A 56,135-nucleotide genomic window follows, 5' to 3' on the forward strand; every position below is an offset into this window, starting at 1 on the left:
CGGCGTGCTACCGCGCTCACTGACCATTGCCGTCGACGCTCTCGGCCACGATCGCCGCCTTTTGCACGGCGCTCCACGTCCGCCGCCGACCAGCACCAGTGAAGATCTCCAGCCGCCGAGCCGGCTCCGATATGGGCTTAATCACTGTGTCCGACATAGGTCCAGCTCCCTTGACCTCGCTGTCGGAAACTCGCCTCAGCGCCTCACCTCAGAGCAATGTGGCCTGAAAACACCGCTTACCTTCTTTCCATCCTGCTGACCGGAGGTGAGGCGCACGATTGTCCGCCCGCCCCGCGCTTGATCCGCCGCACCAAGGCGGCCCGCAAGCTCCTCGGCGACAAGGCCTACGACAGTGCAGAGTTGCGCCAATGGCTCAAAGACCGCGGCACCAAGGCCGTCGTTCCCAACAGGTCCAATCGAAAGCAGCCCTTCCGCTTCGAAAAGAAAGCCTACAAGCACCGGCACCGCATCGAGAATGCGTTCTGCCGGCTCAAGGACTTCCGCCGCATCGCCACTCGCTACGAAAGGCTGGCGAGAAACGTCCTCGCTTCGGTCTGTCTCGTCGCTGCTATCGTATGGTGGATTCTATAAGTCTGGACCCTAGAGACTAGACTCGGGTTTCGCCCTTTGTACGGCGACCAATGGCGGGGTTGGCTGACGAAGGACGAGGCGCGATGGCTTCAGCTCCGCCCCGCCATCATGCGGGTCACATTGTAGGTTATCACTATCTCGTTGCGCTGATTGACGATGCTATTGGTCGTCGCGACGATTCCCCGATTCCCCTTGCTGGTTGGCCGGATCGCCGTCACTTCCACTTCGCCGTGAATAGTATCGCCGACATTGGTCGGAGCGTGGACCTTGATGGTCGATTCCAGCATGGCGAGCCCGGTATGCTGCATCGTGGCCTGAACCAAGAGGCCTTCGACGAAGCAGTAGCAAAGAGCACCCGGCACCGGACGGCCTCGCATGGCACCGTGTTGCTCGCTGAACGTCGCGTCGGTGAAGATCATCTCGACCATGCCTGTGGCATTGATGAAATTCACCAGATCAGCTTCGGTGATGGTGCGATTGATGGTGCGAAATTTCTGGCCGACCTTGAGGTCAGTCCAGAACAGCCCGAGGCCGACATACTCCATGCGCTCTCCACATGCCGCAGCAAGGGTGTGGCGACGGCTGCCTTCACCCCTACGTGAGGTGAGCATGCCACAAGAATGTTCTAATGTTAATTCGAATATGCCTGCAATACTTGCTATAGATTGGGGCCTCTTGAAAGGCCGCATATTGAGATTCTAATGAATGTTCGGTACTAATGGAACGGATAACCAAAAGACTGGGGTGCAAGGAGTGACCGCAAAGTGGGCGAGAATTCCGGCCTGGCGGAGGTCCAGCTTCGATTGAACACGGCCAGTTTATGCATGCCTCGGACTCTGTGAAGTAATGCCGGCATCGCAGATCTTCGCGGTCTTAGCGGATGTTCAGAGACGCTCAGAAAGGCGGCATTAGATATGGAACGCACCGAATATTTTGACACTCTTGAAACACGTTCGTCCGAAGAACGAGAGATTGCATTGGCCGCCGCCCTAAAGGCGCAAGTCGCGCATGCTAAGGTCAATGCGCCGTTCTTCGTCGAATGGCTGAAGGACGTCGATCCGGCCACGGTAACGAGCCGCGCCGCGCTCGCACGCCTTCCAATTCTGCGCAAAGAGGACCTAAGTGCCGTGCAGAAGAGGAATCCGCCGATGGGAGGGCTGCTCAGCGTGCCGCTCGCGCAAGTCCAGCACATCTTCATGTCGCCGGGGCCCATTTTCGAGATCGATACCGCTGAAAAGGACTATTTGCGCGGCGCACGGGCCATGTATGCGGCAGGGTTTCGTGCCGGCGATATCGTTCACAATACCTTTTCTTACCACCTCACGCCGGCCGGCCTCATGATGGAGGCCGCAGCGCGGTCATTGGGCTGCGCGGTCGTGCCGGGAGGTGTCGGCCAGACCGAGTTGCAGCTCGACGCCATAGAAGCCATCCGACCGGGCAGCTATGTTGGAACACCCTCGTTTCTAAAGATTCTCCTCGAGAAAGCTGATGACCTTGGCAAGGACATTTCGTCGATTCGAAGGGCCTTTGTCAGCGCCGAGGCGCTGCCACCTTCGCTTCGCCAAATGTTTCGCGACCGTTGCATAGCGGCCTTTCAGAGCTATGGCACGGCAGACGTGGGCATCATCGCCTACGAATCCCAAGCCCTGGAGGGCATGATCGTCGACGAAGGCGTTCTGGTCGAGATCGTGCGGCCGGGCACCGGCGATCCCGTTGCCGACGGCGAGGTAGGCGAAGTGGTTGTTACGACCTTCAGCAAGGCCTATCCTCTGGTGCGCTTCGGAACCGGTGATCTATCCGCCGTGCTGCCCGGCATCAGCCCTTGTGGCCGGACAAACATGCGCATCAAGGGTTGGATGGGGCGTGCCGACCAGCGCACCAAGGTCAAGGGTATGTTTGTTGACCCAGCGCAGATTGCGCTGGTCGCCCGGCGTCATCCGGAGTTCGGCCGCGTGCGGCTCGTCGTCGACTGGGTCGATCAGCAAGACGTCATGATCTTGAAAGCCGAGTTCATAGGGGGCTCCGCCGACCTGGCTAAGGCGGTGGAAGGCAACATCCAGAATATCTGCAAGGTCCGAGGACGCGTGGAGTTCGTGGCGCCGGGCAGCCTGCCTAACGACGGCAAGGTGATCGACGATGTGCGCAAATACACCTGACCACTCGACATCCTGGCGGACGAGTCGGTGTTCCGTCGCGACGCCCTTGCATGAACGAGGCGGGCGACAGGTCTGGCCACTGCTCAGTCGATGACCTAGAGGGGAACGGAGCCGAGCGCCAGTGTGAAGGAGAATGACAATGGCCCAGACTGATCTGACCGGCAGGATAGCAGTTGTGACGGGCGCGGCGAGAGGCCTCGGCCGTGCCTATGCGCAGGGGCTTGCCAAGGCTGGGGCTACGGTCGTTGCGCTCGATCTCTCGGATTGCAGCGATACGCTTCGCGATATTGAGACTAACGGCGGTCGGGCATTCAGCCGGCGATGCGATGTTGGAGACATGACCAGTTGCCGCGCCGCGGCGGACGACGCCCTCACCCGGCTTGGCCGGGTGGACGTGCTGGTCAACAACGCTGCACTGTTTGCGACGCTCAAGTCGGGTCGCTTTGATACTATCGCCGAGGATGACTGGGCGTCATGCATGCGTGTCAATGTCACCGGCGTGTGGAATTGCTGCCGTGCCTTCGTGCCGCCCATGCGCGAACGGGGTGGCTCCGTGGTCAATATCTCCTCGTTGGCTGCGACATACGGTTTGCCCAACGCCCTGCATTACACGACGTCTAAGGCGGCCGTGATTGGATTGACGCGAGGTCTCGCGCGCGAACTGGGCCGCTTCAACATACGTGTCAACGCAGTGGCCCCTGCGGTCGTTGAGACAGACGGCATGAGCCAGTTCTTCGGCGAGAAGAAGGAAGACGCCGTGAAGGCTATTGTCTCTGGCCAGTCCATTCGCCGTGTCCTCACAACCGACGACCTGGTTGGCACAATCCTCTATCTTGCTTCCGATGCCAGCTCGATGGTGACAGGCCAAACGATTGCCGTCGATGGCGGGACGGTCTCCCTCTAATCCCGCATCACGTCAGGCTCTGTCGCGTTTGGGAATGCGCGCGTGTGCTCCGAAGCTGCACCAGGCAACCGACAACCATTTCAAGGATCACATTGACCGCCATTGCCTTTCCGATTCCTGACGGCGCCATCGCAATAGCGGATGGCATCGAAGGTTTCCTTCGCAAAGAGGTGCTTCCGCGCGCCAGAGCGATCATGCGCTGCTGTCCGATCCGCGTCGCATGTACAGCGAGGATGGCCGCTATGTCCCTGCTGTGGTCGACCATATTCGAGGCGTGCGCATTGCGGCCGCAAAGGCTGGTTACTATTCGATGTCGATGCCTGTGGAGCTGGGTGGGGCAGGCATGGGCATGCTTGCCTACTTCGTTGTGTGGGAGCGCATCTATCGTATGTGTGGCAGCCACAATTGGCTGGGTGCTTATGCGGTCAGCCACTGGGCCTTCGGTCCAAGCCCGGTCCTATTGAAAGTCACAGATCGCGCACGCTCCGAGATTCTAGCGGGTATGATGGAGGGCCGGACATCGATGTGTTTCGGCATGTCTGAGCCTGGCGCCGGCTCGGATGCGACCATGACCCGCACGAAGGCGAGACAAACCGACTCTGGCTGGCGACTCAACGGCCGCAAGATCTGGACGACGAACGCACCGCAGGCGGACTATTGCATCGTCTTTGCCGTGACCGATCCGGACCGTGCGTCACGCCGGGCTGGCGGTATCAGCGCCGTTCTCGTGCCGACCGCATCACCAGGCTTCAGGCTGGAGAGTGTCATCCGCATGCATGGGGCGGTGGGCGGCAACGAGGGTTCCATCGTGCTGGAGGACGTGCAGGTCGAGCCTTGGCAGCTGGTCGGTGAACTGCATGAGGGCTTCCGCATCGGACTGTTGGGTGTTTCTATTGGCCGCATTTACAATTCAGCTCGTGCTGTGGGACTTGGCCGTTGGGCGATTGAGGCAGCACTGCGTACACACAACGGCGTGAGGCTTTCGGCAAGCCGATCGCGGAATACCAGGGCGTGACGTTTCCATTGGCCGAAGCGGCGATAGAGCTGCATGCGGCGCATCTTTTCGCGTTGAATGCGGCGGCCTTGATCGACCGCGGCGAGCGGGCGGTGAAGGAGCTATCGATGGCCAAGGCCTATGCGGTGGAGATCGGTGCCCGGGCGCTGGATCGCGCTATCCAAACTCATGGCGCCATGGGTTTCACCAACGAGCTTGAGCTTGTTCATGCGTGGCAAGACGTTCGCTCGGTCAACGTGGCGGACGGCACAAATGAAGTTTTGCGTCGCATGATCGTGCAACGCCTCCTTGCGGGAGACACGGAATTGTAGGCGTCTGGCGCTGCCAGACGCCTTTGTGGCTCCACCGGCTGAAGCGCCGGAACACAGTGTTCCAACTGCCGAACACCTCCGGAAGGTCGCGCCACGGCGAACCTGTTCGTACGATCTGTACTGAGACAGTAATCGGCTGACAGTTGCCGCGCCGGAACCGGTGGTCAGGCGGCTTCAGTCTGGTCGATGTTCTGTTCGTTGTCCTCCTGTGGGTTGTCGTTTGCGGGGATGCGATCGAGGAAGGCACGGCCGGGCGTGCGGCCATTCATGCCGCGACCCTGGTGGGGCCGCGCGGTGTTGTAGGTGACGAGGTAGGCGTCGAGCGCCTCCTGCATCTGCTCGACGGTCTCGAACCAGGTCCTGCGACCCTCGACGCGGAAGTGCTCGTCGAGCAGCGTGCGATGGAAGCGCTCGACGATGCCGTTCGATTGCGGCCGGCGCACCTTGGTCTTGCGATGCTCGATGCCTTCGAGCTGGAGGAACAGCTCGTAGGGATGGCGGTCGGGCCGGCCGCAGAACTCGCGGCCATTGTCCGACAGCACGGTCTTGATCGGCACGCCGTGTTCCTCGAAGTGGGGCACGACATCGGTGTTGAGCAGATGCACGGCGGTCAGCGGCATCTTGTTGGTGTAGAGGCGGCCCCAGGCGAAGCGCGAGCAGCAGTCGATGGCGGTCTGCAGGTAGACCTTGCCGATCGCCTTGAGGTGGCCGACGAAGAAGGTGTCGACGGCCACCAGATCGCCGCTGTAGTGGGCCTCGATGTGGCGTTCGCGGAACTCCGGGCTGAAGCGTTCGAGGGCCGCCACCTGTTCTTCGTTGAGCTGCACGACCCGGTCGGCCGAGGCCTTCTCCAGTCGCATCAGCCGGTCATGCTTGCCGAGCAGGCCGTGGCGGCTCCACACGCCACGCACCCCGCTCGACGAGACCGGGATGCCGGCCAGCGCCAGCTCGCCGGCGACCCGCAGGGCGCCGTGGCAGGGGTGGGCCAGGCAATGGTCGAGGATGGCCTTCTCGACGTCCTCGCCGACCCGGTTGGGGTGCGGATTGCGCGGGCCGGCGATCCTGTCGAGCAGGCCGTCGGCACCGTAGGTCTGGAAGTTGCGCCGGATCTCGTAGAACTGCTGGCGGCTGTAGCCGACGATGCGGCAGGCCTTGCTGACATTGCCGAGTTGGCCGGCAAGCTCGAGCAAAGTCAGCTTGCGCCGTGCTACCTTCTTCTCCGTGGTCATGTCGTTCTCCGTTCGAGGTTGGATGTGCTTCACAACACCATCCTAACCCCGGCCGGGAGCGGCGTGGCCACACCGGGCATCGCTGCGCTCGGGGCCTGCGGCCCCTCCCTTCGCGACACCCGGTGTGGCGCAAACTGTCAGGTCAATATCGTCTCAGTTCATACGATCCAAAGCACCGCCTCCACGAACAGGCGATTGTCCCGGCCAGACGTGCCGCGCGTGCGCTCATCGCCGATGATATGCCGCGACATCCGTTTCCACTGGTCATCCCGCAGGATCAGACGGTCCAGAACTCCCAAGGCTGCCCTCCAAAAGACCGCCTTGAATCATGTCTCGAACCCGCACGGAATCCCTAGAGTCCACACGACCTAGCGTTCGCACGACATGGTGCAGGACAGCGCTCGAGGCAGGAGAAGCGCTGATGGATCTCGAGTATTCGGATCGCATAAGGCGTTATAATAAAGGGTTCGCGCTTTCACTGCCAAGGAAGGACAACGCTCGCCGAGGGTCGGCGGCGGTCGCAAGCTCCCCGATCAGAAAACACTGGACTGGCAGGCGATACTGTTGGAGCGTGGCTACTTCGGCCGCAGCATTCCGAAGAAGTATCGCAGCTTCGCAGCGTCAGCGGACGTGCTGCAAGCGGCGATCATCGCGGACGAAGTCGGCAAAGCCGGACTCTAAGCTTGGCGTCCGGCTTCGGCTTGCGCAAGGCGCGCAGGCTGCGGATGAAAGCATCGACCGCCGGCGGCAGGGCGCGGCCGCGCAGGGTGACGATGCCGATATGCCGGCGCATGGCGCCGTCGCTAATGCGCACCGTCGTAACGGCATTCAAGTTGAGCCGGGAGACGATGATCTGCGGTAGAAGCGACAGTCCAAGCCCCGCCTCGACAAGCCCGACCAGAGTGAACAGATTGTACGCTTGGAAGGTGGGCTCGAATTTCAGGCCGCGGCTTTCGAATTCATCTCGCAGCGTGAACCAGACTGCCGATTCCCGCGGCAGGGTCAGCAGAGGGTACTTGCTGATCTGCTCGATGTCTGCGACCTCGCGACGCGCGATAGGATGGTTGCGCGGCGCGACGACGAAGAATTCGTCGTAGAACAGCGGCTCAAAATCGTACTCCGTGCCAGTGCCGGCGAAGGGAATGATGGCTAGATCGACGGCGGCGCTGCTGATCTTCTGAAGCACGGTGCCGACGAATTCGTCGGTCAGTGTCAGCGTTATGCCGGGATTGACCCGGGTAAACTGCCGGATGATCGGTGGCAGGACCGATGCAGCAACGGTGGGCGAGGCGGCAATCGCCACCCTGCCGCGCCGCAACGTCGCCTCGTCCCGGAACTCCTGCATGAGCGAGCGCAATTCCATGACCGTGTGCTCGGCGCGCAGGCGTAGCCGCTCGCCGGCTTCGGTCATGGTGACACACCGCGTTGTGCGGTTGAGCAGCTTGACGCCGAGCACCGTTTCAAGCCGCTGCACGCGGCCGGTCACGGAAGGCTGCGAAATGCCGAGCTTCTCGCTGGCGCGCCGGAAGCTTCCGAGTTCGGAGACGGCGATGAATGTCTCCAACTCGTCCGGTCCGATATTGATCCGATTCATCAATTAATAGATAGCATATTTTCGATTGAACGATCAAACGACAGGCGGTCTAATTTCGTCAAGGGCGCGATTAAACCAACGCCCTGCGGAGGATTGAAGTAACCGGCGCCGCCGCATCGCATAAGCAAGCGACGGCGTTCGCTTACCGACTTCTTTTCCGCCACACAATCGCGAGTTCACGAGGCGATCAGCGTGTTTCCCCGTTCCAGAGAGCTGCGCAAGGTCCGGCTGCAACGTTCCGAACTCGCCGTTCCGGCGAGTTCCGAGAAGTTCTTCGAAAAGGCGGCCAAGGGGCCGGCCGACGGCATTTTCCTCGATCTCGAAGACGCCGTCGTTCCCGAACTCAAGGACAAGGCCCGCGACCTTGCAGTGGCAGCGCTCAATGAGATCGACTGGGGCGACAAGGTAATGGCGGTGAGGGTCAACAGCCTCGATACGCCATGGGCTTATCGGGACATCATCGCCGTTGCCGAGCGCTGTCCTCGCTTGGATCTCGTTCTACTGCCGAAGACCAATATGGCCGCCGACGTCTACGTGGTCGAGCAGCTATTGAACGGCATTGAGGCCACGATCGGCCGCCGGAATCCGATTGGCATAGAAGTGCTGATCGAAACTGCGGCAGGGCTGGCGAATGTCGAAGAAATCGCCCGCGCCAGCGATCGTCTGGAGGCAATGATCTTCGGCGTTGGCGATTTTACAATCAGTATGCGGGCGCGTGATCCGTTCACCGGTCAGGCGAACCCGCGCTATCGAATGTTCGCTCGAAACGAAAAGGGCGAAACCGAGAAACATTGGAACGACCCTTGGCACTTCGCGCTGGCGCGGATCGCCACGACTTGTCGTGCCTTCGGATTGCGGCCACTCGATGGACCTTATGCGAATTTCAAGGATCCGGAGGGATTCAGGTCGTCGGCTGAACGAGCCGCCGCACTGGGCTTCGAAGGCAAATGGGCGATCCACCCGTCCCAAGTGGAGATCGCCAATGAAGTCTATGCGCCGGATGCCAAGGAGCTTGCCTGGGCTAAGGCGGTTAAGGAGGCGATGGCGGCGTCCGGGAGGAACGGCGCCATCCAGATGGATGGCAAGCTGGTCGATTTGGCGCACATCAAACTAGCGGACGCGCTGCTCGAACGGCACGCGCTGGTCAAGGAGCGCGGGAAGTGAGCGGAGCGGAAACAATGTCGGAAGGCACGAAATCTAGACTGCCGCTCGATGGGATTCGCGTCCTCGACGTGGCGACGTTCCTCGCGGGACCGTTTTGCGCCACCATCTTTTCGGAGTTCGGCGCGGACGTGATCAAGATCGAACATCCGGAGTTCGCTGACCCAATGCGCAACATCGGTATGAAGGCAGAATCCGGCGACTCGCTTACCTGGCTCAGCGAAGCGCGCAACAAGCGCACCGCGACGTTGAATCTTGGCAAACCGGAAGGAGCCGAGCTGTTCAGGCAGCTTGTCCGACAGGCCGACGTCGTGGTCGAAAATTTTCGGCCCGGAACCATGGAGCGCTGGGGGCTCGGCTACAAGGACCTGGCGTCGGTCAAGTCCGACATCGTTATGATCCGGATTACAGCCTATGGTCAGGAAGGCCCGTACAAGGACCGCCCGGGGTTCGCGCGCATAGGCCATGCTTTCAGCGGACTGACCTATCTTGCTGGCGAGGCCGGCCGACCGCCTGTGATCCCCGGTTCGACCTCGCTGGGCGACTATATCACCGGGCTGTACGGCGCGATCGGTGCGCTTATGGCTCTACGCCACCGCGATCGCACCGGCGAGGGGCAGTTCGTCGACGCCGCCCTCTATGAATCGACTTTCCGCCTGCTCGACGAGCTGGCGCCCGCCTATGCCAAATTCGGCGTCGTGCGCAAGCGTATGGGCGCCGACACGGCGACGATCGTGCCGCACAGCCACTACCAGTGTGGCGATGATGAATGGGTAGCGCTCGCCTGCTCGAGCGATAAGATATTCGAGAAGCTCGCGCACACGATGGGGCGGCCTGATCTCGTCGCGCCAGGCACCTACGAGACCATGCGGGCGCGCCTCGACAATCGCGAATTCATCAATGGCGTCGTCGGCGAATGGATCGGGCGGCAGACGCGCGACGAACTCATGGCGACGTGTTTGAGGGACGAGATTCCCTGCGGACCGGTCAACAGCATTGCCGATATCTTCGCCGATCCGCATTTCGCGGCGCGCGGCAGCTTGCTGACGATCCAGGATCCCGACGCCGGCGAGATCGTCGTTCCAGCGGTGCTGCCCCGCCTGTCGAAGACGCCGGGCCGGGTCTCCCATCTGGGCCGCCGACATGGCGCCAATACCGCCGACGTGTATGGCGAACTGCTGGGATTGACGGCCGAAAAGCTTGCCAAGCTGAAATCCCGAGGAGTTATCTGACATGGCATTGCCCGGCGACCGCGGAGCCGGAACGGGTTCGCAGCCTTTCACGCCGCGATGGCTGGGGGCGCTCGACACGTTCGAGCGCCGCGGGCTGTGGAGTATCAGCACCGGGCTGATGCTGGTGGCCGCCAGCGTCATGCTGCTGGAGGCGACGGCGCGGACGCTGTTCAGCACGAGCTACCCATGGGCGGAAGAGGTGGTGCGCTATTTCGTGCTGTGGTCGATCTTCCTGGTGTTCGGGCTGGCCCCGCGCCGCGGCCATTTCATTCGCACCGAACTTGTCTTCGATCGCTGCCCGCTCTGGCTCAAGCGGGTGTTGAATGTCGCCAGCTGCTTGGGCGGCCTGCTGTTCTCGGCAATGCTGGTTTGGGCGGGATGGGTGCAAACGCTGCATCTGCGGCGCCTGGCCATGGTGAGCGAGACGATGGACCTGCCGCTGTGGATCGTGAAGATCGGGCTGTTGGTCGGCGCCCTTCTGCTGTTCTTCTATTTCGTCTACTGCACCGTTCTGGTGTTCAAGGGCAGGGATCCCTTCCAGTCGGCCCGCCCGGAAAACGCCTGATGCTTACCGGTATCGCAATCGTCCTGCTGTTCATGCTTATCGCGTCAGGCCAGCAGATAGCCGTCGCTCTGGGGCTTATCGCCACCATCCTGCTACTGTTCTCGCTGGATGTGCCGTCGGTGACGCTGGCTCATGTCGCCTTTAGCTCGCTCGACAGCTATGCGCTGGTGGCCATCCCGTTTTTTATTTTGGCCGGCAATCTTGCGACAAGAGGGAGCATCGCGGAGATGATCTTCTCCACGTTGGGCTCGGTGCTGCGCTGCGTCCGCGGCGGCGTGGCCATCAGCCTGCTCGTTGCGTCGGTGTTCTTCGCCGCGATCAATGGCTCCAGCGTCGCCTGCGCGGCGGCGCTGGGTCCGGTTGCCACGCGGGTGCTGCCGCAGGAGGGTTATCCAAAGGGATTCGCTGCCGCGCTGGTGGCGGTAGGCGGTACGCTGGGCATCATGATCCCGCCATCGCTGTCCTTCATTCTGATCGGCGCGATGATGCAGCTGCCGATCACCGACCTGTTTATCGCCGGCATCATCCCCGGGCTTCTCGAAGCCTCTTTGCTGGCCGTGGCCACCGCCTGGATGTCCTGGCGGAACAAATACGGGATCAAGACCGGCCGGCCAGACTGGCGCGAATTCGGCAAGCAGTCGCGCAAGTCCGGTCCGGCGCTGCTGCTGCCTGTCTTGATCATCGGCGGCATCTATTTCGGCGTAATGACACCTACCGAGGTCTCGGGCTTCGCGGTGGTCTATGCCGCCATACTTGCGCTGATCGTCTATCGCACGATCAACCTGCGGGAGTTCTGGGCTACTTCGAGCGAGGCCGTGCTGCAATCGGTGATGATCTTCATGGTCGTGATGGCGGGCAGCCTACTGTCGTTCCTTCTGACACGGCTGGGACTGACGACGGAGCTGGTTACTCTCGTCCGGTCTCTGGGCATAGATGCCTTCACTTTTCTGATTGTGGCTAACGTCATGCTGCTGATCCTTGGCTGCGTGTTCGACGGTGTGTCGCTGATTATCCTTACCGCTCCGGTTCTGTTTCCCATCGCCACCGTTCTCGGCATCAATCCGATCCATTTCGCGGTCATCATGACGGCGCTGGTCGAGATCGCCACCATCACGCCGCCGGTCGGACTGAACCTGTTCGTCATAAGCCAGATAACCGGCATCAGGCTTGAGGGCATCGTAAAGGCGGTGATCCGATTCTACGGCATGCGTCTGTTCGCGCTGGTACTGATCAACGCCTTTCCCTGGCTCGCGCTGGCTCTGCTTTGAGGGGGACGCACAGGATTTTTAAGGAGGAGGGACGCAATGAAGTTCGCAGGAATAGTTGCCACAGCCGCAATCGGGGTCGCCGCCATTTTGACGCCGGTACTGGCGATGGGGGCCGACATGGTGATCACCTCGGAGATCGCCGCCACGCACTGGAAGGCCAGGCAGATGGATGAGCTGGCAGCTGACATCACCAAGCGCACCAATGGGCGCATCAACGCCAAAGTGTTCCACGCCAGCACGCTTTACAAGGATAAGGATGCGCTTGCGGCGCTCAGCACTGGCGCCGTGCACATGGTCTGGCCGGCCAGCAACTGGCTGGAGAACGTCAATCAGGCCTGCGGCATCATCGGCCTGCCGTTCGGCGTCAAGGACTCAATGATGCAGCATGATGAATTTCGTGCCGGGCTCACGACGATGATGTCCTCGCTGGTCGAGGATAAGGGGCTGAAGGTCCTGGGCATCGCGCGCACTTCAGAGGGGATCTTCCTCTCCAAGTCGCCCATCGCCGCGGTTACGGACATGAAAGGCAAGAAGGTGCGGGTGCCCAGCGGTCGTGTGCTGCAGAATCTGATGACCCGCTACGGCGCCAGTCCAGTGACATTGGCCACGACGGAGATCGCGACCGCCTTTGTCCAGGGCGCGATTGACATGGTCTATACTTCGCCGGGCGGCTGGGAAATGGTCGGTACCACGGCGAAGTATGCGACCATCGTGCCGGGCATGAACATCATCACCTATGCGATCGTGGTCGACAAGAACTGGCTCGCCAGCCTGCCGCAGGCCGATCGCGAGGCGGTGCTGGCCGCGACTGCCGATGCCATGAAGAAGCAATGGCCGGAGGCGATGGCCGAAGACATCAGCGCGCTGGAAAACATGGTGGGCAAGGGTGGCATTTCCACTCGGCTGAGCGGCAAGCCGGTGGAAGAGTTCGAGAAGCTGGCGGAAGAAGTTAGCGCCGAATTCCGCAAGCAGCACCAGGACGTCGCCGCCAAATACGATGCGCTTAAGGCCAAACTGGCCAGTCGATAAACCTGATCGTTAGATGATCAAGTATTTGAAGGCTCGGGAATGCGACGGCAGCGGCCGACTTGGCATGCCATTCCCTCTTGTTCCTTATGTCACGGGTATTGATTAGGCCTGCGAGATGCGGCCGGATCGCTGGTCACACCGCGCCAGGAGAAAAAGGAGGTCAGGTCATGAGTGATCAGAAGAATCGGCAAATGACGCTGGTGGCGTTCATGCAGGCGCAGAACTGCTCAAACTACCCCGCGTCATGGCGCCATCCGCAAACCATGCCCGATTTCATGAGCGCCCAGTACTACCAGCGCATTGCTCGCACGCTGGAAGAGGGCAGGTTCGATCTCGCTTTCTTCGACGACCGACTGGCTATGCCGGACCGGTATGGTGACGACTATCAGGTTTCGGTCAAGCATGGCGTTCGCGTCGTGAAGATGGATCTGATCTCGATCATGACTGCGATGGGGCTGGCGACGCAGCATCTGGGCATCGGCGGGACCTACTCGACGACCTACTACGAGCCGTTCCACGTCGCCCGCGTCTTCGCCACGCTCGACCTCATGATCGGCGGTCGCGCCGCTTGGAATGTTGTGACGTCGCTGAACGACTCGGAGGCGATGAACTTCAGCCAGACCGAGCATTTGGAGCACGACCTGCGCTACGACCGCGCCGATGAGTTCATGGAAGTGGTGCTCGGCCACTGGAACACTTGGGAGAATGATGCGATCGTGATGGATCGCGATAAGAGCATTTTCGCAGATCCCTCGAAGGTCCATCGGCTTGACCACAAAGGGAAGTTCTTCCGCTCCCGCGGGCCATTCACTGTGCCCCGCTCGCCGCAGGGCCATCCGGTGATCATCCAGGCGGGGCAGAGCGGCCGCGGCAAGACGTTCGCTTCCCGATGGGGTGAGTTGATTTTCGTGATCTTTGCCAATCTGGCGCTCGGCAAGAAGGCCTACGCCGATTTCAAGCAGCAAGTCTCGGCCTCCGGCCGCGATCCCGACAAGGTCAAAGTGGCCCCTGCTGTATACGTCGTGCCGGGCGAGACCCAGTCGATGGCGGAAGACAAAGCAGCGCTGATCGACAAGCTGGCCCACCCGATGGATTCACTGGCGTTGCTGTCGGAGGTGCTGAATTTCGATTTCGCCAGCAAGCCGATCGACGAGCCATTTACCGATGCCGAGCTCAAGTCAATCAACGGGTTGCAGGCGATGCGCGACCGGGTGATCTTGACCAGCGGCAAGGCCAACCCGACGACGCGCGACTTCGTGCAATTCAGTGGCCGCGGCACGATTCGCGAAGTGCCGACACTCATTGGCACGCCGAAGACGATCGTCGACCAGATGGAGGAGTGGTTCAACGGCGGTGCCTGCGACGGCTTCGTCATCGCCGCGACCCATATGCCGGGCGCCTACGAGGATTTCGTTCGCCTGGTGGTGCCGGAACTGCAGCGGCGCGGGCTATTCCGCAAGGAATATCCCGGCAAGACGTTGCGTGACACGTTGGGGCTGGAAATTCCCGAGAAATCGGCCGTCGGCTGAGGCCGGCTATACGCTGGCTAGAATGCGATCGCGGACCATCGGGTAGATTACAGCGCGCCAGCGCTTACCGTTGAACACGCCATATTGGCCGACGCTGGCCTGCAGTTGGTGGCACTCCATGTAGGGCGCAGGCTGGCGCAGGCGTCACAAGCCGGCGCGTCCTACTTGGCTCGGTTCGATGGTCCTCGGAACCCGACGGCCCCATCACACGACAGCCGAGCGTCGCATGACGCATCGACATCCTCGTCTCGCATCGAGCCTGCCAATCCTCGAGTGGCGCCGCAACTCGTCAAGTTCTCTTTGACGAGCTGTTCGCAGCGCTCTGTTTCTCTGCGCTCACTGTACGCGGCGTAGTTGGTCCATGTTCCGTGGCGTCCAGGCGATTGAGCTTGTTGCAGGCTCCATCAATCGCACCCTGATCGGGCCCAACATTTGCGACGGATTGCGACCGATATTGTTTCGTCGGGCGCGCTGCATGGGTTTATTGGGATTACATCCCGCGTTTGTCCGCACGGAGTCTCCTCAGTTCCTGAGACGTCAAGGTCGCGTAGCGCAGCACCGCAACGATACCCGCCACTACGCCGTACGGACCGGGCAGAGGCCCAACCGTGAACTGTATGGAGATCGTCTGTCCGGATTTGGTCTGGGCGGGCACCGAGAGGGGTTCGTTCGATAGATGCCGGGATTGCCCGGTCTCCGTCATGCGGCGGTAGGCGTCCCAGTGGCGCTGCCGGAGGCGTTCGGGAACGATGATCTCGAGAGACTGACCAACCGCCTCATCGCGCGAGAAGCCGAAGATGCGCTCCGCGCCGGCATTCCAGAACCGAATAAGCCCCTCACAGTCGGCACAAATCACACCATCCGAGATATCGTGAAACACAGCGTCGGCGAGACCCGTGAGATCGCCCTCAGCGATGCCAGCGGACTTATCGGCCTCCCTAAGTGTCATGACACGGCTCCCTCTGGCGTTTCTAGCAGGCAAGAGCAGTTCGCGACGGGGCGGGTCTCGAGCCATCGGCGGGCCAAGCCGCGCCAGGACCCGGCGACCTGCGGGAACTCCGCCAGTTCGGCAGGTCACCCGGCGCGGTCAGCGGGCGACATGCCGACATCGCGATAGGATGGGGTAAGGCTGCACGGCAGCTCCGTTGGCTCAGGCGAGGACGTTGGCGGCGCGCAGGCGGCCGATCGTGTCGGCATCGACGCCCCAGCGCGGCAGTACGTCGTCGGTGTCGGTGCCGGAACGGCGCGGCGGTCGCGGCACGGGCGAGGGCGTGCCCTGGAAGCGCGGCGCCGGGGCCGGCTGGGTGATGCCATCGATCACCTGCAGCGCGCCGCGCGCGACATTGTGCGGATGCGCCGCCGTCTCGGCGATCGACAGCACCGGGGCGAAACAGGCGTCGCTACCCTCGAAGACCTTGCACCATTCGGCGCGCGTGCGTTGCTTGAAGATCGCGGCGAGTTTCGGCTTCAGCGCGTGGCGCTGCGCTGCGCCATCCTGACCGATCAGGCTGTCGGGATCGAGGCCGAGCCTCTTGTAGAGGTCACGGCGGAAGCGCGTCTCGATCGAGGCCACCGACACGTACTCGCCATCGGCGCACTGGTAGACGTCGTAGTAGGGCGCGCCGCCGTCGACGACGTTGGTGCCGCGCGCGAGCGACATCCGGCCGGAGGAGTAGCTGCCGTAGAAGGCCGTCATCAGCGATAGCGCGCCATCGACCATGGCGACGTCGATGACCTGACCCTTGCCGGTCGTGTGGCGCGACTGCAGAGCGGCGAGCACGCCGACCACGAGATAGAGGGCGCCGCCGCCGAAGTCGCCGACCAGGTTGAGCGGCGGCGTCGGCGGCCCGCCGTCGCGGCCGATGGCGGGCAGCGCGCCCGAAAGCGCGATGTAGTTGAGGTCGTGCCCCGCTCGATTGGCAAGCGGGCCAACCTGGCCCCAGCCCGTCATGCGCGCATAGATCAGCCGCGGGTTGCGCGCGTGGCAGAGCTCGGGCCCGACGCCGAGGCGCTCCATGACGCCCGGCCTGAAGCCCTCGATCAGCACGTCGGCACGCGCCGCGAGGTCGAGCGCACAGGCCTGAGCGTCCTTGCTCTTGAGGTCGAGCTTGGCGACCAGCCGGTTGCGGCGCAGCAGGTCGAAGCCCGGTGTCCGTGGGCTGCCGAGCTCGACCGCCTCGACGCGATCGATCGTCAGAACGTCGGCGCCCATGTCGGCCAGCATCATGGCGCCCATCGGCGCCGGCCCGATGCCGGCAAACTCCAGCACTTTCACGCTGGCGAGGGGACCGCCACGGCCGGGTTGCTCTGCAGACGTCATGTGATCTCCTTCGCCCTTGCGGTCAGCGCAGGCCGAGCCCGCGGGCGATGATGCCGCGCAGCACCTGGAGGGTGCCACCCTGAATGGTGAAGGTGAGGTCGTAGTTGAGGCTTGGAGGCGGTAGAGCACGAAGAACCCTGTCAAGATTCTCGAAATTGCAGCGCGCGCATAGGTAGCGGTTCCAGTACCAGGTGGCCTCGAGCACCAGCGCCGAGGCGCCGAGCCGGTTCGCGCAGGCAGAGCAGCCGGTACAGGCCGGAGAACCCGGCGCCGACGATCAGCGCGTCGATGCCATCGGTCTGATCGAATTGTGCGGGCTTGGAGGTGCGCGTCGCCGCGACGCATATGGCGCTCCGGATGGCAGGGTCAGTCAGGAATGGTGCGGAGCGGCAAAGGCGCCGCGCAGCCATTCGCAGGCTTCGTTCATCGCCGCGCCGGCCTTGTCCGCGACGCCGACCCAGAACATGAAGCCGTGGTTGACACCGTCATAGCGCGTCTTGGTCGTCGGCACGTCGGCTGCGCGCAGCTTGTCGGCGTACAATTCGCCTTCGTCGCGCAGGGGATCGTATTCGGCGGTGATGACGAGCGCCGGCGGCAAGCCGGACAGATCACGGGCGCGGAGCGGCGAGGCATGTGGGTGCGCTCCCTGGGCAGGATCGCTCAGGTAGTGCTTCCAGAACCACTTCATCGTGTCGCGGGTGAGCCCGTAGCCCTCGGCGTTCTCCTCATATGAAGGCGTGCCGGGCGTGTGGTAGTCCGTCACGGGGTAGAGCAGCAGCTGCGCGCACAGGGCCGGGCCGCCTTCGTCGCGCAGCCTGAGCGCGGCAACCGCGGCCATGTTGCCGCCGGCGCTGTCGCCCGCGACGGCGACGCGCGTTGGATCGGCGCCGAGTTCGGAGGCGTGGGCAGTCGCCCAGCGGACAGCGTGCAGGCAATCCTCAATTCCGGCGGGAAATTTGTGCTCGGGGGCCAACCGGTAATCGACCGACACGACGACACACGCCGCCCCGGCGCACAGATTGCGACACACGCCGTCATGCGTGTCGAGGCTGCACAGCACGAAGCCGCTGCCGTGAAAAAACACGAGCAGCGGAAAGGGGCCGGACCCGAGTGGCGTATAGATGCGCAGTCGCAACGGCCCGCCCGGTCCGTCGATCGTCCGCTCGCACACGTCGGCGACCGCAGCCGGCGGCGCCATCGAAGCGATCCGGGCCTCGTACTGTGCGCGCGCCACGTCGACCGGCAGGGTGTGCGTGGCGGGCACACCCGTTCCTTTGTCGAGCAATGCCTGGATCTGCGGATCTAAGGGCATATCGTTCCTGGATGTCTTCAATATAAGACATGCGATTTCTATTGCGCCGACAAGGCGCGTGCGTATCATGCCCATCAGCATGCGTCAACGCGCTTGGTAGGTTAGAGGAATGGACCGGGAGCCGGCGAGCTCAACGAGAACGCTTCAAGCGAAAGACCTCGAAGGCGAGCCGACCGGTGCAAGCCATCGGGGATCGGCGGCGGCCGGCAGCACTACGGCAACGCCCGGGAAGCCGGTGGGCGCGATCGTCGCGGCCGCAAATGTTCTCCGCGTGCTGCATGCATCCGAGCGGCCCTTGAACGCGAGCGAGGTCGCCCGCGCCGCAGGCCTGCATCGCGGCACCGCCTACAACATCCTGCGCACGCTGCAAGCTGAGGGCTTTGTCGGCTATGACGAGCCGACGCGCAGCTACTCGATAAGCCTGCACATTCTCGAATTCGCGTACGGAGTGTTGCACCGCAGCGGGCTGATGGACTTGGCGCGCCCGCTAATGGATACGCTTTCTGACGCGCATGGTGTCTCGGTGTACCTGTCCAAGGTGCTGGGCCGCTCCTCGCTGCTCTTGCTGGATTGGGTCGGTACCGCGTTTCGCACCGATTTATACGTGATGGTTGGGCGCCAATATCCCGGCCCGGCTGGCGCATCGGGGGTGATCATGGCCGCATTCGGCAACAGCACCGAGTCGGAGCTCGAGGCGCTCCTGGCGCAGGTCAGGTGGTACAGCAAGCCTTCCTTTCCCGAGTTCGTCGCGCGGGTGACGGACGCGAAGCAATCGGGTTTCGCGATCGACCGCGGGACCATGTTCCAAGGTGTCACGCAGGTCTCAGTGCCTGTTCTGTCCTCCTCATGGGAGCTGCTGCTGATCCTGACGGCAGCGGGGCATTCCCACGACCTCGGCGACGATGCGCTCGGGTCGCTCACCCGCGCGATGCAATCTGCGGCGGGACGGCTTTCCGAAAGCGTCAGATTGTTGCGGCTAGGATAGAAACTAATGCCATGGATGAACGAGAAATCTGTCGTACCAGAATCTCGACGAGAGACGAGCGGTAGGCGAGATCACGATATGGGTCTGATACCGGCCAAGGCACGGGCTATGATCGGAGCGTCTGATCCGCCGATGCGGGTCGAGGTAAGTCGCCGCGAGATCATCAAGTATTCGATCGCTACGGAGCAGCGGCTGAAGAAATTCCTCGACGGGGATGAGGCTCCGCCGATGTTTCTGTTCGGCGCGCTTCGTCCGCTCGTGCCCATGAACGAACTGGGGCCGGACGGCATCGCCACGACCTCGCTCTTGCCTGACCTGCCGCTGAAGCGCGTCATGGCCGGTGGTACGAAGACGCGCTATTTCCACCGGATAAAGCCCGGCGACGTACTTCTGGCCGTTTGCACCCTTTCGGATATGTATGAAAAGCGCGGCTCGAAAGGCGACCTGATTTTCCTTGTCTACAGGATTGACGTGCGAACCGAGACCGGAGAGCGGGTGGCCGAGGAAGTACAAACGCGCATTGTTCGCTAAGGAACCTTGTGATGCCAGATATCAAGAATATCCAGGTCGGCGATTGTCTGCCCGAGCGTCGTCATGCACCGACCAACGTATCCCTGTTTCTCTATAATGCTGCGATCTGGAACGCGCATCGCATCCACTATGATGCCGGCTATACCACCGAGGTGGAGAAGCACCCCGCGATCGTGGTCGACGGTCCGCTGCAAGGCGACTGGCTCACGCAAGCCGTTGTCAACTGGCTGGGCGATGACGGCGACCTCATCGAGTTCGAGTATTCGAACCGACGGGCAAGCTACCTCGGCGAAACGCTGATCTCCGGAGGAAGGATAGAGGCAGTCAGACCTGCCGACCTCGAAGCGGAGATCTCGGTGTTCGTCAAGTCGGAGGCCGGCGAGATCATGACGCCTGGGCGGGCCACGGTCAGGTTCCGCCGCTAGGTCATTCGCACGTCAAGCGCAACCTTGTGGACCCGGAGCGGCATCAATGCAAATCCAGACATCTGAAACGTTGCGTCGCGCAGATCCGGCGCCCGTACCGGAATGGGACGCAATCATCATCGGCGCCGGCTTATCCGGCCTTTTTCAGCTGCATTGCCTGCGCGACCGCCTCGGCATGAATGTCCGGCTGTTCGAGATGGGCACCGGCGTCGGCGGGACATGGTACTGGAACCGCTATCCGGGGGCGCGTTTCGACAGCGAAAGCTACTCGTACGCATATTCCTTCAGCCAGGAACTGCTGGACGAATGGGATTGGAGCGAGCACTTCGCGGGACAGCCGGAGACCGAGCGATATCTGAACCACGTCGCCGATAAGTTCGACCTCCGCCGCAGTATCAGCTTCGCGAGCAAAGTGACCGCGTGCCATTACCACGATGACTCCCGCTCCTGGGCTGTCCGGTTGGAGGACGGTTCGTGGCACACATGCCGCTTCCTCGTAACGGCGGTCGGCCCGCTCTCCGCGCCGACCTTTCCGAAAGTCCCTGGACGGGAAAGCTTCGCGGGCGAGGCCTATCATACCGGTTTGTGGCCCAAACATCCGGTGACTTTCGAGGGCAAGCGGGTCGCCGTGATCGGCACGGGAGCGAGTGGCGTCCAGGTCATAACGGAAATCGCCAAGACGGCGAAATCCCTCACGGTGTTCCAGCGCCGCCCGAACTGGTGTAAGCCGTTGCACAACCGGCCAATTTCCAAGAACGAAATGAAGCAGCTGCGCGCATGGTACCCTGAGATGTTCCAGCTCTGCGAACAGACCTCGGCTGGATTCCTGCACACCCCCGATGGTCGCCGGACCTTCGATCTACCGCTCGAAGAACGAGAGGCGTTCTGGGAAAAACAATACCGGACTCCCGGCTTCTCCATGTGGGTCGGTGGCTTCAAGGACATGATGACGGATCGTGCCGCCAACGACGAGGTTTCGAAATTCGTCGCCCGCAAGATTGGCGAACGGGTGCATGATCCGAAGGTCGCCGATCTGCTGATCCCGAAAGATCACGGGTTCGGAACACGGCGGGTTCCCCAGGAATCCGGCTACTACGAGGTGTTCAACCAGCCGAATGTCGAACTGGTCAGCGTTCTCGAGAATCCGATCCGGCGTATCACGCCGACCGGCGTGGAGTTCGCGGACCGCGACTTCGCCTTCGACATGATCGTTTACGCCACCGGCTTCGACGCCATTACCGGAAGCTTCGATCGCATCGACATCCGCGGCGCCAGCGGAGCAAAGCTCAAGGAGAAATGGCGGGCCGCGCTCGAAACATTCCTGGGAGTCCAGATCGCGGACTTCCCGAACATGTTCATGTGCATCGGTCCGCACACGGCTCTCGGCAACATACCGCGATCGGCCGAGTACAACGTCCTCTGGATCACCAACCTGATCGAGTACATGCGCCAGCATGGCTACACGTATGTCGTACCAAAGTCCGAGGCGGTCGAGGACTGGACCAGCTTCGTGCTCAAGGCGGGTGAAGGCCTGCTTTCGAACGACGTCGATAGTTGGATGACCGGGATCAACCAGAACGTCGAAGGCAAGCAGACGCGGATCATTGCACGCTACAGCGGAAGCGCGCCCGCGTTTCGCGCGAGGGCCAACGCCGTGGCAACGGAAGGATACCGGCAACTGGAGATGTGCTGAGACGGACGCCGGCCAATTTCATGGAATAGACGGGGGTGAGGAAATGATGAACTCGAGGCTCTGCAGAAAACTCGGAATCGAGTTTCCCCTTTTCGCCTTTTCGCATTGCCGGGATGTCGTCGCCGAGGTGACGAATGCTGGGGGATTCGGCGTCCTCGGCGCGGTCGGCCTGAATCCGGAGAAGCTGGCTGTCGAGCTGAACTGGATCAACGAGCGTGTCAACGGAAAGCCGTTCGGTATCGACCTGCTGATTCCCCAGAACATGGTAGGCAAGGACTCCGACTCGGACAACGCGGAGCTTCAGGGGAGTGTCCCAGAGGAGCATCGCAAATTCGTTGCGAACCTGCTTGAACGGCACGGCATCGATAGTTCCGACGTCTGGACAGGCAAATACGACGATCGTGACTCGTCCTTCATGCGCGAGAGCGGCGCCGCCAAGATGCTGGAAATCGCGTTCAGGTATCCGATCAAGATGTTCGTCAATGCGCTCGGCGTGCCTCCCGCGTCCATCATTTCGGAGGCGCATTCGCGGGGCATCCTCGTCGGCGCCTTGACAGGATCCAGGCGCCACGCCGTCAAGCATGCACAGGCGGGCGTCGATGTCCTGGTCGCCGCGGGCGGTGAAGCCGGCGGCCATTGCGGCGAGATCTCGACGATGGTGCTGGTCCCCGAAGTGATCCAGGCGGTGCAGGACTACGACAACATCGACGTGCTGGCAGCGGGCGGGATCGCCACGGGCCGCCAGATGGCCGCATGCATGGCGATGGGTGCAGCCGGCGTTTGGTGCGGGTCGGTCTGGCTCACGACGACGGAGGCAGAAACGACGCCCACCGTCAAAGAGAAGATGCTGAATGCGTCTTCCGCCAACACGGTGCGTTCCCGCAGCAGGACCGGCAAGCCGACGCGGCAGTTGCAGTCCGCCTGGTCGGACGCATGGGGCGTCAAGGGCGCGCCTGATCCCCTGCCGATGCCTTTGCAAGGCATTCTTGCACGCCCGGCGATGGCCAAGGTGGACAAACTCGCGGAGGCGGGTCACGAAGGTGCCAAGGAGATCGCTGCCTACTTTGTCGGGCAGTGCGTGGGCCTGATGAACACGGAACAGTCCGTCAGGTCGGTCGTGTATGACTTCATGAAGGACTACGCCGAGGCGGTTGAAAGACTATCCGCCACCCTTGCCGATCAGGCCCCGACCGTGGCTCGCCATGGCTGACCTGATCAGATCCAATCCTTCCGACGCCGAGGTGTGCTCGTGACCGAACCTGTGACGCCGCGCAGCGCCGCGACGCTGATGCTTGCGCGTGACGGCGCGGATGGGCTGGAAGTTTTCATGGTACTTCGCCATCACGAGATTGAGTTCGCGTCAGGAGCCTTGGTGTTTCCCGGCGGCTCCGCGAGCGCCGGAGATGCCGATCCCCGATGGCGCCGCTTGGCCGACGGTGCTGACCAAATCAGCGACGAAATGCTGACCGTGATGGCGGCCGCGGCGCGGGAAGCCTTCGAGGAATGCGGCGTGCTGTTCGCCCGAACGGCCACTCGTGGGCCGCTGCTGGACGGCGCCCGGGCGGAGGCGTTGGGTGCAACTTACCGGCAGGCAATCGAGGCGGGCAGTCTCAGCTTCGCCGATATGGTCGAGCAGGAAAGTTTGGTTGCGGCCTTCGACCGGCTCGTGCATTTCGCCCACTGGATAACGCCGCCGCACATGCCCAAGCGGTTTGATACCCATTTTTTCCTCGCCGAGGCACCGCTCGATCACCTACTGCGTCACGATGGTAGGGAATCGGTCGACTCCGTCTGGGTGACACCACGTCAGGCGTGCGAGGACGCCGATACGGGCCGCCGCACGGTCCTGTTTCCAACGCGGTTGAACCTGGAGAAGGTCGGACAACACCGAACCGTGGCCGAAGCACTCGGCGCCGCTTGGGCATCCCGGGTTGTCACCGTCCGGCCGGAAGCCAGTACGGCGGAGGGTGGGCGGCTCCTCCGTATTCCCATCGAAGCGGGGTATGGTGCCGGAGAGTTTCTCGTGTCGACCGGCTCCGGCAAGAATGCGCGGATACACAAGCTCGATGCTGGCACGCGAAGCTCGTAGTAACCGAAAACGTCTTGGTGGGCCTGCGCGTGCTCCGGGCTCAGGTCCGGGCAGGGTGGGGTTCTGGAACCAGAGCCCTCGCGACAGAGCGCGGAAGAGTATTCGTTCACGGCGGGCCGCCGAGAGGATCGCACAGCGAGGACGTCCATGGATCTGACACTGACTGAGAAGCATCGGGCACTACGCGATGAAGCGAATGCCTTCATCGCCCGGCACCGCGACCGTGCGCCCCAGCTTGGCGGCGGGCGCAAGCGGCCCGACAGGAAGGTTCTGGAGTGGCAGGCGCTGCTGCTCGAGTCCGGCTACTTCGCCCGAAACATACCACGTGACTATGGCGGCTTCGGCGCCCCTCATGATGTCATCGAGATGGCGATCATCGCCGACGCGTTTAGCCGGAGCGGCGTTTCGCCGGGCATCCACAACCAGGGTATCAGCATGCTGGTGCCGACACTGCTGGAGGTCGGCACGGAAGAGCAAAAGCGGCGTTGGGTCGGTCCTACCATTCGGGGCGAGGTGATCTGGTGCCAGGGCTACTCGGAGCCCGGATCCGGTTCGGATCTCGCCGCCGCGCACACGCGCGCGACGGTGCAGGACGGATTGTTCGTCATCAACGGTCAGAAAATCTGGACGAGCTCGGCCCACTACGCCGACATGATGTTCCTGCTCTGCCGGACAGAGCCTGACAAGCCGAAGCACGCCGGTCTGTCCTACCTTCTGGTTCCGATGAACACGCCGGGGATCGAGGTTCGACCGCTGCGCACCATGACAGGACGGGCGGAGTTCAACGAGACCTTCTTCACCGACGTTCGCGTGCCCGTGGACCAGATCGTGATGGGGCGCGGCGACGGTTGGCAGGTTGCCAACATCACCTTGAAATTCGAACGGCTGCTTCTCGGTGATGCCAACAAGCTGCAACACCGTCTCGAAGCCATTCGCCGGATGATGCAGGAGCGGCGGCCGGACGGCTCCCGCCTTCTGGATTACGCGGAATGGCGCGACAGGTTGCTGCGGCTGCAAGGCGAGGTGATGGCGGCCCGCTACCACAATCTGCGTCTGTTGACCGATCAGGCGGAGGGAGTCGATTCAGGCCTCGGACGCCTGATCGTGAAGTATCACGGCACGATGCTCGCGCACCGCCTGGCCTCCCTGGCGGTCGACGTGCTGGGTTCCGCCGGGCTCGCCTACGAGCCTCAGGGCGAGGCGGCGGAGGACGATCCGTCCACCACTTGGCACATCGACTACATGTACGACATCGGACTGATCATCGGTGGCGGTTCCTCGAACATCCAGAAGAACATCATCGGAGAGCGTGGGCTTGGCTTGCCGCGCGAGCCGAAAACGGGAGGAGCCTGAGCATGCGTTTCGGACTGACCGAGGATCAGAAGCTCTTCGACCATTCTCTCAGGAGCTTCCTGTCAGCACGGCTGCCCTTCGACATCCTGCGCCGGCTGGCCGAACCTGGCGACGGGTTCGATGCGGATCTGTGGAAAGGGCTCGGCGAGCTCGGCCTGCATGCGATGCTGGTGCCAGAGGAATATGGCGGTGCCGGGCTCGGCCTTCTCGACGCGGCGCTAGTTGCCGAGGCGTTGGGTTTCCACGCCGCTCCGACGCCCTTCGCGGCCTCCCAGGTGATGGCAGTCCGGGCGTTCCAGGCCGCCGCTGATGATGTGCAGCGACAGATCTGGGTTCCCCGCATCGCCGCGGGCGAGATACGGATTGGCGTTGGCCTTGGCGGGATATCGGGGCAAACCGGTCGAGCTGCGCTCAGGCTTCAGAGCGGACGGCTTTCCGGTGCGGTCGATGGGCTGTTGGATGGGGGCGCCGCCACACACTTCCTCGTTTACCTGGCGGATGGCCGCGCCGCGCTGCTCGAAGCTGACGCAACGGGCATCACTGCCACCCTGCGTCGCAGCGTCGATCGCACACGGCCGCTTGTGGACCTCGACCTTGCGGAGACGCCGGCCGTCGAGGTGCTGGAGGCGTCCAATGCTCCGCTCCAGGTGGCGGCGCGCGTCCGCGACGCGGGCCGGGTGATCCTGGCGGCCGACATGTTGGGGGCGGCGCAGGCCATGCTCGACCGCGCCGTGGCCTATGCCAAGGAGCGCGTGCAGTTCGGCCGGGTCATTGGCAGCTTTCAGGGCGTGAAATACATGTGTGCGGACATGGCGACCATGCTCGAACCGTGCCGCGCCATGGTCTGGTATGCGGCCTATGCGCAGGATGCGATCCCGGAGGAAGCCGCGATTGCGGCGAACCATGCCAAGGCGCACCTGGCCGAGGTCACGCGCGAGGTGGCCCGGCTGGCCACCGAGGTTCATGGCGGCATGGGCTTCACCGACCTGCTCGGTCTGCATTTCCAGTTCAAGCGCATCACCTTCGACCGGCAGGTGCTGGGTACTCCGGAGCGGTGCCGGCACGACGCGGCGGTAGCGCAGGGCTGGATCGGAGCCTGAACGCGACAGATCAACCGGAGGGGAAGATCACATGTCAATGCGGGAGAAAGCAGCGATCACCGGGGTGGGCGAGACCGTCTATTCCCGCGAGTCGGGCCGCAGCGTCGTATCGTTGCAGCTCGAAGCGTCGCTCCGGGCGATCGAGGACGCGGGGCTCCGTCCCTCCGACATCGACGGAGTGATCCCTTACGGGAGTGCTGTCGTTGCCGAGGAGTTCGCCACCAATTTCGGCATCGGCGATCTCCGCTTCTCCGCTACCACGCCGCTCGGCGGCGCAAGCTGTGTCGCCGCGGTCCAGTGCGCCACTGCCGCCATTGCAGCCGGGATCTGCAATCATGTGCTGATCCCGGTGGGTCGGAATGGCGCTTCCCAGGGTCGCATCGGTGCCCGGGTGCAGCAGATGCCGCAGTTCCGGTTGGTCGGGGAGTTCGAGATGCCGCTCGGCGCCATCGCGCCGGCGCAGCTCTATGGGCCGATGGCGCGACGGCACATGGAACTCTACGGCACGACCAGCCGCCAGTTGGGCGAGATCGCCGTGTCGACGCGCGCCAATGCGATCCTCAATGGCAACGCGATCATGACGAAGCCGATCTCCATCGAGGACCACCAGGCTTCGCGCATGATCTCCGATCCGCTTCGGCTGCTGGATTGCAGTCTGGAGAGCGACGGCGCCTGCGCCATCGTCGTCAGTGGCATTGAACGCGCCCGCGGTCTGCGCAGGACCCCGGTCGTGGTGATGGGCGTCGCCGAAGGGCATCCCGACTCACCGAGCGTGATCACTCAGCGTCCGGATATAACGCGCCTCGGCCTCGCCAAGGCGGCGCCGCGTGCTTTCGATATGGCTGGAGTGACCCGCGACGACATCGACGTCGCGGAGATCTACGATTGCTTCACCTACATTGTGCTCTGCCAATTGGAGGATCTCGGGTTCTGCAAGAAGGGGGAAGGCGGTCCGTTCGTCGAAAGCGGCGCCATACGACTTGGCGGAAAGCTTCCGGTGAACACGCATGGTGGTCTGCTCTCACAGGCGCACATGGTCGGGATGAACCACATTACGGAGCTGGTGCGCCAGCTTCGCGGGGAGGCGGGGAAGGCACAGGTTGCCGGAGCCGAGGTTGGTCTCGTCACCGGCTATGGAGATATGGGCGATGGTTCAGTCGCCATCATGCGGAGGGGATGATGAGTGCGACCCAGACATACAACAAGCTTGTACCCGAGCCCACGCCGCACAGCGCCCCGTACTGGGAAGGGCTGAACGAGCGCAAGCTGCTGCTGCAGAAGTGCCGCAGCTGCGGCAGGATCCGGCACTACCCGCAGCCGATGTGTCCTGTCTGCCATTCCATGGAGGTGGAGTGGATCGAAGCGTCCGGTCGCGGCGCGGTGCATAGCTGGACGGTCACACACCACCCTTTCCATCCCGGCTTCCGCGATGATCTGCCCTACACCCTCGCCACCGTCGATCTGGCGGAAGGCGTGCGCATGAACGCGCAGCTGCGTCTGGCTCGGCAGGAAAATCTGCGCATCGGCCTGCCTGTACGCGTCGCGTTCGACACGGTGAAGGACGGCTTGACCGTGCCCTACCTGGTCCCGGATAAGGCCGTCTGACACCCGTTGCCACGCCGTGCGACCGGTGGATGGTGTGTCCTACGCCGCCGGAATGGGGCATGAAGACCTGTGGGCTTTCTCGATCGCCCCAGTCACGGCCGTGCTCAGCCGCGGTCTGGAGGTGTGGGCGCGCACCAGCCGATCATCCTGGGCAAGGTACGCAGGAATGACGGGTGCGCTGCGAAGACCACCGACGCAATGGCGACGAAGCCGATGGTGCTGAACTCCTTCAACGGATCGTAGCCGCGCAGCGATCTGCGGAAAGATTGCATGGGCCCGAGGTGTGGTGAGCGGCAGGCGAGAGTCCCACGCCCATCAGGCCGCGTTGATACATGTGACTCCCTCCTCGTTGCGTACTCGGCCTGCTGGCGGCGGCCGCGTGTTATTGGTCGCCGGTGGTTTCCCGTCCGATGAGATCGCTGATCTCTGCCTCCGACATCCCCGCCTCGCGCAGCACCTCCTCCGTGTGCTCGCCGAGGCGCGGCGGCAGCAGGCGCACCGCGCCCGGCGACTCGGAGAAATCCACGGGCACTGCCGTCACCAGCATCCGCCCTTCTGAAGGGTGCTCGACGCGCCGGAAAAAGCCGGTCTCTGCGAGGTAGTCGTCCTCCAGCAGGTCGGCGAGGCCGTGAACCGGCCCGTTCGGCACGTCGGCGGCATCGAGGCGCGCCTGCCACTCGGCAGTACTGCGGGTGCGCATCACCTCCTCGACGATGGCGTAGAGGACGCCGATGTTGACCGCGCGCTGCGCGAGGCGGGCGAAACGCGGATCCTCTGCGAGGTCCGGCCGCCCGAGCGCGGCCAGTAGCCGTTGCCACTGGTCGTCGGAATTGGCCATCATGCACAAATACCCGTCGTTGGTCCGAAAGGGCCGCCGATAGGGTGTGAACATTCGCCCGTAGCCGAGGCCGAGGGAGGGGTCGTCCAGCACCCCGCCCCAAAGATGCTCGGCGAGGTTGAAGGAGACCATGGTCTCGAGCATCGGCACATGCACCTCCTGGCCGAGGCCGGTGCGCTCGCGCCGGTAGAGCGCCATAGCGACGGCGGAGGCGAGGACATGGCCGCAGAACTTGTCGGCGACGGCGCTCGGCACGTAGCGAGGCTCGCCACCGTCGCGCATGGCGTTCAGTGCGGCGAGGCCGCTCATACCCTGGATCACGTCGTCGAAGGCCGGGCGGTCTCGATGCCGCCCATCCTTACGGAAGCCGGTGGCGCTGGCATGGATGAGCCGCGGGTTGCGCGACGCCAGCGCGGCATAGGAGAGGCCGAGCCGCTCGGCGGCGCCGACCCGCATATTGTGCACGAGCACGTCGGCGCCGTTGATAAGTCGTAGCAGCGCGCGACGCGCCTGCGCCCGCTTCAGATCGAGCACGACGCTACGCTTGTTGCGGTTGATGTTGAGGAACATCACCGCCATGTCGCTCCCGCGCGTAGGTCCGATCTGGCGCATGGTGTCGCCCTGCGGCGGCTCTACCTTCACCACCTCAGCGCCCATGTCGCCGAGGATTTGCGTCGCCACCGGGCCGAGCACGGCGCTCGTCAGGTCGATCACCCTGACGCCGGCCAGCGGCCCGCCGCCCGCCTCGCTCACGCCTCAGGCCCCGCCGGCGCTACGACACTCGACCATGCGCAACGGCGTGTAGGTGAGAACCACGGTGCCGTCCTGTTTGACGACGCGGTTGCGCGTGCGTACGAGGCCGCGCCGAGGCGACTCTGCGACAGCCGCGCCTCAATCGCCTCGACCTCGACATGGGTGGTGTCGCTGGCGAAGAGCGGGTGCTCGATCTTCAGGTCCGTGTCGAGGAAGGCGAAGCTAGTGTGCGGCATGGTGGCCTGCATCGCCGGTCCCTCGGCGAAGCTGTAACCGGCAACCCGGCCCTTGATTCGCTTTCGCGGCCAGGAAGTCGAGGCTCATGAACAGTACCTCGGCCGTGCCGGTGCAGTTGATGAAGTTCACGATGTCGGCTTCGGTCACCGTACGACCGATGGTACGAAAGCGTTGCCCAATCGTCAGATCCTCGCAGCAAAGGCGCATATAGGGCGGCCCGACCGCGTCCTTGACCATGCTCGTCACTCCGCCTTGCCGATGAGGTTGCGCGCCACGATATTGCGCTGAATCTGGTTGGTTCCCTCGATAATCTGCACCACCTTCGCATCTCGAAAATAGCGGTTGATCGGGAACTCGTTCGAGATGCCGGAGGCACCGAATATCTGCACCGCGTCGGTCGCTACCTTCATCGCTACGTCGCTGGCGAAGCACTTGGCCGAGGCGGCGAGGCTCGCCATCTCAGGACCCGTCTTGCCGGCATCCACCGCCGCCGCAGCGGCGTAGGTGAGCTGCCGCGCCGCCTCGATCTGGATCGCCATGTCGGCGATCATCCAGCGGATACCCTGGTAGTTGGAGACGGTCTCGCCGAAAGCGCGGCGGCCGCGGGCGAACTCGATCGCGTGGTCCATCGCGCCCTGCGCCAGCCCGACCGCGCGGGCGGCGACGATGGGGCGGGACTTGTTCAGCGCCTCCATCACCGAGCGGAAGCCGCCCGCGCCGCCGCCGAGCAGGTTCTCCTTCGGCAGCCGCATGTCGTCGAAGAACAGCGCCGAGGAAGGGACGCCGCGGGCCCCCATCTTCTCCTCCTTGCGGCCGATGCGGAAGCCCGGGCGGTCACGCTCAACGATGAAGAAATTGACCTCACCCGGTCCATCGGCGCGCTCGAACCGCGCGCCGACCAGAACGAAGTCCGACACCGCAGCATTGGTGCACCAGATCTTGCCACCGTTCAGCACGAAGCCGTCGCCGTCGGGTCGCGCACGGGTGCGGATGCCGGCAACGTCGGAGCCGGATTGCGGCTCGGTCAGCGAGAAGGCGGCGCGCAGCGCACCAGAGGCGAGGCCGGGAAGCAGCCGCGCCTTCTGCTCCGGCGTCCCGCCCGCGAGGATGGTGCCGAGCGGCACCCACTGCACAACCAGCAGATAACCGGTATTGTAGCAGACCCGGCCCAGCTCTTCGACCGCGAGGCAGCCCGCGAGCGTGCTGCCCAAACCACCATATTCGGGCGGGAAGGGCAGGGTGAACAAGCCGAGCTCGCGCAGCAGATCGAACATGTCCTGCGGGTATTCGCCGCTGGCGTCGATGGCGGCGGCGCGCCGCGCCACGCGTTCGCGCGCGACGCGACGCACCAAGTCTCGGACCTGGAGTTGCTCCTCAGTCAGGGTAAAGGACACGCCCGTTTCCTCCCCGTTGTGACTGGCCGCTGTGCCGTATCTCGCAACATCGCGCTGTGCTGCCATGCGTCAGTCGAATAGCGCCAACTCGCTGCGGACGCTACTATAGATTCTAATGAATGATAGATTTTATATACAACGTCCCGCGGAAGCAATGATGCGTGGGCTGTAACCCTGGGAGGATCCGGTATGCCCGACGCGTCGCCCCTTCCTGATACGCGTATCTTGACCCCGCTCGACGTTGCCATCGTCGGGGGCGGGCTGGCCGGGTTGTACGCCATCTATCGCCTGCGCGGCATGGGCCTGCGCGTGCGCGCTTTCGAGGCTGGCTCCGACATTGGCGGCACCTGGTTCTGGAACCGCTATCCCGGCGCGCGCTGCGACGTCGAAAGCCTTGAGTACTCCTATTCCTTCTCTGACGACCTGCAGCAGGCGTGGAAATGGCCGGAACGCTACGGCACCCAGCCAGAAATCCTGCGCTACATCAACCACGTCGCCGATCGCTTCGATCTGCGCCGTGATGTGCAGCTGAATACCCGCGTGACGTCGGCGCTGTTCGACAGAGAAGTCAACGAGTGGACATTGACGACGGACAGGGGCGACGTCGTGCGGGCGCATTTCTGCATCATGGCCGCCGGCAACCTCTCGACGCCGCGCGTACCCGAATTCAGGGGCCTGCGCGACTTCCGGGGCAAGTGGTACCACTCCGGGCTCTGGCCGCATGAGAGCGTCGATTTCAGCGGCCAGCGAGTCGGCGTCATCGGCACCGGCTCGTCGGGCGTCCAGATGATCCCGATCATCGCCCGGCAGGCGAGTCATCTGCATGTCTTCCAGCGCACGGCGAACTTCAGCCTGCCGGCGCGCAACGCGCCAATGGATCCGGAGCGCGAGCGTCGCCACAAGGCCGAGTATCCGGCCCGCCGCCGCGCCGCCTACGACACACCGTTCGCTATCGCCGGTTATCCGAAACCGACCAAGTCGGCCCTGCAAGCAACATCCGAGGAGCGACGCGCCGCCTACGAAGCGAAGTGGCGGGAAGGCGGCAGCATCAGCTTCCTCTACACCTACGCCGACCTGCTGGTGAACAAGGAGGCCAACGACACCGCGTCGGAGTTCGTGCGCGAGAAGATCCGCAGCATCGTCAAGGACCCCAGGACGGCTGAACTGCTGGCGCCGAACGATCACCCGATCGGCACCAAACGGCTGTGCCTCGATACCGGTTACTACGAAACCTACAATCGCGACAACGTTACGCTCGTTGACGTGCGTAGCGATCCGATCCTGGAGATCACACCGAACGGCCTGCGTACCGCCGGCGGTGTGGCGTACGAACTGGACGCTATCGTCTTCGCCACCGGCTTCGATGCCATGACGGGCGCGTTGCGCGAGATCGACATCCGCACCGCCGACGGCGCCACGCTGGCGGACAGATGGGCCGGTGGCCCGCTGACTTATCTCGGGCTGATGGTTGCCGGTTTCCCCAACATGTTCATCATCACCGGCCCCGGCAGCCCTGGCGTAAAGACGCAGATGATCGCCTCGATCGAGCAGCACACCGACTGGGTCACCGGCTGCCTCGATCACATGCGCCGATATGACCTCGATCGCATCGAACCGACGGTCGAAGCCGAAGCCACCTGGGTGCAGCACGTCAATGCCGTGGCCGACAGTACGCTCTATCCGCTCGCCGACTCCTGGTATCTCGGGGCCAACATCCCGGGCAAACCGCGGGTGTTCATGCCCTATGTCGGCGGCTTCGACGCCTACAAGCGGCGCTGCGACGCCGTCGCCGCGAGCGGGTACGAAGGGTTCAGGCTGACCCGGCAAAGGGTGCCGGTGCGTGAAGCCGAAGCAGCGGCGCCGACTTTGTCAACGCGGCGGAACGGGAGCGGGGCATGAGGAACAGGAACGAACCGGGATATGAGGTCATCGTCATCGGTGGCGGCGTGGCCGGGATCTATCAGATCAAGCGGTTGGCCGACCTTGGGGTACGCGCCATGCTGCTCGAGGCCGCGCCAGATCTCGGCGGGACGTGGTACTGGAACCGGTATCCCGGTGCCCGCTTCGACTCGGAGAGCTACACCTATGGCTACTCGTTCTCGAAGGAGTTGCTGAACGAGTGGCACTGGAAGGAGCGGTTCTCGGGCCAGCCGGAGAATCTGCGCTATCTAAACTATGTCGCGGAAAAGTTCGACCTGCGCAAATACATGCAGTTCAACGCCAAGGTGGAGGCGGCGCACTACGACGAGTCGCACAATCTCTGGCGGCTGAAAATCGCGGACGGACGCGAAGTCACCTGCCGGTTCGTGATTATGGCGCTGGGCCTGCTGTCGATTCCGACCCTGCCGCGCTTCGAGGGCATGAACAGCTTCAAGGGCCGCTCGTTCCATACCTTCTACTGGCCACAGGAGTCGGTCGAACTCGCTGGCAAGAAGGTCGCGGTCATCGGCACCGGCGCTACGGGCATCCAGGTGATCGGGGAAATCGCGGACAAGGTCAGTGAGCTCACAGTATTCCAGCGGCGGCCCAACTGGAGCGCGCCGCTGAACAACGGGCCGATCTCCCAAGCGGAGATGGCCGATATCCGCACGCGCTACGACGAAATTTTCGCGACCTGCGCACGCACGCCGGGCGGCTTCGAGCACGAGCCGGACCGGCGCGGCTTCTACGAGGTCTCGCGCGAAGAGCGGCTGAAGCTTTGGGACCAGCTCTACGACCAACCCGGCTTCGCGATCTGGCTGCGGAACTTCCGCGAGATCTTCACCAACGAGGAAGCGAACGCGGAGTTCTCCGAGTACATCGCGGGCCGCATCCGCCGGCGGGTCAAGGACCCCGTGGTCGCGGAGAAGCTGATTCCCCGGGATCACGGCTTTGGCGTCCAGCGGGTCCCGATGGAGACCCATTACTTCGAGGTCTACAACCGGCCCAACGTGCATCTCGTGGACATCAGCGAGACACCGATCGTGCGCGTGACCGAGACCGGCCTGCGCACCACCGAGCGCGATTACGGTTTCGACATCATCGTCTACGCCACGGGCTTCGATGCGATCACGGGCGGCTTCGATCGCATCGACATCCGGGGTGTGGACGGCGAGACGCTTCGTGACAAGTGGAAAGACGGACCATCGACGTTCCTCGGGATGCTCGTCCACGGCTTTCCGAACCTTCTGATGCCGGCTGGACCGCAGAGCGGCTCCGCCTCGACCAACTACCCGCGTGGCATCGAGACCGGCGTCAACTGGTGCGCCGACTTGCTCAAGCATATGTCGGAGCATGGCTACATGCGCGCCGAGGCGACGCGTGAGGCGGAAGAACGCTGGACCGCCCACGTCACACAGATGTATTCGACGATGCTGATGCGCAAGGCTAAGTCCTGGTTCACTGGTTACAACTCAAACGTCGCCGGCCACGAGTACGGCAGGATCCGCTACTTCGTCTACAACGGCGGCGTTCCAAAATACGTAGCCCGAATTACGGAGGTCACTCAGAAAGGCTACGAGGGCATCCTGCTCACCGCTGCAGCGCCAGCCTCGTCCGGCGCGCAGGAAAGGGGCTGCTCTGAGCCCTGAAAACTGGACCGCTGTGAGTTAGAGTTTTCCGGTTGTTTCCCGAGGATGGGGAAGGAGCGGAGAGCGATGAAGGCATCGAAGTTTTCGGAGGCGCAGAAGGCGTTCTCCTGAAGCAGGGCAATGACGGAATGCCGGTGGCGGAGATCTGCCGCAAGGCCGGGTCAGCCAGGCGACCTACTTCAACTGGAAGAAGAAGTACGACGGTTTGCTGCCGACGGAGATGCGGCGGCTGAAGCAGCTCGAGGAACAGCAAGCTGCGCAAGGTCGTGGCCGACCTCAGCCTCGACAAGGCGATGCTGCAGGACGTCATCCGCCGAGAACTCTGGGGCCTGCCCGGAAGCGCAAGCTGGTGGACGAGGTGCGTGGGCAGTGGAGCGTGTCGATCCGGCGGACCTGCCGGGTTCTGGAGGTCGACACATCGACATACCACTACAAGTCTCGCCGCCCCGGCCAGGCCGTGCTGGAAACCCCGATCAAGGAGATTTGTCAGACGCGGGTGCGCTATGGCTATCGGCGCGTTCACGTCCTGCTGTGTCGCGAGGGCTGGCGCATCAACCTCAAAAAGACCCGTCGCATCTATCGCGAACTGGGCCTGCAACTGCGCAACAAGACGCCCAAGCGGAGGGTCAAGGCGAAGCTGCGGGAAGACCGCAAGGTGGCGACCCGGCCGAACGAGACTTGGGCGATGGACCTCGTGCACGACCAGCTGGCGACCGGACGCAAGATCAGGATGCTGACCGTGGTCGACACCTTCTCGCGCTACTCGCCGGCGATCGATCCACGGTTCAGTTATCATGGCGAGGACGTCGTGCAGGTTCTCGAGAAGGTCTGTGCGGAGGTCGGCTACCCGGCGACGATCCGCGTCGATCAGGGCACCGAGTTCGTCTCACGGGATCTCGATCTGTGGGCCTATGCCAACGGCGTGACATTGGACTTCCCGCGGCCGGGCAAACCGACCGACAATGCCTTCATCGAGGCGTTCAACGGTCGCTTCCGTGCGGAGTGCCTCAACGCTCACTGGTTCATCAGCCTTGAAGATGCTCGGCAAAAGGTGGAGGCTTGGCGCAGGTACTACAATGAGGAGCGCTCGCATGGGGCGATCGGGCAGAAGGCCTCGATAACGTTGCTCGTTCGTGATGGCATACCCAGCCCGCCATCATGACAAAGCCCGGAAACTCTAACCCCGGGCGATCCAAAGATGGGTCTCAGAGCACTACCATAAACCGCATGGCTGCCAAGCGGTGGGTACATTGAAAGGTACACTGAAGAATCGTCCTCCAAAAGAGGTGCGTGATATCAGCTAGATATACGGGAATTCGATTCCGTCTCGGGCACCATTTTCCATCCGGCCTAGTTCTTTGTCGTCCGCGCTCGTTCGCCGACCACTCAGAACGCTCGTAAAATCAGGATTTGAACGTTTATTGGCTGTTCGTGGCTGTTCGAGAGAATCCGGCGTCTTCGGGTACACTGGCGGTCACCTGAAAGGCCGGGTACACGGGCGCACCTGGTTCGCCGCTGATCGCACCGTCATCTTCGGCTAATCGCCGGTACGGACTTGCTTCTGCTTTGCCGGTGCGCTCCTTGCGGCGCTAACCGCGCGAAAGCTGCAGCGTCGGGCCGCCGCAGCCCCTGAACGCGTCGTGTCACGGCTCGCCGACTCGCGAGCTGCTGCGGAGTAGTTAAGGTCTTGCTGCCGCTGGCATTTGCTCGAGTGACCGAGACATAGAGCATCTTGTCGCTACGCCACGACTTCATCGCGTGTCAGTCACGAACACATTGCGGAGTGCGCCGTACGCTACAATACGCCTCCGAATGCTTCCGTAGTGCTTCCGCGGCAAATCCGAGTGCCGAGAGACAAATTGCGTTCTCTTCAAATGCTTAAGAACATGCGATATAATGGCAGACCCGGCGAGATTCGAACTCACGACCTCTGCCTTCGGAGCGCTACATCACCATTTTCGACGGCGTGCAGGCGGGACAAACCGGTCGTAGGTGTCCGGTTCGCGCCTTTCGTTCCAATCCAAGGGTGGCGCATCGTCGCCAAGTAGCAGGAGGCTGATCGAGAAGTCATAGTGCTCGGCGAAGATGGTCATCTCGTGGGCGGGTTCGTTGAACCAAATCCCAGCGTCGTGATCGACGGCGCCGCGACCATCGACCAGTTGGTCAGGACGACCTGCAAGGGCGACATCCGGCAATTCAATTGTTGCTGCCGATGTCTTGAAGTAGGCCCCTGTCTTCAAGGCGCGGTCACTGGAGCGTGCCCACAGAACAAAGCCATCGCGTGACACCACGAGGACAGCCCGCTTCTCCGTGTAGCTCAGCCAGCGCAGGAGGCAGGCTATCAATGACACGCGATACCGATCGCGGCAGTGCTCGATCATTTCCATGTCGATCTTTGCACGGGGTGCGATCTGCCGACGAAAATCGTCCAGCGGCATCAGGAAATTGGCGGCAAAGACATTCGCCTGATGCTCGACCTGGCCGTACTCGGAATCCCAGCGAACCACGTCCTGCTCACCACATCGCAGCCCATCCGGATACTTGAGACGGTGCAGCAGGTAGTGGCCGAACTCGTGCGCGAGGGTGAAATTTACCCGGCCTCTTGAAGTGATGCCGTTGTTGTAGATGATGCCCCAGCCACGACGGCCACCGCGTGCTCGGAAGATAGCACCCTCGAAACCGGGCAAGTTCTCGCCCTGCACGCTGACAATCGGGTCCTCCGGAAAGCGCTGGGCAGTGTACTCCGTGGCAACGGCTGCGATATCGATCGGAAACCGATCGGCGCCGAAAACGGCATTCAGCAGTTTCGTGATCTCAATGGCCCAACGTTCAGGAGAAAACGGCTTCGTCATTCTTCGTCGCCGAGAAGCTCCACCATGCGCTGGATCTTGATCTTGGTCGCGGAGTCCATCTTCCGGTACTTTCGAAAGAACGCTGTATCGGTGGCGGCTTCGACATCATTTTCCGTAGGGTCGAGCAGATAGTCCGCGGTGACGCCCAGAGCGGCGGCAATCTTCGCGATCTTGTCTCCTGAAGGTCGTGGCGGATTCTTGTTCTCTAGCTCCCAGATGTAGCTCTTGCTCGACTCCGACAGCTCGGCGAGCCGTTCGAGCGTGTAGCTCTTGCTTTTGCGCAACCTTCGTATTTTATCGCCCAGTGGCGTACTCATTTTGTTCCCTCCTACGCGGCTACTCAACGAGTTCAGAGTAGTGGCATGCGGACTCCTTGACAACGCGCACCCGCGTAACCAAGTTACGTTCGGAGTAGGCATATTTTCTCTACCAGACTCGACAGGAGATACCAAATGCCGGGTAAAAATGGCCCTGACTCACATCATGTAGTACCCAACCCGAATGGGGGATGGGATGTCAAACGCGGCGGCGCGGAGCGTGCCGCTGGTCACTTCGACACCAAGCAGGAAGCGATCGACCACGGCCGCGAGATCAGCCGCAATCAGGGCACCGAGCTGCGCATCCACAACCAGGATGGACGCATCTCCCAAAGCGACAGCCACGGCGGCGATCCGAATCCGCCCAGGGGCTGAAGAACACCGGGTGCCCTTCACGTGGGGTGAGGGGCACCGACCGGCAAGGAACTGGGAAGGCGAGAGGCGAGCAATGAATCGCAAGTTTTCAGCGATACCGGACGACGGCATGGACCGGCCCAGAGGCATTCAGAGAGTTCGTCGCCTGCCGGCGCCGGAACTGGGCGCCTTGTGGCATTCGATCTTCATCGACGCGCACCTCAAGACGCAGTTGCTGTCCCAGGCGGTGCTGAACTTCACCTTGCGCGGCAAGGTCGAGCGAGCCGTCATCCCGTTGCACGGCGTCATCCTTCTCGTCGGCCCGCCCGGCACCGGCAAAACTTCGTTGGCCCGCGGCCTCGCTCATCGCACGGCGGAGTCCTTCTCCGCCGCCCGGTTTCAATTGCTCGAGGTCGAGCCCCACAGCCTCACGAGCTCCGCAATGGGCAAGACACAGCGTGCTGTCTCGGAACTCTTCTCGCAGTCCGTCGCCGAGGCCGCCGCTGCCGGCCCAACCATCGTGCTCCTTGACGAGGTCGAGACCCTGGCCGCCGATCGCTCCAAGATGAGCCTTGAGGCCAACCCGGTCGACGTCCATCGCGCGACCGACGCCGTCCTCGTCCAGCTCGATGCGCTCGCCGAAACGCATCCCAATCTCCTCTTCGTCGCCACCAGCAACTTTCCGCAGGCCGTCGACAGCGCCTTCACCTCGCGCTGCGATTTGATCGTACATATACCGTTGCCGGATCGCGATGCGTGCCGCCACATCTTGAAGGATTGCTTGGAAGGGTTGGGCCGGACTTTTCCGCCGATCGCCAAGCTGGTCGCCTCGCCTGAATTCGAACGCTGCGCCGCCGAGTGCGTCGGCCTCGACGGTCGGGCCATCCGCAAGATGGTGGCGAACGCGCTGGCGAGCAGCCCGCAGACCGCCATGAACCCGGCACTGGTCACGATCACCGATCTCCTCGCGGCAGCGCGCGCCGCCAAGGCCGCGCGGGTGGACGGAGGCAAGGCCCAATGACGACAATTGCCAGCCGTACGTTCCGCAGCACTCCCCATCGTGACGCCATGGCAACCTGGCGCGCGATCGTGGATCTGTTGACTCATGGCAAGGCGAGCGCAGCTCGTACGGAGTTGCTCGCTGTCGCCGGCATCGCCGCCAGCGTCATCGCGGATCAGGCGCCGAAGGACGCGGCCATCGTCACGACGTGCGATGGGCCTCGTACCCGCATCTATTGCGTCTACGACGACGATGCCATCGACGGCGCCGACGCCAACGAGGATCCGTTCGGCTTCGATCCGCTGAACGGCGACTGGCGCGTGTCGCTGCCCTGTCTCGCCGATGATCTCGCCTGGGTGCAGGCGGCCCTGAAGAAGCACAGCGACCGCGTCACGGCGCGGGATCGCGAGGCCGAGATGACCAAAGCCGCCGACCAGCAATCCGCGCAAGCGCAGGCCCTCGTGCTCGACCCCAAGGGATTCCTCGGATCATGACCAGCGTCGCCGTCTACTCCTACACGCACTCGGTCACCTATGTGGCCGATAACATCCTCAAGAGCTTCAAGGACATCATCCGGGCCAGCGGGCTCGATCCGACCCAGTTGGTCGAGGATTGGGACAGCACGATGCTGGCGCTCAGGACGTGGCTGGCGTCCGGCCATCTCACCTGCGTCGTGCTCGAAGTCTACAATCCCAAGACCGACGCCCTGATCGGCCGCTGGGATGTCGACGTGGTCTACGGTGCCTCCGGCGACGGCAACTTTTGGACGGATACCGATCAGATCAAGTACCACATCCGCAAGGCGGGCCTTTGGCCGAGCGAAGCCCGCTATCGCCTGATTCTGCAGAACAAGGCGGGCCGCCCGGACGTCCGGGGCTGGAGCTCCACCACCTTCCGATCCACCGCCGGCTTTGTTCGCCACAGCCTGGGCTCGACCATCGAGCACAACGGGCTGGGCGGCAATGCGGCCTACTGGAGGAAAGCCGGATGATCACCGTCAACGAGGCCTTTCGAAAGTTCAAGAGCCGGCTGGAACTCAACGACAAGGAGCAGGCCAACGCCACCGCCCGCCACACGGAAGTGCGCGAGTACCTCGACACCAAGTTCGAGATCGACCGCAGCTTCCTGACCGGGTCCTATGCGCGCTACACCAAGACGAAGCCGCTGAAGGACATCGACATCTTCTTCGTCCTCAAGACGACGGGGAAGGACTATCGCGCCAAGGCGCCGTCCGTCGTGCTTGGCGATTTCTACGATGCCCTCGTGGAGAAGTACGGCAAGGACGCCGTGCGCAAGCAAAGCCGGTCGGTCAATGTCGATTTTGGCGTGGTCGTCGATGCTGATGACAACACCGACTATCGCGTGATGAGCATTGACACCGTGCCGGCTTACGCCGCCGGCGACGACTACGAAATTCCCGACGACGACTCCGGCAAATGGATCAAGACCAATCCGAAAACCCATGCCGAGAAGGCGACTGCCGCACACCAAGCCTTCTCCAATGAGTGGAAGGGACTGGTGCGGATGGTCAAGTACTGGAACAACAACCCGCGCCATGAAAAGGAAAAGCCGGTCAAGCCATCCTTCCTGATCGAGGTCATGGCCTTGCAGTGCCTCTATGGCGATTGGCAGGGCCGCTTCGACTACGAAGTCCAGGGCCTCTTCGCGACCTTGGCCGACCGGATTTTCGACGCGTGGCCGGACCCGGCCGGGCTGGGGCCGCCGATCAGTGATGGGATGGACGCTCAGCAGAAGCAACGCGCCCGCACGCTGCTCCAGGCGGCAAGCCGGGAGGCATCGCTTGCCATCGACCATGCCCGCCAGGGGCGCAACGGTGAAGCACTGAAGGCCTGGCGTGCGCTATTCGGTCCCAAGTTCCCACTGTCATGATGGACTGGAGACGCGGAGACATGCCGCTGGAGATCTTCAATGGCTGATGCAGTGAAAGCGCAGTGGCACGGGCACAACTACCAATCGCGCATCTTCTGGCAGAATGCGCTGAATCTGTTGGACTCGACGTCAGGCGTCATCGAAGTCACGTTCGAGGCGGATGGCCCGAAGGCCTTTGACGATGTCGTCGTCAAGTATGATCCGCCGATCGCGCGGTCAGGAGCACAGCGGGTCCCCGCCGAGTACCATCAGGTCAAATGGCACGTCGCAAGTGGCGGCCGCTTCGGCTACGAAGATTTCATCGACCCGGCCTTCATCGGTGCGCAGTCGGCCTCGCTGCTGCAGCGCCTGCAGCAGGCACTCGCGACCGCGTCCGCCGGCTCGCACTTCTCGTTCATCACCACCTACCGGATCAAAGACGGCGATCCGCTTGCCGACCTCGTATCCGGGCATGACAAGACCCTGCTGACCGAACGTCTCTTCGATGGCACGACCGACAAGAGCCGGATGGGGAAGGTGCGCAAGTGCTGGCGGGACCATCTTGGCCTGGCATCAGACGAAGAGCTTCTCCGGATTGTCCAGGGCTTGCGCGTCTTCGAGGGTCACCGGTCGCTCGACGAGCTGCGAACCGAGATCAACCTCAAAGCCCAGGTAGTGGGTTTGCTGACCTGTTCGACGTCGTCGGATTTCCGCTACGACGAGCTGGCACGTCAGCTGAAGGTGCGCGGGCTGAACACCCTGACCCGTGAATTGTTCCTGAGGTTGTGCCGGGAGGAAGGTCTGCTTGCCGAGGCACCAGCCGATCTCGATCCGTTCTTGCCGATCGCCATCCGGAGCTTCCTCGGTATCGCCGCCGACATTGTCGGCGCGGCGCCGGAAAACACACTTCTCCTTACGGCCGAGTTCCGCCAGCGCTACCTGCGTGACGATCGGGAATGGCAACGCGACATCCGGCCGATGGTGGAAGCGTTCTTGAGGGAGGCGGCGAGGCGGAGTGCAAAGCTGCGTCTGGTATTGGATGCCCACGCGTCGATCGCCTTTCTCTCGGGCAGCGTCCTTGACCTGAAATCCGGTGTGGAGACGCATCTCGTTCAGAAAGGACGCGTGGGGACGCGGGTGTGGCGCGCCGATGACGGGTCGGCGGCAAAAGGGGCGCGGTTCGAGGCCGCGGAGGAATCGCTTGCGAGTCGCGGGCACGAGATCGCCATTGCGATCAGCGTATCTCAACCGGCCACCCCTCAGGCGCGAGCCTACATCGCCGCCAACTTACCCAACATAGGCAAAGTGATTTCCTTTGCCATGCCCGCTGGACCGGGCCAGCAAAGCGTCGGCGGCGGCGAACACGCCTCCGCCCTCGCGGAACAGGTGTCCAATTGCGTTCGAGAGGTGAAGGCCGCTAATCCGGACGCCTTGGTCCACATCTTTGCAGCCTGTCCCAACAGTCTCATGTTCTTTCTTGGTCAGCACCATCAGGGCATTGCCCCTTGCATCGTCTATGAGTTCGACTTCGACCGCCGGGGACACAAGACCTACCAGCCCTCGTTCACCATCGACTGAGACCGTGGATCCTGAGCGATCCCGCAGCGGTTGAATGTTCATTCATGGGAGGCCGCATTGGCCAAGAACATCATCATCTTTTCCGACGGGACTGGCCAGGACGGTGGCGTCCGTGCCGAACAACGCATGAGCAACATCTACAAGATGTATCGTGCCTGCAGGGTCAGTCCGGAAACCATCATCGATCCAAGGGATCAGGTGGCATTCTATGATCCTGGTCTTGGAACCGAGACGACGGCGACGGGCATGACTGGCCTGGTACGCTGGACACAGAAGACCCTGGCCTCGGTGTCGGGGCGCGGCATCACAACGAATATCGTCGACTGCTACGAATTTCTGATCAACCACTACGAGCCGGGCGACCGGATCTTCCTTTTCGGATTCAGCCGCGGCGCCTATACCGCACGCAGCATCGCAAATCTCCTGATGCTCTGCGGTGTCCCGACCCGACAGGGCGACCGGCCCCTGCAGCGTTTCAGGAAGTCGACCCGCGATATCGCTCACGAGGCGGTTCATGACGTGCTGGAGCATGGAGCGGGCCATCCGCGCGCCACGTTCGAGGAGGAGCGGCTGGAACTCGCTCGGAGATTCCGTTCGGAGTATGGCGCCGACCACGAATCCGGTGAAGTCCATCGCTCCAACGCAGCGCCTTATTTCATTGGCGTGTTCGACACGGTTGCGGCGCTCGGCATCAAAGGCGCGCTGGCAATCGCCATCAAGATGTCGCTCGTGATGGGGGCGGGCGGGCTCGCGGCGGTCCTCTCTATTGTCCCGTCGTTGGCAATAGGCGGCATTCTGTTCCTTCTGGGCTTTGCTTTCTGGTGGTCGGTGCTGGCACTTGTTGTGGCCGCTGCCGTTCTGGGCGGCGCCCTCATGCATTGGCGCCAGCGCAAGTCCATCAGGAAGATCATCAAGGATTTTCCGAATCCGGGCGATCGATCGACTCATCTCGCCGAATGGAAGGGCGAACACTTCGACCGCCTGCTCAGTCGGTTCGTAGGGTATGCACGCTCGGCAAACGCGATCGACGAGACACGGGAAGACTTTGCTCGCGTTGCCTGGGGCCCTACGGCTGAAATGGAGACCGAACGCAACGGCATCCCGACCTTCAAGCAGATCTGGTTCGCGGGCAACCACTCCGACATCGGCGGTAGCTACCCGGAGACGGAGTCGCGTCTCTCCGATGTGGCACTGGGATGGATGATCGAGGAAGCAGTTGGCATTCCTGACGGTCTCAAGATCGGGCCTGTGATGGTGAGCGGCCACCACCTCGCGGGAACGCCTGAGGTTGGCATTCCTCTCCAGCTCTTTCCGGCCGCCGACGGTCTTCAGCATTGCGAGGTTGCCGGGATGCAGGATCTGCTGGACGGCCGCCTTCCGGGGTGGCTGCGCCGCTTTACGACCGGCCTGGGCTGGAAGGCAGCGCCGCGGCCGATCAACAAGGAAGCTATCGTTCACCCGACCGTCGAGACACGGTTTCGGCTGGAGGCGGTTTTGCAATGTGCCGGCTCGGGCGCCTACAGGCCTGCCTCATTGAAGGAGCATGTGAAGTTCAGCGGATTTTACCTTGATGACGCCATCGGCGGCTCTTCCACTGCAGCGACATGACCGGGCGCGCGCCCTGTTGATCTCACCTGGCTTTTCGGCGGGTGGCCGCAGCCTTCGGGAGTTTGGCACCACTGGATCTTGCCTTCAATACCGCGATCTCGCCGACGAGCCCTTCGATACGCTTCTGCGAGGCGCGGATCTCCTCCCGATCCTGGCCCTGATTGCGCTCGAGGTTGTCTATGACCCGTTGAGAGGCTCGGAGGTCGCTTTCGGCGTTGCGCAAGGCGGCGCGTAATCCTTCGCAGGTTTGGGCAAGCTTGGTGTTTTCGACAACGCGGTCGTCCAGCACCCGATCCTTTTCCTCGCCTTGCCTCTCGAGCCGGGCGACGAGGTCGGTCGAACTTGCCAGGCTTGTCTTGAGGCCGCCGATCTCCTGGCGCAGCCGATCATTCTCGCGTCGGGCATGGTGTGTGGATTCGACCGAGCCGGCCTCCCAGCATTTCTGCGCCAAAGCGGTAATCTGCTGGGAGGTCTCGGTGAAAAGGAGTTGAACCTCACGGGACAACGCCTCTGGAAGTGCCGTCGGATCTCCGTGGGGCTGGGAGACAGCTTCCGGACGATCGGCGAGGGCGGCCTTGATGCGGCGGACATTGCCTCCGCCCAAGCGCATTCTCACCCGCATCGGGTTCACGTCCTCGCCTTCATCGGCAAGAGCTTGAATGGCGGCGGCGATGTCGGAATCGGTGTATTTCTGGGGGCGGGGCATCCGGACTGTATTTATTAGTTTGTGCTAACTTATGATATAACAAACACAGCGTCCGGTGGGAAGTCGGCCGATGAGCTTGCTTGATGTCATTCCGTTTACGCTGTTCCGGGCGCTGTCGGCGTCGGCGCACGTCCGCAACGTCGCCGTCTTGGAACGCCTGTTCGAGCAGTTTTTTGACGATTTTGCGTTCGCCCCCAAGAGGGCGGAAGTCCTCCAGGTCATCCGCGAAGTGCTCGACAATCCGGATTACTCACCGCTGGCCGATGACGCCGACGCAGTCGGCCTGGCGGAAATGGCCGAGCATCTCCTTTATGCCCGCCTGCGCGAGGATGGCTGGCTCTTGGAGGTCACCAACCGGCGCACCGTCGAAGTCTACATGTCGCGGGAAGCCCACGCCCTGCTGTCGGCCCTCATCACGCTGAAGGAAGAACTCAAGGTCGACATTTCGGCCGAATCGAGTCTCATCGACAGTGGCATTCTCGCTGCTTACCAAGACCCCGCCGGCAAGGTCATGAACATCGCCAGCGCACGCCGCCAGGCCGTCCAGCTGCGACGCTCGATCGACGGCGTGGTCACGTCGCTCCACCGTATCGAGGAAGATCTGATGCGGTCGGACGGCTTGGCCGATCTGCTGACAAAATTCATGGACCGCTTCGTGGAGAAGCTGCTTCTGCAAAATTATCGTGCGCTCAAGGCATCGGCCTACAACCCCATGCGGTTCCAGCGCAGCATTCAGACCAACACCGAACGGTTCATGAATGATGAGGGGCAGGTCTCACGGGCCGCCGTCGCCCTGGCCGATCAGGCTCTTGCCAGCGACGTCGCCACGGCTCGAGCTCAGATCCTGCAGGATCTCACACGGATACGCGACGTGTTCGCCGGTTTGGGCGAGAAGCTCGATCTGATCGATCGGTTCTCGCACAAGCTGGAACGCCGGATCGCCACGACGGTGCGCTATCAGGAAACCGCCCGCAACGTCCGCGAAGAAGCGCTTCGCAACGGCATTCGTCTTGCGTTTGCCCAGCTCGACGCTGGACAAGCCGCGTGCATCACGCCTTTGGTCGATATACCGGTGCCGTATTCGACGGCAACGCTTGCCTTGCCGAGGAGGGCCCGTGAACCGGTCGAACCGCAGCTGCGCCGGCCCACGACGCTCGACCCGGCCGATCTCCTGCGCGAGAGCATGTTGGACTCCTATGTTGCCGCGATGGACGTGACGCCGAATGCGGTCGCGGTACGGCTGCGCACAGTGGCGACCGGCGAAGGCTTCTTCGATCTCGATCAGTTCGTGCCGGAGACCGCCCGCGATGTGGCAGTGCTCTACGAAATCCGGAGCGGCTCGATCGGCTCGTTACCCGGGCTGGAGATCCGAAAGGGGACTTCCACGAAGCCGAGCCCATTTATTTCCGGCCCGAACCTGCTCATCCGCCGCAAGGAGGAGGGGCAATGATCGTCTCGCGCTGGGCGGCACGGCAAGCCAACCAGGACCCCAATGTCACCGCCGAGCAGTTGACGGAGACGGCGAACCGTCTGCTGTACCGTCAATTCATCACGCGCGGGGATCCGGGAGGTGGCAGCCACTTCGACCGTATCGTCGGCAACCTCGATTACTTCAAGGATCTCTTCGCAAGTTTCGGCTTTCGCTTCATCTTCAATGATGGGTGGGGCTATGTCGGGTACGTCAGCCCGACGGCTTTCAACAACATGCGAGTGCCGACGCAGGAGACGATCGTCCTTCTGTGTCTGCGACTTCTCTACAACGAAGGCGCCGAAAAGGGCTACTTCGTCAATTCAACCGCCGAAATCCTCGTGGACGAGGACGAAATCCAGACGGTTTTCTCGTCCATGGGATCACGGAGCCTCAAGCCCGGTGAATTGCGCGCGATCCTGACGACATTCAAGCGCCAGGGCCTGATTACGTTCGATCAGACACACTCCCTTCAGGTGGCAGCAGATATCACGATCCGGCCGACCATTACTGAAGCAGTCGACGAGTCCTTCTTGGCGCGCCTCGAGGCGTGGGGCGGGTCGTCCAGCAACAAAGACAGCGACGGGCAGGAAGAGCCCGATTCGGACGGCGCCGCCGAGTCAGATGCGCTGCCGGAGACACCGCGATGATCCCCCTGTTCGTGCTCCGCAACATCGCGGCTGTGAACTTCTACCTCTATGCACAGGACTTCCCGATAGAGGGGCGAGGCCACACCGTTTTCCTGGGCGGCAACGGTTCAGGAAAGTCGGTGCTGCTCGACGCGATCCAGATCGTGATGACCGGGATGAACAGGCGCTATCTCGATCTCAACAGCCGCGTCTCGGAAGGCGGCCGGAGCACCAGAACGATTCGTGAAGCCTGCTTGGGCCTCTTGGACGACGGAGCGGGCTATGAGCGCGACGCTTGCCTGACCTACATTGCGTTGGGTTTCGAAGCGGCCGACGGTTCCAGGCGATGCACCGCTGGCGTCTGTCTCGAAGCCAAGGAGGCGGTCAACGAGGAATCCGTCCTTGGATTGTTCATCGTCGAGGACACGATTCTCCGCTTCAATGATTTCATCGAAGGGCGTCCCGACCGCTTCAAGGAGAAAGCATGGTCCAGCTTTCTCGACGAGCAGCGCCGCAAGGGCAACACCGTTCATACCTTCCAGCGGCAGAGCAACCGCGCCTTTCTACGGCAGCTCTTTTCGATCATCAATGCCAACGCCCGCGGCACACAGCTCGACCCGGATCGGGCGCGCGCCGCCATGCGACAGGCTCTGTCCTTCGATATTGAGCAGATCACCAGCGTCACTGACTTCGTGAAGCGGTTTCTGCTCGATGATATTCCCATCGAGATCGAGACCTTCCAAGCGCGCTATGCCACCTGGCGCGAGATGCAGAAGCAGATCGCGCGTGTCGAAGCCGAAATCAAAGTCGTCGAGGCCATCCGGTCCCTGTCGGAACGCGTCATGGAAGACCAGTTCAATGTGCGTATGTGGACCTATGGAGAGCATCGCGCCGAGTATGATCGCTACGGCGAGGTCATTTCCCGGCAGCGCCAGGAAATTGCCAAGATGCAGGAAGAGCTCACCAGCACCCAAGCCTATCAAGAGACACTCGTCGACAGCATCGAATCCACCCGTCTGCGCTTGAGCGCACTGAAGCAGCAGATAAATGGCACCCCAGCTTACAGGCAAGTTGAAGAAGCGCAGGCGGAGAAGGATCGTCAAGATGCTGTTCGCAGGACGGGCAACGTCGAGGCAAAGCCGATCTTTGATGCATTGAAAGCCCTGCGCGAGGCGGGGGTGAGTGCGGTCTTTCCTGCCAGTGCCTTCCCCGCAGTTGCAGGATTCGTGCAAGCCAATCTCATGTCAGGCGTGGTCGGTGACTATGGCGCGGACTGGCCAAAGTCGCCACGCGAGATGGCACGCTCGATTGCAGCGCTGCCACCTTTGGGAGACGCTCGAGGCCACGTCGAAGAGCTCTATCAGCGCGCTACCGCGGAGAAGGCACGCCTGGCCCAAATGGCTGAAGACGTCGAACGGCAACTCAAGAACCTGCGTTCGGGTGGCACCTACATGTCGAAGGAGACGCAGGACTTCCTGGCCGATATGGCGCGCATGAACATACCGGCTCACAGTCTGTCGGAGGTGGCCGACGTCGCTCCAGATTTTGCCTCCTGGCGAGCAATCGCCGAGTCGGTACTCGGCGACTGGGTCGACGCGGTGATTGTAGAGCCACGATTCATGGATCGCGCCTACGGCCATTTCGACGCCAATTACAAAGCCACGCGCACCAAACTCGTTCAGTCGGAAAATGTTACGTCGCAGGATCAGGTCGTTCGACCCGGAACGCTGGCTGAGGTGGTGACGACGGACAACAGCTATGCTCGAGCCTTTCTCAACGTTCGATTAGGCCGAATCGTTCGTGCCCGGTCGGCAAGCGACATTCGCAAGGGTGATCTTGCCGCGTCGATGGACGGCAAGTACGCCCACGGTCGGGGTATCGAGTACCGGCGTCTACAGGCGCTTCCGCGGCTGGGCAAATCGGTTCGCGATCAGCAATTGGCCCAGTTGACTCTCGAGCAAAAGGAATTGGAACCCAGACTGCGTGCGGCAAAGGACAACGAGACTCGACTTCTGGCGGTGCTCGAGGCGCTTCGGCGTGCTGACACAATGCTTGTCATTAACCGGGCTAATGCGCTCGGCATCCTGGGAAAAATGGAAGCCGCTGAGGCCGAGAGCAAGCGGCAGGCTGTGTTGATCGCGGAACTCGAAGCCAAATTGCCGCAAGGGGTTATGGAAGAAAAGCGGGAGAGCGAGGCTCTCCTGAAGGCCTACCAGCAGGAACAGCGTGACGAGAATGCCAAGGAAAGGGAGCTGATAGACAAGATAGGTCAACGACGAGGCGCAATGAACACGAACGCCGACGTGCGCAAGCAGGCGGCGATCCTGGCGTACGAGGCATTCCCCAACCTTGAGCTGCGTCGGCCGAGGCATGATCCGCCGGTCGCCCTGGAGCGATTTGTTGGACGTGCGCGTGCCAGCTATTGGAAGGAACGAGCGGCACATGATCATCCGGCCAAGGTACGAATCTACTTTGAAGCGCTCCGCAAGGACAAGCGAGCGAGCCAACGGAGTGCCGTCAGCAGACTGATGGCGGCCGTGCAAGACTACGTCCAGGCCAATCCGGATCACCATCCGGGATTTGAATGGACGCAGGTCATTGAAAGCGAGCACACCAGTACCGTTTATGACTGGATCAACCAGCGCCATCGGCATCTTACGGAGACGGTGCTGCGCAATTTCAAGGGCCAGGTGGACAAGGCTGTTTCGGCCCTTGTCGAAACCATGGTCCATGACTTTCTCAGCCGCCTGAGCAGCAATATCGATTCGGTCGAGCGCACCAAGGACGACTTGAACCGCGCGTTGCGGGGCAGCGTGTTCATGGGGGAGGCCTATCAGATCCGCCAGGAACGAGACCAGGACAAGGAGACAATCCGCTACCTGATCGACCGCCTCGATATCGTGGCGCCCAAAGCCACGGCTCTCATGCAGAGTAATCCCAATCCCAGTGATCCGGATCAGGTGAAGATCAAGGAATTGATCGACATGCTCACGTTCGAGAACAGCGACGACGCTGCCCATCGCCGCCGACTACATGAATTGGCGGACTATCGGAACTACTTTCGCTTCAGTATCGATATCTGCGATCCTGACAACGGCTATCGCAAGATCTCTGATCTCGAGCAGCGGCGGGGCAAGGCCAGCGGTGGCCAAAAGTTCGTACCTTTCTACATCTGTCTTGGGGTCGCGGCGGCGTCGGCCTACCACAACCATCTCGGAGGTGCCAAAGAGGCACCGTCGCAATCGGCGCTTCTGCTCATGGACGAAGCGTTCGAGAAACTCGATCCGGACAACATCTACAAGATCATTCGGTTCTACCACAGCCTGGGGCTTCAACTTGTCATGGCTGCACCGAAGACCCATCAGGCGCTCTATCAGGAGACATTCGACACCCTGATCTCCATCATTCGTCGCGGTCGCGCCATTCAGGCTACCCCTCAGCATTTCCATCCGGCCGCCCATGAGCTCCTGCGCGGGGAAAACCCCATGCATAAGCCGCGTTCTTTCTTCGAGGAGCGCGTCCAGCGTGAACGCAAAAATGCAGCAGAGTAGCGGCCTTACGGGTGAAGGGCTGCTAAACCTGTTGCTCGACCGCTTCGAGACACCACGTCAGCGTGCACGCGATATCACTCAGGCGATCGACTACACCCGGGTTGGCGGGCCGGCTGCGCAAGACGAGTTCCATCGCGTCTTGCATGATGCGGAGCGGGCGGGTGGGATCGTCCTTGAAAGGGCGCGGCTTGGCCGTTTCACTGGCGAGTTCGCGCGTGCTCGGCTCGTCGACGCAAACAAGCTGTATCGATTTCTTGTGCGTTCACCGGCCAGCGAGATTGCGGACGTGGCGAGCCGGCGAATCGGCGAGACAATCCCTGATGTTCTGAAAGATCCGTTTTTTGCGGAGGTGGAGCGCGAGGCGATTGCAGCTTGGAGAAGCAACAAGAGCTATCTTGGCCTTTCGCCCACCCAGGTAGACACTTTCAGCGCGGTCATGCGGCTGGCGCATGGGATCGTCCATCTCACGGGGCGCGATGTCGACCATCGAACGTTTTCGCGTCGCACCGTGAAAGACAGCAAGGCTTTGGAGCGCTCCGAAGGCCGCATCGCCCAACTACTCAAGCGGCGCAACGCGGGATTGGCCGGGGACGAGCCGCGGGAAATTCTGGAGGCCTCCGGCATCGTCCGGCGGGCGCACCTCCTTCAGGTGAAGGGCCCTCTGCGCTTGTCGTCCGACGCCCTTACGATCGAGGGGACAGGGGAGATGTTCATTGGCTTGCCCTGGGCGGCCGCCCAGCAAGCAACATTGATGAAACCGGTTGACTACATCATCACCATCGAGAACCCGACGAGCTTCTGGCGCTACTGCATGGAGATTGGGGGATGCTACCTCGCCCTTCTGAGTGACGGCTTTCCGGCGCGAGACGTTCTTTCAAGCATGGTGCATTTGGTGAAAGCGGCGCGAACCATCACCGATGCTCCCATCTATCATTGGGGAGACATTGATGCTGGTGGTGTTCGCATTGCCGCGCATCTCGAGGACGCATTCGGCAATCCAATGCTGTTACATCAAATGCAGCCACGACTTGCTTTGGAGAAGGGGACGTCGTTGCAATCCCGTCAGGGCCTGCAACGGCTTGCTACCAGGCCGGGTGATGTTGGCGACCTCGCTCGCTGGCTTTGTACAGATGAGGCAACGGCGCTTGAACAGGAAGAGCTTGATCCTACGCCACCCGCGTGAAGTACCGACATGGCGCTAAGCGCCATGCACTGAATGGTGCTGGTAGTATGAGCAATATCGAGGCTGTCTAGGGGACTTGGAACCGTGCGTTCTCTCACCGACTTCCTCAACGACCTGCCGGGCGTCATGACGCGGAAGGCGCGCGCAGTCGTGCTGCAAGGCGATCTGCTGAGCGACAAGGAGAAAGCTGACATCCACGCTCGCAATCAGAGCTTCCTCGATACCGTTGTTGCCTTAGGACCCGACGCAGCAGCGTCCATACTGGCAGCATATAGGAACGGCCGTCTGCCAATGCGGAGAGGAAAGAAGCCCGCGAATGCACCAAGAGCGGAAGAATATCTGGCAAAGAGAGAAGAGCTTAGGAAAGAGATCTCTGAACGGCTAAGACGCGAGAGAGCGATCGGAGATCCTTCGTTGATAGTCGAGAGCGATTTGACTGACCAGCATCTCATTGATGCCGTCTTCATCAAGAACTTCGGCAAGGGCCCGGGCGTGATGATGCTAGCTGGCATTGCAGTCTCCAAGACAATTGCTGGCTACAAGACGAACTCAGGCAAGAATACAGGTTGGGCGGTGCAGTTTCAGTGGACCGGCTCGGATGGGCAGCCACGGACGACAGGCCGGATGACGCCTGAAGCAGAGAATCGGCGTAACGACGCAGCGCGGGATTGGGGTCTGCCTAAATGAAAAGCACTCGAAAAAGGGGCAATGGGCATTCACCCAGTCCGCCAAATCCGCAAACCGGGTGACGCGCGGCAGCGCACACCTTGCACGATGGGCGCCAGGCACTATTTTCTGTGAATGAGTCTACCGAAAGCGCCGCCTCGGCCTACCCGATGCATCTTCTGTGACAGTGAGCTTGGCCCCTTCACCAAGCCCGAGCACATCCTGCTCAACGCTCTCGGTGGCCGGAAAACCTCGCGTGGCCTCGTTTGCGACCACCACAATGGAGACTTTGGCAGTTCGATCGACAAAGCGCTGACCGATCAGTTGTCGATCGTCCGCAACATGCTTCGGCTGGAATCGGGCTCGGGTAAGCCGCCGCCCATGCTGCGGCGCGTGCCAGCGGGGCAGGAGGTCTTCAACGTTCGGCAGGACGGCAAGTTCGAGCAGGTCGCGCAGCCCCCTCGCTGACCAACTTGATCTTCGTGCGAATCGCGGCCGAGCCGGGCAGTCTCGTGACGATTTTTCAGGATATGCGGATCTTCCTATTGCCCCATACAGAATTAGCGCGGAAGCTCGGCGCAGAGGCCAATTAGCGAGTGCCACCGGCCAAGACCTCCGGAAGGGTGGCACTAGCTGGCACCACCTCTGTTCAGGTAGCATTTTCGCAACGAGGGAGTGTAGGGGGTGGGGTGATCTCGGGTGCATCTCCATGGCGATGGCCATTGTGGAACGCGGCAGCATTGTTTTGCCTCGCGGTTGCCTTGCCGTACGCCGCCGATGCGCAGGAAGTCCAGGAAAGGGTCCGGGCGGCGCAGCGTGCGCTGCAAGAAAAAGGCTACGATATCGGCTTCATCGACGGCATCATGGGGCCGCGCACCAAGGCCGCGCTCGAGGAGTTTCAGCGCAAGAGTGGCCTCGCCATAACGGGTATCGTCGACCCGGCCACCCTGGGCGCGCTTGTGCCGGCTGATCCGAAACCGACCACCGTGCCGCCGCTCGCGATTCCGCAATCCAGTCCTCCGCCGCCGGCCTACGACTATCCGCCGGCCCGCAGCACCCAGCCACCGCCGCCTCCCACCCAGACCCCGCCCACTCCACCATCCACGCAGTCGGCCAGCAGCAATGGCAACGGCAGCATCTGGATCATCGTCCTGGCGCTCGTGGCCGCCGGCGTGGTGCTATGGCGCCGGCGCGGGAAGGCCTCCCGATCCTCGATGAGTCCATCGCCACAGGCAGAGAAAAGCAGTGCGTCGCCTCGGCCATCGGCATGGGCGAGCCTGCAGCCGGAGAGAAGCGATCACGCCCCGACGCGGCAGTCGACCGAACGCCAAACCCCACACCGGGGCGATGACGATGTCATCGTCACACTCTCGATTGCGCCTGAAGCGCGATCGCCGTCACGGGCGTTCTCCATTCCGGCGCCTCTTTCCCAGAAGGAGCAGAGGGAGCGGTGCTGGGTTCGGGCGGGCCGGTCGCTGACGATAGCGGGGTACGAACTCCGGGGTGGCCTGCTCTATGTCGGAAAGGAGCTCAACCGGCAGAACAGCACCGGGGTCGAGAATTGTCTCATCGATCCCTCCCTCCCGGTCGAAGAGCCCGGCCCGATGCCGCCAGATGTTCCGTACTACCCCTCGTACCGCGCGCTGGAGCCTCGCGCACGCGGCGGCTACCTGCACTGGCTTGCGGACGGGCGCGGCAATCCCGATGCGGAGATCGGCTATGTGTTCCTGTATTTCTACGGGCTCGAGCGCCGCCTGATCCTCGATGGCTCACTTGACGAGCACGACAGCCTGATCGCCGAGGTCGAGCGGCTTCACCGCGTCTATCACAAGAACTACTCGGTCAACCGCTATGCGCGGCTCTTTCTCGACACCGCGAGACTGCTGAAGCCGGACCGGCGCTTCCATGAGGAGGAACCGCCCGACCCGCAGCAGGACTACGAACTTCCACTTTCGGTCAGGCTCGCCATCGGCCAGCTCCTGGCAGAAGGCCGTTCGGTCCCTTGGCAGTGGATGTACGCCTGGACCCTGAACGACCCGCAGACGAGCCTTAGAACGGTGCATCGGCGCGCGGAGAAGGAGCTCAAGGAACTCTTTCGCATACGGTTTGGCGAGAAGCATCCTGACGGGTTTCGGCTTAGCGCGCCGAAAGCCCGCCTCAAGTGGACCTATCGTGCTGCGTCAGGCAGCTTCGTTGTGGACCTGGACGCCCGGCTCGGCGGCCTGCCGGACATCGTCAATCTGACGGGAGCCACCAACAAGATGCGGACGATCCTCGACGCCTGCGCGGAAGAGCTCGAAGGATATAGTCGCTTTCTCGGACGCCGGCCGGACGGCCGCGGCAGCCTGCAGGCGCTCTCGCTCCTGCCGCGTGAGCTCGCCCACGCATCGACAGGCGGCGAGGTCGCGAGGCTTCGGGATTGGCTCGACACCCAACTCGACAACGGCCCTGCGTTCATTAGCGGAAGCGAGCTGGTCGCCCGTCTTGCAGCCGGCGCGAGCTATGGGAAGGCGAGCATCCGCAGCTTCATCGACACTCTCGGCACCTTCGGCGTCGCCGTCATGCCGAACCCGAGGGTATCGCTGCAGCTCCCCAAGGCGGATCAGCCCTTTGTGCTCTACCGATGCGATCGCGAGGAGATCCCGGAAAGCGAGGTGCCAGCCTTCCGATTGGCGAGCCTGGCGCTCACCTTCGGCGCCTTTGTCGCTCACGCCGATTCAGCCTTGTCGCCGGAGGAAGGCAAGCGGCTTGCCGCCTTCGCGGAAGCGGCACCAGGACTTGGCGAGCGCGGTCGCCTCGATCTCGGCGCGCATCTCCGCTGGCTGCAGGTCGTGCCGGCCGAACCCGGCGCCTTGCGCGCCAAGCTTGGCACCCTCTCCGCTGAAGATCGCCACAGGCTTGGGCTGGTCGCCCTGTCGGCGGCGTCGGCGGATACCTCGGTGCATCCCGAAGAGATCAAGGCGCTGCAACGCATCTACAAAGTATTGGGCCTCAACGAGGGGAGCGTTCTGTCCGACCTGCATTCGGCGCTGGCAACCCCCGCGGCGTCCGGATTGACCGCCATTCAGATTGCACCCGCATCGGCCGCTGGCTATTCGATCCCCTTGGACCCGACACGGCGCACGGCGCCTGGCGACATCCAGCTCGATCCCGAACGGCTGAAGCATATCGGTGAGAGCACACGGCGCGTCAGCGAGGTGCTTTCGAAGGTCTTTACGGAGGAAGACGAGGCGCCCGGCGAGGAGCGGCAGGCCGGGGCGATCGCCGACATCGCCGCGATTAGCGCTCCCGAGACGGAGCAAACAACGGCCTTCGAGGGCCTCGACCTTCGTTTCAAAGGTTTCCTTTCCGAGCTTCTGACACGCGCCGCATGGTCCCGGCCGGAACTCGACCTGCTCGCGCGCTCGCGTGCGCTCATGACAGACGGCGCGCTCGAGGCCATCAATGAGTGGGCGTTCGAGCACTATGGCGATGCGCTGGTGGAAGATGGTGATCCTGTTACAATTCAGCAGCACCTCGTCGGCTTCGCCTCCTCGGTAGACCATGTCCAAAGCCAGTCTCATCAA

54 protein-coding genes and 3 pseudogenes (2 of these 57 only partly in view) are annotated in these 56,135 nt (G+C 62.5%); 40 read left to right on the forward strand and 17 right to left on the reverse strand.

Going from position 1 to position 56,135, the window contains the following annotated elements; all coding sequences use genetic code 11:
- The first annotated feature begins 216 nt into the window (after positions 1 to 216).
- On the forward strand, positions 217 to 591 hold the full coding sequence (locus ACT6UX_RS17945; RefSeq protein ID WP_444776516.1) for an IS5 family transposase: 375 nt from the start codon (positions 217 to 219) through the stop codon (positions 589 to 591).
- Between the two features lie 89 nt (positions 592 to 680).
- On the opposite strand, the gene ACT6UX_RS17950 is transcribed toward ACT6UX_RS17945, so the two are convergent.
- On the reverse strand, positions 681 to 1,136 hold the full coding sequence (locus ACT6UX_RS17950; protein ID WP_444776517.1) for a MaoC family dehydratase: 456 nt from the start codon (positions 1,134 to 1,136) through the stop codon (positions 681 to 683).
- Positions 1,137 to 1,505: 369 nt separating this feature from the next.
- Here ACT6UX_RS17950 and ACT6UX_RS17955 point away from each other — a divergent pair, with 369 nt between their 5' ends.
- The 4 genes from ACT6UX_RS17955 to ACT6UX_RS17970 all read left to right on the forward strand — a co-directional run bounded on the left by ACT6UX_RS17955 (position 1,506) and on the right by ACT6UX_RS17970 (position 4,977).
- Positions 1,506 to 2,747, forward strand: coding sequence for a phenylacetate--CoA ligase family protein (locus ACT6UX_RS17955; protein ID WP_444776518.1), 1,242 nt, complete (start codon positions 1,506 to 1,508; stop codon positions 2,745 to 2,747).
- 139 nt (positions 2,748 to 2,886) lie between these two features.
- Entirely contained in the window at positions 2,887 to 3,651 is a 765-nt protein-coding gene (locus tag ACT6UX_RS17960) for an SDR family NAD(P)-dependent oxidoreductase (protein WP_444776519.1), read from the forward strand.
- 220 nt (positions 3,652 to 3,871) lie between these two features.
- Positions 3,872 to 4,666: an acyl-CoA dehydrogenase family protein gene (locus ACT6UX_RS17965; RefSeq protein WP_444776520.1), complete on the forward strand. Its 795-nt coding sequence runs from the start codon at positions 3,872 to 3,874 to the stop codon at positions 4,664 to 4,666.
- Positions 4,663 to 4,977 carry an acyl-CoA dehydrogenase family protein gene (locus ACT6UX_RS17970; RefSeq protein ID WP_444776521.1) on the forward strand — a complete coding sequence of 105 codons (315 nt, stop codon included), beginning with the start codon at positions 4,663 to 4,665 and terminating at the stop codon, positions 4,975 to 4,977. The genes ACT6UX_RS17965 and ACT6UX_RS17970 overlap by 4 nt, the downstream gene beginning before the upstream one ends.
- A 7-nt stretch (positions 4,978 to 4,984) precedes the next feature.
- On the opposite strand, the pseudogene ACT6UX_RS17975 reads toward ACT6UX_RS17970, so the two are convergent.
- The 4 genes and pseudogenes from ACT6UX_RS17975 to ACT6UX_RS17990 all read right to left on the reverse strand — a co-directional run.
- Positions 4,985 to 5,092 (reverse strand): annotated as a pseudogene (locus tag ACT6UX_RS17975) (transposase); the annotation flags it as partial.
- 49 nt (positions 5,093 to 5,141) lie between these two features.
- Positions 5,142 to 6,206: an IS481 family transposase gene (locus ACT6UX_RS17980; protein ID WP_444776522.1), complete on the reverse strand. Its 1,065-nt coding sequence runs from the start codon at positions 6,204 to 6,206 to the stop codon at positions 5,142 to 5,144.
- 161 nt (positions 6,207 to 6,367) lie between these two features.
- Positions 6,368 to 6,505: pseudogene (locus ACT6UX_RS17985) on the reverse strand (IS5/IS1182 family transposase); the annotation flags it as partial.
- 347 nt (positions 6,506 to 6,852) lie between these two features.
- Positions 6,853 to 7,800 carry a LysR family transcriptional regulator gene (locus tag ACT6UX_RS17990; protein WP_444776523.1) on the reverse strand — a complete coding sequence of 316 codons (948 nt, stop codon included), beginning with the start codon at positions 7,798 to 7,800 and terminating at the stop codon, positions 6,853 to 6,855.
- A 192-nt stretch (positions 7,801 to 7,992) separates the two neighbouring features.
- Between ACT6UX_RS17990 and ACT6UX_RS17995 the strand changes: the two genes are divergently transcribed.
- The 6 genes from ACT6UX_RS17995 to ACT6UX_RS18020 all read left to right on the forward strand — a co-directional run bounded on the left by ACT6UX_RS17995 (position 7,993) and on the right by ACT6UX_RS18020 (position 14,584).
- Complete coding sequence (locus ACT6UX_RS17995) at positions 7,993 to 8,964, forward strand: HpcH/HpaI aldolase/citrate lyase family protein (protein ID WP_444776524.1); 972 nt, start codon at positions 7,993 to 7,995, stop codon at positions 8,962 to 8,964.
- Between the two features lie 14 nt (positions 8,965 to 8,978).
- Complete coding sequence (locus ACT6UX_RS18000; RefSeq protein WP_444776525.1) at positions 8,979 to 10,193, forward strand: CaiB/BaiF CoA transferase family protein; 1,215 nt, start codon at positions 8,979 to 8,981, stop codon at positions 10,191 to 10,193.
- Position 10,194: 1 nt separating this feature from the next.
- Positions 10,195 to 10,758 carry a TRAP transporter small permease gene (locus ACT6UX_RS18005; protein ID WP_444776526.1) on the forward strand — a complete coding sequence of 188 codons (564 nt, stop codon included), beginning with the start codon at positions 10,195 to 10,197 and terminating at the stop codon, positions 10,756 to 10,758.
- Positions 10,758 to 12,026, forward strand: a complete 1,269-nt coding sequence (locus tag ACT6UX_RS18010; protein ID WP_444776527.1) for a TRAP transporter large permease — start codon at positions 10,758 to 10,760, stop codon at positions 12,024 to 12,026. The genes ACT6UX_RS18005 and ACT6UX_RS18010 overlap by 1 nt, the downstream gene beginning before the upstream one ends.
- Before the next feature lie 36 nt (positions 12,027 to 12,062).
- Positions 12,063 to 13,055, forward strand: a complete 993-nt coding sequence (gene dctP / locus ACT6UX_RS18015; RefSeq protein ID WP_444776528.1) for a TRAP transporter substrate-binding protein DctP — start codon at positions 12,063 to 12,065, stop codon at positions 13,053 to 13,055.
- A 167-nt stretch (positions 13,056 to 13,222) separates the two neighbouring features.
- Positions 13,223 to 14,584 carry an LLM class flavin-dependent oxidoreductase gene (locus ACT6UX_RS18020; RefSeq protein ID WP_444776529.1) on the forward strand — a complete coding sequence of 454 codons (1,362 nt, stop codon included), beginning with the start codon at positions 13,223 to 13,225 and terminating at the stop codon, positions 14,582 to 14,584.
- Between the two features lie 6 nt (positions 14,585 to 14,590).
- Here ACT6UX_RS18020 and ACT6UX_RS18025 read toward each other — a convergent pair whose 3' ends face one another.
- The 5 genes from ACT6UX_RS18025 to ACT6UX_RS18045 form a co-directional block, all read right to left on the reverse strand.
- Complete coding sequence (locus ACT6UX_RS18025; protein WP_444776530.1) at positions 14,591 to 14,704, reverse strand: hypothetical protein; 114 nt, start codon at positions 14,702 to 14,704, stop codon at positions 14,591 to 14,593.
- Between the two features lie 370 nt (positions 14,705 to 15,074).
- The gene (locus tag ACT6UX_RS18030; protein ID WP_444776531.1) at positions 15,075 to 15,533 is read right to left on the reverse strand and encodes a PAS domain S-box protein; all 459 of its coding nucleotides are present in this window, start codon (positions 15,531 to 15,533) and stop codon (positions 15,075 to 15,077) included.
- A 201-nt stretch (positions 15,534 to 15,734) separates the two neighbouring features.
- Entirely contained in the window at positions 15,735 to 16,904 is a 1,170-nt protein-coding gene (locus ACT6UX_RS18035; protein WP_444776532.1) for a CaiB/BaiF CoA transferase family protein, read from the reverse strand.
- 22 nt (positions 16,905 to 16,926) lie between these two features.
- Entirely contained in the window at positions 16,927 to 17,109 is a 183-nt protein-coding gene (locus ACT6UX_RS18040; protein ID WP_444776533.1) for a hypothetical protein, read from the reverse strand.
- Positions 17,110 to 17,274: 165 nt separating this feature from the next.
- Positions 17,275 to 18,297 (reverse strand): alpha/beta hydrolase fold domain-containing protein, encoded by a 1,023-nt coding sequence (locus tag ACT6UX_RS18045; protein ID WP_444776534.1) that lies wholly within the window; start codon positions 18,295 to 18,297, stop codon positions 17,275 to 17,277.
- A 28-nt stretch (positions 18,298 to 18,325) separates the two neighbouring features.
- Here ACT6UX_RS18045 and ACT6UX_RS18050 point away from each other — a divergent pair, with 28 nt between their 5' ends.
- The 10 genes from ACT6UX_RS18050 (at position 18,326) to ACT6UX_RS18095 (ending at position 27,997) form a co-directional block, all read left to right on the forward strand.
- Positions 18,326 to 19,201 (forward strand): IclR family transcriptional regulator, encoded by an 876-nt coding sequence (locus ACT6UX_RS18050; protein WP_444776535.1) that lies wholly within the window; start codon positions 18,326 to 18,328, stop codon positions 19,199 to 19,201.
- 78 nt (positions 19,202 to 19,279) lie between these two features.
- A complete protein-coding gene (locus ACT6UX_RS18055) occupies positions 19,280 to 19,732 on the forward strand; it encodes an FAS1-like dehydratase domain-containing protein (protein ID WP_444776536.1) in 453 nt (150 codons plus the stop codon).
- 11 nt (positions 19,733 to 19,743) lie between these two features.
- On the forward strand, positions 19,744 to 20,157 hold the full coding sequence (locus ACT6UX_RS18060) for a hypothetical protein (protein ID WP_444776537.1): 414 nt from the start codon (positions 19,744 to 19,746) through the stop codon (positions 20,155 to 20,157).
- 46 nt (positions 20,158 to 20,203) lie between these two features.
- Positions 20,204 to 21,850: a flavin-containing monooxygenase gene (locus ACT6UX_RS18065; RefSeq protein WP_444776538.1), complete on the forward strand. Its 1,647-nt coding sequence runs from the start codon at positions 20,204 to 20,206 to the stop codon at positions 21,848 to 21,850.
- A 46-nt stretch (positions 21,851 to 21,896) separates the two neighbouring features.
- Entirely contained in the window at positions 21,897 to 23,060 is a 1,164-nt protein-coding gene (locus ACT6UX_RS18070; RefSeq protein WP_444776539.1) for a nitronate monooxygenase, read from the forward strand.
- 39 nt (positions 23,061 to 23,099) lie between these two features.
- Positions 23,100 to 23,939 carry an NUDIX hydrolase gene (locus tag ACT6UX_RS18075; RefSeq protein ID WP_444776540.1) on the forward strand — a complete coding sequence of 280 codons (840 nt, stop codon included), beginning with the start codon at positions 23,100 to 23,102 and terminating at the stop codon, positions 23,937 to 23,939.
- Positions 23,940 to 24,086: 147 nt separating this feature from the next.
- A complete protein-coding gene (locus ACT6UX_RS18080) occupies positions 24,087 to 25,292 on the forward strand; it encodes an acyl-CoA dehydrogenase family protein (RefSeq protein WP_444776541.1) in 1,206 nt (401 codons plus the stop codon).
- 2 nt (positions 25,293 to 25,294) lie between these two features.
- The gene (locus ACT6UX_RS18085) at positions 25,295 to 26,392 is read left to right on the forward strand and encodes an acyl-CoA dehydrogenase family protein (protein ID WP_444776542.1); all 1,098 of its coding nucleotides are present in this window, start codon (positions 25,295 to 25,297) and stop codon (positions 26,390 to 26,392) included.
- Between the two features lie 64 nt (positions 26,393 to 26,456).
- Positions 26,457 to 27,572: a thiolase C-terminal domain-containing protein gene (locus tag ACT6UX_RS18090; protein ID WP_444776543.1), complete on the forward strand. Its 1,116-nt coding sequence runs from the start codon at positions 26,457 to 26,459 to the stop codon at positions 27,570 to 27,572.
- Complete coding sequence (locus ACT6UX_RS18095) at positions 27,572 to 27,997, forward strand: Zn-ribbon domain-containing OB-fold protein (RefSeq protein ID WP_296389994.1); 426 nt, start codon at positions 27,572 to 27,574, stop codon at positions 27,995 to 27,997. Before ACT6UX_RS18090 ends, ACT6UX_RS18095 begins: the two co-directional genes overlap by 1 nt.
- 104 nt (positions 27,998 to 28,101) lie before the next feature.
- Here ACT6UX_RS18095 and ACT6UX_RS18100 read toward each other — a convergent pair whose 3' ends face one another.
- From ACT6UX_RS18100 to ACT6UX_RS18115, 4 genes are all read right to left on the reverse strand, one after another.
- Positions 28,102 to 28,269 carry a hypothetical protein gene (locus ACT6UX_RS18100; RefSeq protein ID WP_444776544.1) on the reverse strand — a complete coding sequence of 56 codons (168 nt, stop codon included), beginning with the start codon at positions 28,267 to 28,269 and terminating at the stop codon, positions 28,102 to 28,104.
- Positions 28,270 to 28,379: 110 nt separating this feature from the next.
- The gene (locus ACT6UX_RS18105) at positions 28,380 to 29,588 is read right to left on the reverse strand and encodes a CaiB/BaiF CoA transferase family protein (protein WP_444776545.1); all 1,209 of its coding nucleotides are present in this window, start codon (positions 29,586 to 29,588) and stop codon (positions 28,380 to 28,382) included.
- Between the two features lie 222 nt (positions 29,589 to 29,810).
- Complete coding sequence (locus ACT6UX_RS18110; protein ID WP_444776546.1) at positions 29,811 to 30,062, reverse strand: hypothetical protein; 252 nt, start codon at positions 30,060 to 30,062, stop codon at positions 29,811 to 29,813.
- A 5-nt stretch (positions 30,063 to 30,067) separates the two neighbouring features.
- Positions 30,068 to 31,219, reverse strand: coding sequence for an acyl-CoA dehydrogenase family protein (locus tag ACT6UX_RS18115; protein WP_444776547.1), 1,152 nt, complete (start codon positions 31,217 to 31,219; stop codon positions 30,068 to 30,070).
- Between the two features lie 189 nt (positions 31,220 to 31,408).
- On the opposite strand from ACT6UX_RS18115, the gene ACT6UX_RS18120 reads away from it, so the two are divergent.
- The 3 genes from ACT6UX_RS18120 (at position 31,409) to ACT6UX_RS18130 (ending at position 35,950) form a co-directional block, all read left to right on the forward strand.
- Positions 31,409 to 33,118 (forward strand): flavin-containing monooxygenase, encoded by a 1,710-nt coding sequence (locus ACT6UX_RS18120; protein ID WP_444776548.1) that lies wholly within the window; start codon positions 31,409 to 31,411, stop codon positions 33,116 to 33,118.
- Positions 33,115 to 34,788 carry a flavin-containing monooxygenase gene (locus ACT6UX_RS18125; protein WP_444776549.1) on the forward strand — a complete coding sequence of 558 codons (1,674 nt, stop codon included), beginning with the start codon at positions 33,115 to 33,117 and terminating at the stop codon, positions 34,786 to 34,788. The genes ACT6UX_RS18120 and ACT6UX_RS18125 overlap by 4 nt, the downstream gene beginning before the upstream one ends.
- 220 nt (positions 34,789 to 35,008) lie before the next feature.
- Complete coding sequence (locus ACT6UX_RS18130) at positions 35,009 to 35,950, forward strand: IS3 family transposase (RefSeq protein WP_444776637.1); 942 nt, start codon at positions 35,009 to 35,011, stop codon at positions 35,948 to 35,950.
- 787 nt (positions 35,951 to 36,737) lie between these two features.
- Here ACT6UX_RS18130 and ACT6UX_RS18135 read toward each other — a convergent pair.
- Both ACT6UX_RS18135 and ACT6UX_RS18140 read right to left on the reverse strand, forming a co-directional pair.
- Positions 36,738 to 37,640 carry an ImmA/IrrE family metallo-endopeptidase gene (locus ACT6UX_RS18135; RefSeq protein WP_444776550.1) on the reverse strand — a complete coding sequence of 301 codons (903 nt, stop codon included), beginning with the start codon at positions 37,638 to 37,640 and terminating at the stop codon, positions 36,738 to 36,740.
- Positions 37,637 to 37,957 carry a helix-turn-helix domain-containing protein gene (locus tag ACT6UX_RS18140; protein WP_444776551.1) on the reverse strand — a complete coding sequence of 107 codons (321 nt, stop codon included), beginning with the start codon at positions 37,955 to 37,957 and terminating at the stop codon, positions 37,637 to 37,639. Before ACT6UX_RS18140 ends, ACT6UX_RS18135 begins: the two co-directional genes overlap by 4 nt.
- A 135-nt stretch (positions 37,958 to 38,092) precedes the next feature.
- Here ACT6UX_RS18140 and ACT6UX_RS18145 point away from each other — a divergent pair, with 135 nt between their 5' ends.
- The 7 genes from ACT6UX_RS18145 to ACT6UX_RS18175 all read left to right on the forward strand — a co-directional run bounded on the left by ACT6UX_RS18145 (position 38,093) and on the right by ACT6UX_RS18175 (position 44,366).
- Positions 38,093 to 38,332 carry a DUF2188 domain-containing protein gene (locus ACT6UX_RS18145; protein WP_444776552.1) on the forward strand — a complete coding sequence of 80 codons (240 nt, stop codon included), beginning with the start codon at positions 38,093 to 38,095 and terminating at the stop codon, positions 38,330 to 38,332.
- Between the two features lie 73 nt (positions 38,333 to 38,405).
- Entirely contained in the window at positions 38,406 to 39,332 is a 927-nt protein-coding gene (locus ACT6UX_RS18150) for an AAA family ATPase (protein WP_444776638.1), read from the forward strand.
- Positions 39,329 to 39,805, forward strand: coding sequence for a hypothetical protein (locus ACT6UX_RS18155; protein ID WP_444776553.1), 477 nt, complete (start codon positions 39,329 to 39,331; stop codon positions 39,803 to 39,805). Before ACT6UX_RS18150 ends, ACT6UX_RS18155 begins: the two co-directional genes overlap by 4 nt.
- On the forward strand, positions 39,802 to 40,302 hold the full coding sequence (locus ACT6UX_RS18160) for an HORMA domain containing protein (RefSeq protein WP_444776554.1): 501 nt from the start codon (positions 39,802 to 39,804) through the stop codon (positions 40,300 to 40,302). The genes ACT6UX_RS18155 and ACT6UX_RS18160 overlap by 4 nt, the downstream gene beginning before the upstream one ends.
- Positions 40,299 to 41,201 (forward strand): CBASS oligonucleotide cyclase, encoded by a 903-nt coding sequence (locus ACT6UX_RS18165; protein WP_444776555.1) that lies wholly within the window; start codon positions 40,299 to 40,301, stop codon positions 41,199 to 41,201. Before ACT6UX_RS18160 ends, ACT6UX_RS18165 begins: the two co-directional genes overlap by 4 nt.
- Positions 41,202 to 41,240: 39 nt before the next feature.
- Complete coding sequence (locus tag ACT6UX_RS18170) at positions 41,241 to 42,758, forward strand: SAVED domain-containing protein (protein WP_444776556.1); 1,518 nt, start codon at positions 41,241 to 41,243, stop codon at positions 42,756 to 42,758.
- 57 nt (positions 42,759 to 42,815) lie between these two features.
- Positions 42,816 to 44,366, forward strand: coding sequence for a DUF2235 domain-containing protein (locus ACT6UX_RS18175; RefSeq protein ID WP_444776557.1), 1,551 nt, complete (start codon positions 42,816 to 42,818; stop codon positions 44,364 to 44,366).
- Positions 44,367 to 44,388: 22 nt separating this feature from the next.
- On the opposite strand, the gene ACT6UX_RS18180 is transcribed toward ACT6UX_RS18175, so the two are convergent.
- Positions 44,389 to 45,072 carry a DNA-binding protein gene (locus ACT6UX_RS18180; protein ID WP_444776558.1) on the reverse strand — a complete coding sequence of 228 codons (684 nt, stop codon included), beginning with the start codon at positions 45,070 to 45,072 and terminating at the stop codon, positions 44,389 to 44,391.
- A 70-nt stretch (positions 45,073 to 45,142) separates the two neighbouring features.
- Between ACT6UX_RS18180 and ACT6UX_RS18185 the strand changes: the two genes are divergently transcribed.
- Entirely contained in the window at positions 45,143 to 46,522 is a 1,380-nt protein-coding gene (locus tag ACT6UX_RS18185) for a Wadjet anti-phage system protein JetA family protein (protein WP_444776559.1), read from the forward strand.
- Positions 46,519 to 47,190 carry a DUF4194 domain-containing protein gene (locus ACT6UX_RS18190; RefSeq protein ID WP_444776560.1) on the forward strand — a complete coding sequence of 224 codons (672 nt, stop codon included), beginning with the start codon at positions 46,519 to 46,521 and terminating at the stop codon, positions 47,188 to 47,190. The genes ACT6UX_RS18185 and ACT6UX_RS18190 overlap by 4 nt, the downstream gene beginning before the upstream one ends.
- Positions 47,187 to 50,720 (forward strand): SbcC/MukB-like Walker B domain-containing protein, encoded by a 3,534-nt coding sequence (locus tag ACT6UX_RS18195; RefSeq protein ID WP_444776561.1) that lies wholly within the window; start codon positions 47,187 to 47,189, stop codon positions 50,718 to 50,720. Before ACT6UX_RS18190 ends, ACT6UX_RS18195 begins: the two co-directional genes overlap by 4 nt.
- Positions 50,695 to 51,903: a Wadjet anti-phage system protein JetD domain-containing protein gene (locus tag ACT6UX_RS18200; RefSeq protein WP_444776562.1), complete on the forward strand. Its 1,209-nt coding sequence runs from the start codon at positions 50,695 to 50,697 to the stop codon at positions 51,901 to 51,903. The genes ACT6UX_RS18195 and ACT6UX_RS18200 overlap by 26 nt, the downstream gene beginning before the upstream one ends.
- Positions 51,904 to 51,987: 84 nt before the next feature.
- Positions 51,988 to 52,590 (forward strand): hypothetical protein, encoded by a 603-nt coding sequence (locus tag ACT6UX_RS18205; protein WP_444776563.1) that lies wholly within the window; start codon positions 51,988 to 51,990, stop codon positions 52,588 to 52,590.
- A gap of 114 nt (positions 52,591 to 52,704) precedes the next feature.
- Positions 52,705 to 52,884 (forward strand): annotated as a pseudogene (locus tag ACT6UX_RS18210) (HNH endonuclease); the annotation flags it as partial.
- A 27-nt stretch (positions 52,885 to 52,911) separates the two neighbouring features.
- Positions 52,912 to 53,037, forward strand: a complete 126-nt coding sequence (locus ACT6UX_RS18215; protein WP_444776640.1) for a hypothetical protein — start codon at positions 52,912 to 52,914, stop codon at positions 53,035 to 53,037.
- A 254-nt stretch (positions 53,038 to 53,291) separates the two neighbouring features.
- Positions 53,292 to 56,135, forward strand: partial view of a TerB N-terminal domain-containing protein gene (locus ACT6UX_RS18220; protein ID WP_444776564.1) — the 5' portion only. It continues 9 nt past the right edge of the window; only the first 2,844 of its 2,853 coding nucleotides appear in the window; the start codon lies at positions 53,292 to 53,294; its stop codon lies off the right edge, out of view.
- Positions 56,113 to 56,135 carry the 5' portion of an ATP-binding protein gene (locus ACT6UX_RS18225; protein WP_444776565.1) on the forward strand. It continues 1,312 nt past the right edge of the window, so only the first 23 of its 1,335 coding nucleotides appear in the window; the start codon lies at positions 56,113 to 56,115; its stop codon lies beyond the right edge, outside the window. Before ACT6UX_RS18220 ends, ACT6UX_RS18225 begins: the two co-directional genes overlap by 32 nt.

This window comes from Reyranella sp., from assembly GCF_052439685.1.
Taxonomy (GTDB): Bacteria; Pseudomonadota; Alphaproteobacteria; order Reyranellales; family Reyranellaceae; genus Reyranella.

Excerpts from the sequence above, each read along its gene's own strand:
- ACT6UX_RS17945 (WP_444776516.1), top strand. The coding sequence starts at position 217 with ATGTGGCCTGAAAACACCGCTTACCTTCTTTCCATCCTGCTGACCGGA.
- ACT6UX_RS17950 (WP_444776517.1), bottom strand. The coding sequence starts at position 1,136 with ATGGAGTATGTCGGCCTCGGGCTGTTCTGGACTGACCTCAAGGTCGGC.
- ACT6UX_RS17955 (WP_444776518.1), top strand. The coding sequence starts at position 1,506 with ATGGAACGCACCGAATATTTTGACACTCTTGAAACACGTTCGTCCGAA.
- ACT6UX_RS17960 (WP_444776519.1), top strand. The coding sequence starts at position 2,887 with ATGGCCCAGACTGATCTGACCGGCAGGATAGCAGTTGTGACGGGCGCG.
- ACT6UX_RS17965 (WP_444776520.1), top strand. The coding sequence starts at position 3,872 with ATGTACAGCGAGGATGGCCGCTATGTCCCTGCTGTGGTCGACCATATT.
- ACT6UX_RS17980 (WP_444776522.1), bottom strand. The coding sequence starts at position 6,206 with ATGACCACGGAGAAGAAGGTAGCACGGCGCAAGCTGACTTTGCTCGAG.
- ACT6UX_RS17990 (WP_444776523.1), bottom strand. The coding sequence starts at position 7,800 with ATGAATCGGATCAATATCGGACCGGACGAGTTGGAGACATTCATCGCC.
- ACT6UX_RS18000 (WP_444776525.1), top strand. The coding sequence starts at position 8,979 with ATGTCGGAAGGCACGAAATCTAGACTGCCGCTCGATGGGATTCGCGTC.
- ACT6UX_RS18005 (WP_444776526.1), top strand. The coding sequence starts at position 10,195 with ATGGCATTGCCCGGCGACCGCGGAGCCGGAACGGGTTCGCAGCCTTTC.
- ACT6UX_RS18010 (WP_444776527.1), top strand. The coding sequence starts at position 10,758 with ATGCTTACCGGTATCGCAATCGTCCTGCTGTTCATGCTTATCGCGTCA.
- dctP (WP_444776528.1), top strand. The coding sequence starts at position 12,063 with ATGAAGTTCGCAGGAATAGTTGCCACAGCCGCAATCGGGGTCGCCGCC.
- ACT6UX_RS18020 (WP_444776529.1), top strand. The coding sequence starts at position 13,223 with ATGAGTGATCAGAAGAATCGGCAAATGACGCTGGTGGCGTTCATGCAG.
- ACT6UX_RS18025 (WP_444776530.1), bottom strand. The coding sequence starts at position 14,704 with ATGGAGTGCCACCAACTGCAGGCCAGCGTCGGCCAATATGGCGTGTTC.
- ACT6UX_RS18030 (WP_444776531.1), bottom strand. The coding sequence starts at position 15,533 with ATGACACTTAGGGAGGCCGATAAGTCCGCTGGCATCGCTGAGGGCGAT.
- ACT6UX_RS18035 (WP_444776532.1), bottom strand. The coding sequence starts at position 16,904 with ATGACGTCTGCAGAGCAACCCGGCCGTGGCGGTCCCCTCGCCAGCGTG.
- ACT6UX_RS18045 (WP_444776534.1), bottom strand. The coding sequence starts at position 18,297 with ATGCTGATGGGCATGATACGCACGCGCCTTGTCGGCGCAATAGAAATC.
- ACT6UX_RS18050 (WP_444776535.1), top strand. The coding sequence starts at position 18,326 with ATGGACCGGGAGCCGGCGAGCTCAACGAGAACGCTTCAAGCGAAAGAC.
- ACT6UX_RS18055 (WP_444776536.1), top strand. The coding sequence starts at position 19,280 with ATGGGTCTGATACCGGCCAAGGCACGGGCTATGATCGGAGCGTCTGAT.
- ACT6UX_RS18060 (WP_444776537.1), top strand. The coding sequence starts at position 19,744 with ATGCCAGATATCAAGAATATCCAGGTCGGCGATTGTCTGCCCGAGCGT.
- ACT6UX_RS18065 (WP_444776538.1), top strand. The coding sequence starts at position 20,204 with ATGCAAATCCAGACATCTGAAACGTTGCGTCGCGCAGATCCGGCGCCC.
- ACT6UX_RS18070 (WP_444776539.1), top strand. The coding sequence starts at position 21,897 with ATGAACTCGAGGCTCTGCAGAAAACTCGGAATCGAGTTTCCCCTTTTC.
- ACT6UX_RS18080 (WP_444776541.1), top strand. The coding sequence starts at position 24,087 with ATGGATCTGACACTGACTGAGAAGCATCGGGCACTACGCGATGAAGCG.
- ACT6UX_RS18085 (WP_444776542.1), top strand. The coding sequence starts at position 25,295 with ATGCGTTTCGGACTGACCGAGGATCAGAAGCTCTTCGACCATTCTCTC.
- ACT6UX_RS18095 (WP_296389994.1), top strand. The coding sequence starts at position 27,572 with ATGAGTGCGACCCAGACATACAACAAGCTTGTACCCGAGCCCACGCCG.
- ACT6UX_RS18100 (WP_444776544.1), bottom strand. The coding sequence starts at position 28,269 with ATGCAATCTTTCCGCAGATCGCTGCGCGGCTACGATCCGTTGAAGGAG.
- ACT6UX_RS18110 (WP_444776546.1), bottom strand. The coding sequence starts at position 30,062 with ATGGTCAAGGACGCGGTCGGGCCGCCCTATATGCGCCTTTGCTGCGAG.
- ACT6UX_RS18120 (WP_444776548.1), top strand. The coding sequence starts at position 31,409 with ATGCCCGACGCGTCGCCCCTTCCTGATACGCGTATCTTGACCCCGCTC.
- ACT6UX_RS18125 (WP_444776549.1), top strand. The coding sequence starts at position 33,115 with ATGAGGAACAGGAACGAACCGGGATATGAGGTCATCGTCATCGGTGGC.
- ACT6UX_RS18130 (WP_444776637.1), top strand. The coding sequence starts at position 35,009 with ATGCGGCGGCTGAAGCAGCTCGAGGAACAGCAAGCTGCGCAAGGTCGT.
- ACT6UX_RS18135 (WP_444776550.1), bottom strand. The coding sequence starts at position 37,640 with ATGACGAAGCCGTTTTCTCCTGAACGTTGGGCCATTGAGATCACGAAA.
- ACT6UX_RS18140 (WP_444776551.1), bottom strand. The coding sequence starts at position 37,957 with ATGAGTACGCCACTGGGCGATAAAATACGAAGGTTGCGCAAAAGCAAG.
- ACT6UX_RS18145 (WP_444776552.1), top strand. The coding sequence starts at position 38,093 with ATGCCGGGTAAAAATGGCCCTGACTCACATCATGTAGTACCCAACCCG.
- ACT6UX_RS18150 (WP_444776638.1), top strand. The coding sequence starts at position 38,406 with ATGAATCGCAAGTTTTCAGCGATACCGGACGACGGCATGGACCGGCCC.
- ACT6UX_RS18155 (WP_444776553.1), top strand. The coding sequence starts at position 39,329 with ATGACGACAATTGCCAGCCGTACGTTCCGCAGCACTCCCCATCGTGAC.
- ACT6UX_RS18160 (WP_444776554.1), top strand. The coding sequence starts at position 39,802 with ATGACCAGCGTCGCCGTCTACTCCTACACGCACTCGGTCACCTATGTG.
- ACT6UX_RS18165 (WP_444776555.1), top strand. The coding sequence starts at position 40,299 with ATGATCACCGTCAACGAGGCCTTTCGAAAGTTCAAGAGCCGGCTGGAA.
- ACT6UX_RS18170 (WP_444776556.1), top strand. The coding sequence starts at position 41,241 with ATGGCTGATGCAGTGAAAGCGCAGTGGCACGGGCACAACTACCAATCG.
- ACT6UX_RS18180 (WP_444776558.1), bottom strand. The coding sequence starts at position 45,072 with ATGCCCCGCCCCCAGAAATACACCGATTCCGACATCGCCGCCGCCATT.
- ACT6UX_RS18185 (WP_444776559.1), top strand. The coding sequence starts at position 45,143 with ATGAGCTTGCTTGATGTCATTCCGTTTACGCTGTTCCGGGCGCTGTCG.
- ACT6UX_RS18190 (WP_444776560.1), top strand. The coding sequence starts at position 46,519 with ATGATCGTCTCGCGCTGGGCGGCACGGCAAGCCAACCAGGACCCCAAT.
- ACT6UX_RS18195 (WP_444776561.1), top strand. The coding sequence starts at position 47,187 with ATGATCCCCCTGTTCGTGCTCCGCAACATCGCGGCTGTGAACTTCTAC.
- ACT6UX_RS18215 (WP_444776640.1), top strand. The coding sequence starts at position 52,912 with ATGCTTCGGCTGGAATCGGGCTCGGGTAAGCCGCCGCCCATGCTGCGG.